38 protein-coding genes, 1 tRNA gene and 1 other annotated feature are annotated in these 44998 nt (G+C 41.4%); of the genes, 16 read left to right on the forward strand and 23 right to left on the reverse strand.

The features are described from left to right. Positions 1-131 precede the first annotated feature (131 nt). Positions 132-1952 carry a serine/threonine-protein kinase gene (locus tag UYK_RS0103120; protein WP_016870891.1) on the forward strand — a complete coding sequence of 607 codons (1821 nt, stop codon included), beginning with the start codon at positions 132-134 and terminating at the stop codon, positions 1950-1952. Between the two features lie 617 nt (positions 1953-2569). Here UYK_RS0103120 and rplL read toward each other — a convergent pair. The 8 genes from rplL to rplS all read right to left on the reverse strand — a co-directional run bounded on the left by rplL (position 2570) and on the right by rplS (position 6920). Beyond that, a complete protein-coding gene (rplL, locus tag UYK_RS0103125; protein ID WP_009457690.1) occupies positions 2570-2968 on the reverse strand; it encodes a 50S ribosomal protein L7/L12 in 399 nt (132 codons plus the stop codon). Between the two features lie 195 nt (positions 2969-3163). Then, positions 3164-3709, reverse strand: a complete 546-nt coding sequence (gene rplJ, locus UYK_RS0103130) for a 50S ribosomal protein L10 (RefSeq protein ID WP_009457689.1) — start codon at positions 3707-3709, stop codon at positions 3164-3166. Between the two features lie 67 nt (positions 3710-3776). Next, positions 3777-3964, reverse strand: a sequence feature (ribosomal protein L10 leader region). A gap of 63 nt (positions 3965-4027) precedes the next feature. Further along, positions 4028-4741, reverse strand: coding sequence for a 50S ribosomal protein L1 (rplA, locus tag UYK_RS0103140; RefSeq protein ID WP_009457688.1), 714 nt, complete (start codon positions 4739-4741; stop codon positions 4028-4030). A 109-nt stretch (positions 4742-4850) separates the two neighbouring features. Continuing rightward, positions 4851-5276, reverse strand: coding sequence for a 50S ribosomal protein L11 (gene rplK, locus UYK_RS0103145; RefSeq protein ID WP_009457687.1), 426 nt, complete (start codon positions 5274-5276; stop codon positions 4851-4853). A gap of 6 nt (positions 5277-5282) precedes the next feature. Further along, positions 5283-5921 (reverse strand): transcription termination/antitermination protein NusG, encoded by a 639-nt coding sequence (nusG, locus tag UYK_RS0103150; RefSeq protein WP_009457686.1) that lies wholly within the window; start codon positions 5919-5921, stop codon positions 5283-5285. Then, positions 5918-6142, reverse strand: a complete 225-nt coding sequence (gene secE, locus UYK_RS0103155) for a preprotein translocase subunit SecE (protein WP_026086164.1) — start codon at positions 6140-6142, stop codon at positions 5918-5920. The genes nusG and secE overlap by 4 nt, the downstream gene beginning before the upstream one ends. Before the next feature lie 195 nt (positions 6143-6337). After that, a tRNA-Trp gene (locus UYK_RS0103160) sits at positions 6338-6410 on the reverse strand. Between the two features lie 147 nt (positions 6411-6557). Beyond that, on the reverse strand, positions 6558-6920 hold the full coding sequence (rplS, locus tag UYK_RS0103165; RefSeq protein ID WP_009457682.1) for a 50S ribosomal protein L19: 363 nt from the start codon (positions 6918-6920) through the stop codon (positions 6558-6560). Positions 6921-7249: 329 nt separating this feature from the next. Between rplS and UYK_RS0103170 the strand changes: the two genes are divergently transcribed. Then, a complete protein-coding gene (locus UYK_RS0103170; protein ID WP_009457681.1) occupies positions 7250-8218 on the forward strand; it encodes a glycosyltransferase family 2 protein in 969 nt (322 codons plus the stop codon). Between the two features lie 242 nt (positions 8219-8460). Next, on the forward strand, positions 8461-9522 hold the full coding sequence (locus UYK_RS0103175) for a glycosyltransferase family 4 protein (protein ID WP_009457680.1): 1062 nt from the start codon (positions 8461-8463) through the stop codon (positions 9520-9522). 105 nt (positions 9523-9627) lie between these two features. Here the strand turns inward: UYK_RS0103175 and UYK_RS0103180 are convergent, their stop codons facing one another. After that, positions 9628-11604, reverse strand: a complete 1977-nt coding sequence (locus tag UYK_RS0103180; protein ID WP_009457679.1) for a protein kinase domain-containing protein — start codon at positions 11602-11604, stop codon at positions 9628-9630. A 520-nt stretch (positions 11605-12124) separates the two neighbouring features. Between UYK_RS0103180 and UYK_RS0103185 the strand changes: the two genes are divergently transcribed. After that, positions 12125-13483, forward strand: coding sequence for a PrsW family glutamic-type intramembrane protease (locus tag UYK_RS0103185; RefSeq protein WP_009457677.1), 1359 nt, complete (start codon positions 12125-12127; stop codon positions 13481-13483). A 143-nt stretch (positions 13484-13626) separates the two neighbouring features. Here the strand turns inward: UYK_RS0103185 and UYK_RS0103195 are convergent, their stop codons facing one another. From UYK_RS0103195 to UYK_RS27490, 4 genes are all read right to left on the reverse strand, one after another. Further along, complete coding sequence (locus UYK_RS0103195; protein WP_009457668.1) at positions 13627-14205, reverse strand: Uma2 family endonuclease; 579 nt, start codon at positions 14203-14205, stop codon at positions 13627-13629. A gap of 35 nt (positions 14206-14240) precedes the next feature. Continuing rightward, on the reverse strand, positions 14241-17465 hold the full coding sequence (locus UYK_RS0103200; RefSeq protein WP_016870892.1) for an efflux RND transporter permease subunit: 3225 nt from the start codon (positions 17463-17465) through the stop codon (positions 14241-14243). 141 nt (positions 17466-17606) lie between these two features. Continuing rightward, positions 17607-18983 carry an efflux RND transporter periplasmic adaptor subunit gene (locus UYK_RS0103205; RefSeq protein WP_009457666.1) on the reverse strand — a complete coding sequence of 459 codons (1377 nt, stop codon included), beginning with the start codon at positions 18981-18983 and terminating at the stop codon, positions 17607-17609. A 959-nt stretch (positions 18984-19942) separates the two neighbouring features. Then, positions 19943-20068: a hypothetical protein gene (locus UYK_RS27490; protein WP_257998879.1), complete on the reverse strand. Its 126-nt coding sequence runs from the start codon at positions 20066-20068 to the stop codon at positions 19943-19945. Between the two features lie 233 nt (positions 20069-20301). Here UYK_RS27490 and UYK_RS0103220 point away from each other — a divergent pair, with 233 nt between their 5' ends. Next, on the forward strand, positions 20302-20838 hold the full coding sequence (locus tag UYK_RS0103220) for a phycobiliprotein lyase (protein ID WP_009457665.1): 537 nt from the start codon (positions 20302-20304) through the stop codon (positions 20836-20838). Positions 20839-20899: 61 nt separating this feature from the next. Here UYK_RS0103220 and UYK_RS0103225 read toward each other — a convergent pair whose 3' ends face one another. Together UYK_RS0103225 and UYK_RS0103230 are read right to left on the reverse strand one after the other, a co-directional pair. After that, complete coding sequence (locus UYK_RS0103225) at positions 20900-22609, reverse strand: diflavin flavoprotein (protein WP_009457664.1); 1710 nt, start codon at positions 22607-22609, stop codon at positions 20900-20902. Between the two features lie 235 nt (positions 22610-22844). Continuing rightward, positions 22845-24563 carry a diflavin flavoprotein gene (locus UYK_RS0103230; protein WP_016870895.1) on the reverse strand — a complete coding sequence of 573 codons (1719 nt, stop codon included), beginning with the start codon at positions 24561-24563 and terminating at the stop codon, positions 22845-22847. A gap of 115 nt (positions 24564-24678) precedes the next feature. Between UYK_RS0103230 and UYK_RS0103235 the strand changes: the two genes are divergently transcribed. Further along, positions 24679-25512, forward strand: coding sequence for a pantothenate kinase (locus UYK_RS0103235; RefSeq protein WP_009457662.1), 834 nt, complete (start codon positions 24679-24681; stop codon positions 25510-25512). On the opposite strand, the gene UYK_RS0103240 is transcribed toward UYK_RS0103235, so the two are convergent. Together UYK_RS0103240 and UYK_RS0103245 are read right to left on the reverse strand one after the other, a co-directional pair. After that, positions 25507-26325 (reverse strand): alpha/beta fold hydrolase, encoded by an 819-nt coding sequence (locus UYK_RS0103240; protein ID WP_009457661.1) that lies wholly within the window; start codon positions 26323-26325, stop codon positions 25507-25509. The two genes, UYK_RS0103235 and UYK_RS0103240, sit on opposite strands and share 6 nt — an antisense overlap. A 99-nt stretch (positions 26326-26424) precedes the next feature. After that, positions 26425-26919, reverse strand: a complete 495-nt coding sequence (locus UYK_RS0103245) for an NUDIX hydrolase (RefSeq protein WP_026086343.1) — start codon at positions 26917-26919, stop codon at positions 26425-26427. Positions 26920-28041: 1122 nt separating this feature from the next. Here UYK_RS0103245 and UYK_RS26655 point away from each other — a divergent pair. The 7 genes from UYK_RS26655 (at position 28042) to UYK_RS0103290 (ending at position 37005) form a co-directional block, all read left to right on the forward strand. Then, positions 28042-28206 carry a hypothetical protein gene (locus UYK_RS26655; protein ID WP_009457656.1) on the forward strand — a complete coding sequence of 55 codons (165 nt, stop codon included), beginning with the start codon at positions 28042-28044 and terminating at the stop codon, positions 28204-28206. A gap of 793 nt (positions 28207-28999) precedes the next feature. Then, the gene (locus tag UYK_RS0103265) at positions 29000-29959 is read left to right on the forward strand and encodes a glycosyltransferase family 2 protein (RefSeq protein ID WP_016870898.1); all 960 of its coding nucleotides are present in this window, start codon (positions 29000-29002) and stop codon (positions 29957-29959) included. A 355-nt stretch (positions 29960-30314) separates the two neighbouring features. Beyond that, the gene (gene rpsB / locus UYK_RS0103270) at positions 30315-31109 is read left to right on the forward strand and encodes a 30S ribosomal protein S2 (protein WP_009457653.1); all 795 of its coding nucleotides are present in this window, start codon (positions 30315-30317) and stop codon (positions 31107-31109) included. Between the two features lie 159 nt (positions 31110-31268). Further along, positions 31269-31928, forward strand: a complete 660-nt coding sequence (gene tsf, locus UYK_RS0103275) for a translation elongation factor Ts (RefSeq protein WP_009457652.1) — start codon at positions 31269-31271, stop codon at positions 31926-31928. Between the two features lie 643 nt (positions 31929-32571). After that, positions 32572-33489: a hypothetical protein gene (locus tag UYK_RS0103280; protein WP_009457650.1), complete on the forward strand. Its 918-nt coding sequence runs from the start codon at positions 32572-32574 to the stop codon at positions 33487-33489. 54 nt (positions 33490-33543) lie between these two features. Next, positions 33544-36057 carry an ATP-dependent DNA helicase RecG gene (gene recG, locus UYK_RS0103285; protein WP_009457648.1) on the forward strand — a complete coding sequence of 838 codons (2514 nt, stop codon included), beginning with the start codon at positions 33544-33546 and terminating at the stop codon, positions 36055-36057. Positions 36058-36207: 150 nt separating this feature from the next. Further along, positions 36208-37005, forward strand: coding sequence for a COP23 domain-containing protein (locus tag UYK_RS0103290; RefSeq protein ID WP_016870899.1), 798 nt, complete (start codon positions 36208-36210; stop codon positions 37003-37005). Between the two features lie 367 nt (positions 37006-37372). Here UYK_RS0103290 and UYK_RS0103295 read toward each other — a convergent pair whose 3' ends face one another. Both UYK_RS0103295 and UYK_RS0103300 read right to left on the reverse strand, forming a co-directional pair. After that, the gene (locus tag UYK_RS0103295) at positions 37373-38413 is read right to left on the reverse strand and encodes an N-acetyltransferase DgcN family protein (RefSeq protein WP_009457645.1); all 1041 of its coding nucleotides are present in this window, start codon (positions 38411-38413) and stop codon (positions 37373-37375) included. Beyond that, positions 38397-39449 carry a dipeptide epimerase gene (locus UYK_RS0103300; RefSeq protein WP_009457644.1) on the reverse strand — a complete coding sequence of 351 codons (1053 nt, stop codon included), beginning with the start codon at positions 39447-39449 and terminating at the stop codon, positions 38397-38399. Before UYK_RS0103300 ends, UYK_RS0103295 begins: the two co-directional genes overlap by 17 nt. 245 nt (positions 39450-39694) lie before the next feature. On the opposite strand from UYK_RS0103300, the gene UYK_RS0103305 reads away from it, so the two are divergent. Continuing rightward, complete coding sequence (locus UYK_RS0103305) at positions 39695-40258, forward strand: NUDIX hydrolase (RefSeq protein WP_009457643.1); 564 nt, start codon at positions 39695-39697, stop codon at positions 40256-40258. A gap of 109 nt (positions 40259-40367) precedes the next feature. Here UYK_RS0103305 and UYK_RS0103310 read toward each other — a convergent pair whose 3' ends face one another. The 3 genes from UYK_RS0103310 to UYK_RS0103320 form a co-directional block, all read right to left on the reverse strand. After that, positions 40368-40586, reverse strand: coding sequence for a hypothetical protein (locus UYK_RS0103310; protein ID WP_009457642.1), 219 nt, complete (start codon positions 40584-40586; stop codon positions 40368-40370). Between the two features lie 132 nt (positions 40587-40718). After that, the gene (locus tag UYK_RS0103315) at positions 40719-41024 is read right to left on the reverse strand and encodes an ArsR/SmtB family transcription factor (RefSeq protein WP_009457641.1); all 306 of its coding nucleotides are present in this window, start codon (positions 41022-41024) and stop codon (positions 40719-40721) included. An 85-nt stretch (positions 41025-41109) separates the two neighbouring features. After that, positions 41110-41700: a thioredoxin family protein gene (locus UYK_RS0103320; protein ID WP_009457640.1), complete on the reverse strand. Its 591-nt coding sequence runs from the start codon at positions 41698-41700 to the stop codon at positions 41110-41112. A gap of 104 nt (positions 41701-41804) precedes the next feature. Between UYK_RS0103320 and UYK_RS0103325 the strand changes: the two genes are divergently transcribed. Further along, positions 41805-42209 (forward strand): NIL domain-containing protein, encoded by a 405-nt coding sequence (locus tag UYK_RS0103325; protein WP_009457639.1) that lies wholly within the window; start codon positions 41805-41807, stop codon positions 42207-42209. A gap of 52 nt (positions 42210-42261) precedes the next feature. On the opposite strand, the gene UYK_RS0103330 is transcribed toward UYK_RS0103325, so the two are convergent. After that, complete coding sequence (locus UYK_RS0103330) at positions 42262-43329, reverse strand: DUF3616 domain-containing protein (protein WP_009457638.1); 1068 nt, start codon at positions 43327-43329, stop codon at positions 42262-42264. Positions 43330-43729: 400 nt separating this feature from the next. On the opposite strand from UYK_RS0103330, the gene UYK_RS0103335 reads away from it, so the two are divergent. Further along, positions 43730-44698: a CHAD domain-containing protein gene (locus tag UYK_RS0103335; protein WP_016870900.1), complete on the forward strand. Its 969-nt coding sequence runs from the start codon at positions 43730-43732 to the stop codon at positions 44696-44698. The last annotated feature ends 300 nt before the right edge of the window (positions 44699-44998 follow it).

A 44998-nucleotide genomic window follows, 5' to 3' on the forward strand; every position in this document is an offset into this window, starting at 1 on the left:
TGTGCATCCGTGTTCGACCTTAAAACCAACCCATCCACACACGCCAAAAATTTTGTTGGCATAACATCCCGCCTGCGATGCCAGCATAACATCTAATATAAATTTGTAAAGACGCTCACTTTGAATCGAGCATGACCATAACACAGTTAAATAATCGCTATAAAGTTATCCAAGTACTTGGTGCAGGTGGGTTTGGCGAAACATTTTTGGCAGAGGATACCCACATGCCTTCTCGGCGTCGCTGTGTGATCAAGCAACTCAAACCAGTGACAAACGACCCGCAAACCTACAAAATTATTCAACAACGGTTTGAACGGGAAGCAGCCACCTTAGAACTTTTAGGTGAAAGTAGTGATCAAATTCCCAAACTCTACGCTTATTTTTCCGAACATGGACAGTTTTATCTTGTTCAAGAATGGATTCAAGGTCAAACCCTAACAAATCTGGTCGAAACTCAAGGAGCAATCAGCGAAAATCAAGTTAGAGAAATTTTATTGAGTCTTTTATCAGTCTTAGACTATGTCCATAGTAAAGGCATTATTCACCGAGATATCAAGCCTGATAATATTATTCTTCGTGCAGTTAATAATCAACCTGTTCTGATTGATTTTGGTGCAGTTAAAGAAACGATACGTTCAATCATCGCTACACCAAATTATTTAACTCAATCTTTAGTCATTGGTACGCCTGGGTATATGCCCAGCGAACAAGCCGTAGGACGCCCGGTGTATGCTACTGACATCTATAGCTTGGGTTTGACAGCAATTTATCTGCTAACAGGCAAACCGCCACACGAGTTACCAACTAACCAACAAACAGGGGAAGTCATTTGGCAGGATTTTGTCCCTGGGGTATCACCAGAATTAGCAATGATCCTTAAACAAGCAACTCAGCCCCAAGCTAGCGATCGCTACTCGACTGCTAGGAAAATGTTACATGCTTTGCAATCTGCAAATACTCTTCCCCCGAAACCATCATACTCATCAACTCAATCAACTATCGCCCTGTCCCCTGCGGTCCCAAATACACAGCAAACCCAACCTTTAGCTTCTGCTCAAAAGTCTGCTTTTATCCCTGCGTCTACCACTTCTGACAATAATTGGCAAAAACCTGCTGTAATTTTTGGTAGTTTGGTTATGGGTGGTTTGATTGCTGGAATCGCGATCGCAAACATTACTCGCCAACCACAATTAGAAGCAACTATTGATACCAATACTCCCCTAGAAACTACAGAATCACCCATTGCTACAAATCCCACCTCTACACCATCATCTGTAGCTTCCACTACCAAACCTACCAATACACCTGTTGCTTCCCAACCTCCCTTAATACCTACCTCTCCACAGCAACCAGAAACTTCTCCTACTACACCTCCAGTTGTATCTGCACCGCAGCAACAACCACCAACACTTGCACCACCTCCAGAAGATTCTCAAACTGCGGTAGTCCCAACACCAGAACAGCCTGTCGAAGATCTTACTCCTGCTACACCTACACCACCCCCACAGCCGGAAAATCAACCAAAAGTTGCCACTGCTAACACCAGCAACCTTAGTGTTCCTGCTTATCCCACAGGTACTTCGGAAAATACAGTGAAATCAACACTGGGAAAACCCACAAAAGTTTCTCGAGGCTTATGGAACACCCGCGCTTATCTTTATCGCTTATACCCAAATCAGGTTGATCTTGGTTATTTATTTGACCGTAAAACTGGGGTATTACGGCAAACGGAGGTATCCTTTGCTCAATCTGTCCCACCCCAGGTAATGCAATCTACTTTGCAAGGAATGCTTGGAGGAAATGACTCTGGTGAAATTAATCAAGCCCTGCAACGAGTGCATCAGCGTCAAATTAACCAATACTCATTCAGTGTTGGTGGAGTCAAAGGTGTAATTCAACGCAACCAAGAGGATCAAATTTACATTGGTGTCTGGGATGCAGACTTACATTAAAAATAAGCCCGCTTGCGCGGGCTTAGTAGATTAATAATTTGATTGCAATAAGTAGAATAACAAAAACTAACCACAGAAGCGCAGAGAAGGCAAAGAAATAAGAGGTTTTCACCACATAAAAGCTTATTTGCTTAAGTCCTGCTAATGGTAGAATTTTCAACTTGCAGAATACATATTTTATTTCTTTTTCGGGAAGCTTTCCATTTGAAGAGGGTGAACCTCCACGAGGAGTTTAACAAACGCTTGTATAGGAGCATGGCAACGATCCTGAGTCGGGCAATCAAACCCCAAGCAGGCGATCGCTACAGTACTGCTAGCCAAATTTTATTATGATTTTGTCAATCCTGCGGATGCCAGAAAGTGTTAAACCTGTAAATTTTATTAGATTTAAAAAAGGAGCCTAACACAGGCTCCTTATTAATTCGGAATTCGCAATTAACATCAAGTTTGCATGAATTACTTATAATTCCCGTTTAACCTCATCCAGCCTCCGGTACTCCTCTCTTTGCCAAGGAGAGAGGTAGGGCGTGAGGTCTGTTATTATAAGTATTTAACCGAACTTGATATAACTTACAGATAATTCCGAATTCCAAATTTTCAATTCCGAATAGGAGTGACTACTTCACACTTGCCTTACCGCCGGCTTCTTCGATACGCTTCTTCGCATCTTCGGCAGCTTCCTTAGCAATAGCTTCCTTAATAGGCTTAGGCGCAGATTCTACCAAGTCTTTTGCCTCCTTTAGACCTAAACCGGTCAATTCGCGTACGACTTTGAGGATAGCAATCTTCTTATCAGCTGGAACATCTTCGAGAATCACGTCAAATTCGGTCTTCTCTTCTACGGGTTCAGCCGCCGCAGCAGCACCAGCACCGGGAGCAGCCATCATCATCATGCCACCAGCAGGTGCAGCAGCACTAACACCGAAAGCATCTTCAATTTGTTTAACCAACTCAGCAGCTTCCAGCAGAGTCAGGGATTTTAATTTTTCCAAAATTTCATCAGTTGCAGCAGACATTGATATAACTCCTGTAATTTACATTTGTTGGTGGTTGGTGGTTGGTGGTTGGTGGTTGGTGGTTGGTTGTTAGTTTGAGTAAATAACAAACAACAAAATTGATTTTTTATTTGTAGTTGGTGGTTGTTGGGTATTAGTTATTGGTTTTTCAAACAACTAATAACAAACAACAAACAACAAACAAACAACTAACAACTAACCACTAACTTCTTCGCCGCCTTTTTCTTTATCGGCATAGGCCTGCAAAGCACGAGCCAGCGAACTGGGAACCTCGTTGATACCAACGGCAACTTTGGTAGCCAAGGCGTTGATTGCTCCGGCAATTTGTGCCATGAGTTGCTCTTTGGATGGCAAATCACCTAACGCCTTAACATCCGGCTCTTTCAGCAGGCGACCTTCCATAACGCCGCCGCGTAATTCTGTCTTTTTGGTGGCTTTTTGGAAATCTTGGTAAGCTTTGATTGCAGCCGAGAAATCCTCTTGAACCAACAAAAAGGCAGAAGAACCTTTGAGCAATTCCGACAAAGGTTGCCATTTTTCATCATTTTGAATGGCAATGCCCATCAGAGTATTTTTTGTTACCTTGCATGTTGCTCCTGCTGGACGCAGCCGTCGACGCAGGTCTGTAATTTCGGCAACTGTTAGCCCTTGATAATCAATTACCAGTGCTAATTGTGACTTACTCAAAGATTCTTTGAGTTCAGCAACAATCTCTTTTTTGTTTTCTATGGTTCTACCCATACTTGTTTCACCTCCTTTAAGGGTTTTGTTGTTGGTTATTCAAAACAACAAACAACTACCAACACTCACCGAAAACAATAAACCCCAGGCTCATAGCCGGGGTTTTGGTTGAAAGGTAGATTTGCAACTACCCTTCTCCTGATGCCAGAACTACCACACCAAAGAAGGGTAGAAATTCAAGCAATCTGGATGCAAACCTCGGCAGGGTATTAAGCCAACGGCACCTGCTGTCTCCGGCTTTGCTATTTAATTTTGTTGCTAATCATTGGTCATGTAGTCATTAGCAAATGACAAAAGACAAATAACCAATGACTAACTTTATGCTGCTTCTGTTTTCAGGTCGCGTAAAGCGTTGATATCGACTTTAATCGATGGGCCCATAGTGGCAGACACGTACATTGTGCGCCAATAACGACCTTTTGCTCCGGAAGGGCGGTTGCGGTCAATTGTTTCTTGTAAGGCTTTTAAGTTTACCAGTAAATCTTCTGGTGAGAATGATGCCTTACCAAACATAACATGGACGATACCTGTACGATCAGCACGGAACTCTAATTTACCTGCTTTGAATTCTGCGATCGCACTTGCTAGGTCAAATGTTACTGTACCACCTTTGGGTGAAGGCATCAAACCACGTGGGCCGAGTAATTTACCAAGCTTCGCTACCTGTGGCATAACATCAGGTGTGGCGATGAGCTTGTCAAAGTCCATCATTCCTTTTTGAATTTCGTCTATCAGGTCTTCTGAACCGACGATATCAGCACCTGCGTTGGTTGCTTCTGTGACTTTTTCACCTCTAGCAATGACTGCCACTCGTACTTCTTGTCCTGTACCTTTAGGCAGTACAACCGTTGTCCGCAATTGTTGATCTGTATACTTCGGATCAATTCCCAAGCGAATATGTGCTTCTGCTGCTTCGGGAAATTTTGCTGTTGCTGTCTCTTTTAAAAGACTTAAAGCATCTAAGGGAGCATACTCCCTATCTTCTACTTTTTCCAACAGCGCCTGTAAACGACGCGATACTCTTTTGGTCATTTTTCTCTCCTGGGGTCATTAGCGAGGTAAGTTCTCTCCCCCGATAAAGTTTTTTGGTTGTTTGTTGTTTTTTCCTAACAACTACCAACTATCAACAACGAACAAATAACTAATCAGTCACTGTCACGCCCATGTTTTTGGCAGTGCCTGCAATAATCTTCATCGCTGCTTCAATATCATTAGCGTTGAGGTCAGGCATTTTTGTTTGGGCTATCTGCCGCAGCTGCTCTTTTGTGATTGAACCTACTTTCTTTTTGTTGGGTTCGCTAGAGCCTTTATCAATTTTTGCTGCTTTGGTAATCAATACCGATGCGGGTGGAGTCTTAAGTACAAAAGTAAAACTGCGGTCTTCATATACCGAAATTTCTACTGGTATCACCATTCCAGCTTGGTCTGCTGTTTTGGCATTGTACTCTTTGCAGAACATCATAATATTAACGCCATGCTGACCCAAGGCGGGCCCAACTGGCGGTGCTGGGTTGGCTTTTCCAGCATTCAGGGCCAATTTAATGACCGCTACTACTTTTTTCGCCATTTGTGATTAGCTCTGTTTTTGAACCTGATTAAATTCCAATTCTACTGGTGTATCACGTCCAAATATCGACAGCAAGGCTTTGAGTTTACTCCGTTCTGGGCTAACCTCTATGACCTCACCTTCAAAATCTTTAAACGGACCAGTAAGCACGACTATCTTATCACCAGTAGCCATGTCAATTTTGACAATTGGCTCTTGTTCTGTGGTCTGTTTGAAGATTCTTTCTACTTCTGTTTGACTCAGTGGCATCGGTTTAACGTGACCGCGACCTTTGCCACTACCACGTCTTTGCTCTGCTCCCACAAAGTTAATTACATGGGAGGTATTTCGCACCACTTGCCAGGTATCATCATCCATGATCATTCTTACCAGCACATAACCAGGGAATACTTTTTCCTCGGTGTGCTGACGGCTGCCATCCTTACGGATTTTCACTGCTGGCGTGTGTGGAATCTCCACCCGGAGAATTTTGTCAGCTACATCAAAGGTTTGGATGCGCTGTTCTAGGTTTGTTTTAACACGCTTTTCACAGCCAGAGGCTACTTGTACTGCATACCAGCGGGCTTCTTGCTCTCTTACCGCAGGTTCTGAGCTCTCATCTGACTGCAAAGCCAAATTGTGACCTTCGTCTGTTGCAGAAGTCATCCGAATACCTGTTGTGCTGCCCAAGTAAAGAATTTATCGACCAAAAAAATTAAAGATGCGGAGAGTGACACCATTAACAACACAGCTGCTGATTCACTCACCAGCTGCTTTCGACTGGGCCAAACTACTTTTTCAAATTCTTCTTTAATTCCTTGAAAGAAGTTTCCTAAGCTAAAACCATTGCTGGTTTCTTCCATTTCTGCTTCATTTTTCTTGGCCACGGTCGCTTGCTCCCCCATTGCCTGATAGCTATTAACTGGTAATTTTCTATTTATAACTGTAGCTCTGGCTCAAACTAAGACTGCTTGAGGCTAGAGGCTACAAGTATAGGTTTAATTATACCCAAAATCAAATACTAACACCGCTATCATTATAGCGATCGCATTTGTTTTCGGTTTGCTTGTTCTCAGTTACAGCGCGCCCTGGAGGACTTGAACCCCCGACATCAGGTTTTGGAGACCTGCGTTCTACCAACTGAACTAAGAGCGCATGTGCTATCTTTGATTCAGCTATTGCGTTTTGCTTTTATCTAGTTTAACGCAATTTGGCATTTTTGGTTAACTTTTTTAGTCGGGGGACAAATCAGCGGCTGATGCCGCTTGATGATTGAGTTTTCTCCCATATCTTACTGATCTATCACAAAGGGCGGTCAAAGCGTTGCTTAATCCGAGTAGCCTTGCCAACACGATTGCGTAGATAGTAAAGCTTCGCACGCCGTACCTTACCACGACGTATGACTTTAATGTTGTCAATTCGAGGAGAATGAATTAGGAAAACCCGCTCCACGCCTACACCTTGAAATACACGACGGACTGTAATGGTTTCATTAATGCCGCCGTTGCGTTTAGCGATGACAACTCCTTCATAGGGTTGTACGCGGTATTTGTCTCCTTCTTTAATTTTGACTCCGACTTTAACGGTGTCACCGACATATATATCGGGCACATTAGATTTCAGCTGTTCCGCTTCGATGGAGCGGATAATCTCTTGAGCGTTCATAGTCAATCAAAAACTCACAATCATCCATAATAAATCTACTATCGCTTTTGAGTCTAGTAAATTTTCACCAAGCCCTTCGGGCAGGGAATAGACAACAGGCAATAGTGTATGAATACGGTGTAAGGGTATGAGAGTGTAAGAGGAAATTAAGAGTTTTCTGAAAATTCATAATTTTTTAAATACCCCTGAATTTTTACCCATACCCTCACACCCTTATATATGGCAACAATCCAAAATCTAAAATTCTGTTAGCGGATGACGTTTCCGGGAGTTGTGTCGTCAAATAGAAAGATGTATTTGAAGATGGCCTTGCCACAGGTGTGAGTGTTATGAAATTTAGTGTGGTCATCACGACCTACAACCGCTTAAACTTGCTTAAAAGAGCAATAGACTCTGCTTTAAACCAGACCATTGCTACTGAAGTAGTGGTAGCTGACGATTGTTCTTGTGATGGTACGCAAGAGTATGTAAATAGCTTAATAGAAAAGCTGTCACTCAGTGGAGACTCACGACTTATATACCATCGCAACCAGGTAAATTCTGGTCATTCGGCAACTGTCAATGCTGGGATTAGTAAAGCTAGCGGTGAATGGATTAAGTTTTTGGATGATGACGACTACTTAGCCGTTAATTGTCTCGAAGAAATGGCAAGGGCGATCGCACTCCAACCTCAAGCAGTGATTTGTTCCTGTATTGCCGCTCAAGTGGATGAAAATGAAGTTGAGTACGATCGCACTCCTCAAGTAGGGCCTGGTTTAGCTTTTTATGTCCCGCAAGCTGATATTCATTACGGCATGTTGCTGGAACTTCTACCTTTTGGTACACCTGTACAAGTAGCTTGCCGTCGTGATGCTTTTGTGCAAACAGGAGGTTGGGATTCTAAATTGGATGCTAATTGTGATGATATTGATTCTTGGATTCACATTGCCAAATTTGGAGATGCGATTTTTCTCAATCAATGTCTTGCTTACCGCACCATCTGGCCCGGTGCTTATAACCACAAATTTTCTCCATCTCAGCGCTTGAATGCAAATATTTTAATCAAGGAAAAGCTTTATGCTTTAGTTGATGAAATGCATCATTCTCATATCCCCGCTCTTGCGGATATTAAAAATTATTTGAAATTACATTGGTTTATAGTAGCTCTTAAGCAAAAAAACTTTCATAGTATCATCAATATCATCTTTCCTTCTGTCTTGTCTTGGAAAGCTTGGCAACTTTTGTTGAATGCCATCATAGCACGTCATTTTCATTATCAAAATAGTCATGTTCGTAAAGTTGTACTGATTGATTTATGATTATTGGCAATATGGTAAATATTTTTTGCGAGAGGACTGTGTAGTAGTTCATGGTTTGTTTTCAATGAATCATATTAAATAATTAATAGTAAAAATTAAGAAATAATACCAATTTGAACAAGGAGTATGACAGATAGAGTTACAGAATATATACCCGGAATAAGTTTCCCAATTTCAAATCCGAAATTGTATTAGTTGTTTTTCAACCTACCTACTTACATCAAAATATTGATGATTAATTTATGCGAATTATACATATATTAAACGAGGTTCAAGAAATTGGTAACGGTATTGTCAATGTAGCTGTGGATCTAGCTTGTCTGCAAGCAAAAGATGGTCATAAGGTGGCAGTAATATCTGGTGGTGGAAGTTACGAAACTTTACTAGCAAATTATGGTGTTAAGCACTATCAATTAGATCAAACACGCAAACCAATTAATCTCATCAAAGCCGCTATTGGATATCAGGCAATTGTCAAAGAATTTCAGCCAGATATTGTCCATGCCCATATGATGACGGGAGTAATATTAGCAGCTTTTCTGAGAAACAAAGGTAAAAGTAAGTATAGTTTAGTTTCTACCGTACACAACGAATTTCAACGCAGCAGTATATTTATGGGGCTAGCTGACCGAGTAATTGCTGTCAGTAAAGCAGTTGCTGATGCTATGACACGACGTGGTATTTCTCAAGAAAAATTGTGGGTGGTATGTAATGGCACTTTGGGAAGCCCCCGCAACCGACCCCTCAAAGAGTATGAACCTTTACCTTTACAACATCCAGCGATCGCTACTGTGGCAGGGATGTATCATCGTAAAGGTATAGCTGAGTTAATTGCAGCTTTTGAGCAAGTAGCCTCAGATTTTCCCCAAGCACATTTATACATAGTCGGAAACGGGCCTGATCGCCATGAGTTTGAGGAACAAGCAAGCAAAACAGCTGTCAGTTCACGCATCCATTTTGAAGGCTTTCAACCAGAACCTCAACGTTATCTACTAGCTTGTGATATATTTGTCCTTGCTTCTCACCGTGATCCTTGCCCCCTAGTAATTTCCGAAGCCCGCGAAGCTAGTTGTGCAATTGTAGCTACAGAAGTAGATGGCATTCCCGAAGCATTGGATTACGGGGAAGCTGGTATTTTAGTGCCAGCAAAAAATCCGAATACTTTAGCAGCAGCTTTGGTCAAACTGCTGAGAAACCCAGATACACTCCACCAGTGGAAGGTAAAGGCAAATCAAAACCTAGAACGGTTAAACGTTTACCGTGTTCATCAAGAAACACTAGCAGTATATCAAGGGATAGTTTAGTGGTTAGTGGTTATTGGTAAACTACCTATCTACTAACTACTAACTACTGTACAAACGTGCCATGGGTCACGTCTGGTACAACAACCAACAACTAACCATTAACAATTATTTTTTCAAAGGAGCTGATGCATTAAGTTTGTAACTAGCGATAATTTGGTTAACTGTTGGTAATAGTTCTTTATATTGCTCACTAGGTACGATATAAGAGTCAATGGAAATTTTGTCACCTTGGGATTTAATAAAGCTATTAGCTGTGAGTGATCCGGAAGCATTTCCACTTTTAGCTGTATAACTCCAAGTAATCCTCACACTGCCATCGTTTTGTCTAACAGGCTGATCCATTCTAAAATCAGGTTCTGACTCAAATTTGTTGATAAACCGCTTCAAAATATCGGTTAATTCTTCCTGATTTGGAGTATTTTCAGTGTTGAAAACATTGACTTGAATCAAACCATTTTCAGTTGGATCAAGCCAATAGATAATTACTTCGTTGGCATTACTGTTATCCCTACGATTCCAGCCTTGGGGAACATCGATAGAGAACAAACCAGTATCATGGGTATAGGTTTGTAGGTTGCCAATTACGACTGGGCGGAAGTTACCAGTTGTAGTTCCTGAGGGTGAAAAAGTTGGGGATGGAGTAGGGCTGAGCTGAGTCGGAGTTGCTACTGGTGTGTCAGAGTCTTCTTGTTCGGAAATACTAGCACCAATAAAAGCCAATGCTACAATCAACACCCCTAAAGCCCCAAGGCAAGAATAAAGAATGATGGCTGCTTTTGTCCAAGCTCGTTGATGGGCTTTAAAGTCTTCAATACTACGCCATTGCCGACTTCTCCAAGCCCATGTGTTACCTTTGGCACCCAAGATAAAAGGCATAGGTATACCTACGTAAGGAACCCAAGATAACAGTCCAATCCACACTTGATTGGTGATACTCCACAATGGAGACATCAAGAATGCTCCCCAGTTCCAACCCTGAATTTCCGGAGGTACGGGAACATTGGTATTAAATGTGCCACCTCCACCCAGCCAAGCAGAATTTGTGGTTGCAGCAGGTGAGACGTATTGTTGAGGATTGTAACTTCCACCTGACCAGTTTGGGTTAGAACCCAGGGGAGCAACAACGGGCTGGATGTGTTGGGGGGGTTGTCCACCTGGGTTGATAACTGTGGGTGGTGGGGAGTATCCACCAGGGTTTGGTGATGCAGGTGTATTGTATTGGGGAGAAGGTTCTGTGGGTGCAACGTAATTATTAACCGCAGGAGACTGTAAAGCATCAATCATGTCTTTGGCGGTAGGATAGCGATCGCCTGGATGATATGCGATCGCTTTATCTAGTACCATCCGCAGACTAGGACTGACATTCATGGCATACTGATGCCACATGATCTCTCCAGTTCTGGAATCTGTCTGCAATTCCTGCGGCATTCTCCCAGTCAACAAATAAATCATTGTGATTGCTAAACTGTAGAGATCACTGCTGTAAACAGGCCTACCAGCTGCCTGTTCTGGAGGCATAAATCCTGGTGTACCGATGACAATCGAACTAGTAGGATTACCTTGAGAGTTGACGATTGTACCCATTGATTCCCGTACGGCCCCAAAGTCAATCAGTACCGGTATATTATCTGCATCCCGCAAAATTATGTTGTCTGGTTTAATATCCCGATGGATGATGTGTCTGCTGTGTACGAAGTTGAGAACGTACAACAAACTCTTGAGTATTTCTCGCACAGCACTCTCACTCATGACTCCTTCAGTGTGTACCTTTTCAGTGAGAGTCTTACCTTCTATATATTCTTGAACTAAATAAAACTGACCTTGTTCAGCAAAATACGCATACAAATTGGGAATGCGGTTGTTGCTGTTTCCCAAATCCTCCAAAATAGCCGCTTCCCGCTGGAACCTGTCTTGTACCATTTTATATATCTGCGGATTCTCTGTCACAGGCTTCAGCTGCTTAATCACACAACGACGACCCGAAGGCAAATGTGTATCTTCTGTTAGAAAAGTTTTGCCGAAACCACCTTCTCCTAAAACTTTCACAATCTTGTAACGATTGTTAATAATAGTTTGTAACATTATAATACACAACCTCTATGTTATCTTAATTACTTGATACCAGATGTATCTAGTACAATACGGCGCAAATAACTAGAATTTTAAGATACAGAAAAAGCTTACGTGATAAGTTTTTTACTTTTCGCCTCCTGTCTGTTGGCTGCTTGTGCTAGTTATCTAGTACTTAAAACAATCAATGGAGCAGAGATTACGGAAACTCACTATCAGGAATTTATCTTTGATTGAGTGAATTTACAAGGTAGATACCTGAGTCAACTCAGTTCACAAAAAATTTATGAATTTCTTTACCTTCCCATTGTTGTTTTTTTTGATGGTTTAATAGTAAACAATTATTAGTTATTTTTTGATGACAAATAATCAATGATTTTAGCTGTTTAAAATCTGCTTTTAAACTGTTTGATATACTTTTATAATTATCTTAATGTTTAAAAACTTACTATATTTTTTGCGCCTTTTGTGTAAAGAATTAATATTTTATGTGTATTAATAATTACTATTGGCTGGGTAGGGGATTAGCCTGATGAGTAATGCATTTTTACGTATGGTTGCTGGTAGTCAAGAGTATTCCTACTCGCTGCTAACTACTGGTGAGATGGTACTAGGACGTGACCCCAATAGTTGTCAAATTGTCTTAGATTCCAATGTTTATAGCATGGTTTCACGGCGTCATGCGGTCATTCGCCCATCTCAAACACCAGATGGTAGAACTAGCTTTTTAGTTTGCGATCTCAATAGTGCTAATGGAACTTATTTAAATGGACAGATTTTGCAGGGATGTCAAGAACTACAAAATGGCGATCGCATTACTCTTGGCAATAATGGCCCAGAATTCTTTTTCGAGTATCAGTATCAGTACAACCCCCAACCTGTTGGGATACCACAGCCAGCGCCCGCAACAAATTATGCAGCATTCAACTATTCCGCACCCTCACCTAGTACAAATGACGATACTAGCCTGTCGCAACTAATACCACTTTTCTCAACGCCTAAAGATTTAACTCGCAAAGCCTACTTAGTACCAGGGATCATCACTGTTATCTTCGTAGTACTACTGTTTTTTGTCCAAGGTTATTTATATCAAATATTACTAGGAGCCTACCTAGCTGGCGCGACCTTATATTTTATCTACCAGTTATGTGGCAAACCGAAACCTTGGTGGGTGCTAATTGTTTCAACCATAATCACAGTGGTAGTTTTGGCTAGCCCCATACTTGATATTTTCATCATTGTGTTTCGCGGCATTCTACCAGGAAGCATACCTGAAGATCCCACTAGCCTCAGTTTTCCCGAATTATTTATTCGCTTCTTTTTCGGTGCTGGGTTGCTAGAAGAATTACTCAAAGCCTTACCCATCATCATATTTTATTTAATTGGCAAATCGCTAGCATCCCCGAAACGGGAACGTATTGGTGTTTGGGAACCTTTGGATGGAATTTTGCTAGGTTCAGCTTCCGCAGTGGGTTTTACTTTGTTTGAAACTTTAGGTCAATACGTGCCTGGTAGAATTGCAGAAGTGGCGCAAGAGATGGGAACAGAAGCAGCTTTGGGAGCGGGGTTGCAATTGCTGATTCCGCGAATCTTAGGCGAAGTTGCAGGACATATGGCTTGGAGTGGCTGGTTTGGATATTGTATTGGTTTGGGTATCCTCAAACCGCGTCTAGCTTCGCGAATTCTCCCCATAGGGTACTTAAGTGCTTCTGGGTTGCATGGTTTATGGAACAGCAGCGCAGGTTTGGCGGGTTCGTTGGGAGTTTTTGTTTTAGGGTTGTTGGTAGTGGTTGGGGGAATATCTTATGCTTTGTTGGCGACAGCAATTATCAAAGCACGGGCTTTGTCGCCGACACGTGAGCAGAATTTCGCCACTCGCTTTTTTAAGTAATGACCCAAGATACATTAGTGGTTCGTTTTTTCACTCTTCATAACATAATTAATGCGATGAACAGGGTTCAAGGTGTCGCCACTTACATCCAAGCAAATAAATTACTTGCCTCTCGCAATTTTTGCAAATTTGTATAACTGAAACTATTCCCACACTGTTTTCAAATCTAAAACAAATCCAGGCAAAATATCTTCTCCTGATAAACTAGCAGGAAGCTGCAATATTTCTGTTTCTTTTCCTGGTCGATAAATTTCGACGCGGCCAGTTTTTCTATCAATTAACCAACCAAGTTTTACCCCTGCATTGATATATTCTTGCATTTTCTTTTGTGTTTCTTGCAAGCTATCAGTGGGGGACAATAACTCTAAAACAAAATCAGGAGCAATGGGAGGAAATTTTTCCTTTTGTTCTGATGTCAGTGCATCCCATCTATCTTTTTTGATCCAAGCAACATCGGGGGAGCGATCTGCACCGTTGGGCAATTTAAAACAAGTTGAAGAATCAAATACTTCACCCAATTTAGTTTTTTCGTTCCAAAAAACAAATTGAGCAGTCAATCTAGCATTGTGTCTCCCAGTTTCTCCCCCAGTAGGTGACATTATAATGATTTCTCCCAAAGCATTACGCTCAAATTTAACATCAGGATTATCCCGACACAATTGATAAAATTGGTCGTCGGTTAATTTGATGATGTTGTTGAGGTTAAATGTAATAGCAGTCATAATGCTTTGGTATGAGCAACACAGCTAATTTTAGTTTAGAATTTCCTCAACGTTGCCAACCGCATAATCACAGAGTTTATCCATTTCCAACTCAAAACCTCATGCAGTAGGGTATAGAAACAAGGAATGATAAACAACGTCAATAGTGTTGCTAAGGACAACCCTGCAAACACCACAATACCCAAAGGTTGCAAAAATTCTGAACCTTCGCCAATTCCCAATGCTAAAGGGAACATACCTAAAACCGTGGTAATGGTAGTCATTAATATTGGGCGTAGACGTTGGGGAGCAGCTTGTAAAATCGCTGTTTTACGGTCAATGCTTTGCTGTTCCCGAATTTGATTTGCTAGTTCCACCATGATGATGGCGTTGTTAACAACGATACCTACTAGCAAGACTGCACCGACAATCACTGTTGCGCCAATCGCTGTTTTGGTAATGTAAAGTCCGAAAATACCCCCTGCTAATGCCAAAGGAATTGTAAACATAATTACCAAAGGGTCGATCAGGGAATTGTATTGCACAGCCATAACTACGAAGACAAGAAAAGCGGCTAATCCTCCCAACAACCATAGAGAGTTTTGTAACTGCTGATTAGCTTCTGCTGTCGAACTAGGCAGGACAGTCACACCTTGAGGTAATTTTAAGTTATTCAAGACCTCATTCACTTGGGCTTGGGCATCACTGAGATTTGCGCCTTCGCTCAAGTTACCAGCAATAATGAAAACCTGACGCTGGTTAATTCGTTGGATCTCTCCGGGGGCTTGAGCATCGACAATTTCTGCAACATCGCTAAGACGGACTTGGCGATTATTTTCTACAAATAAAGGTAATCTTGCCAGTTGGGAAGGCGATCGCACAGATTCTTCATTTAACTGCACCCGCACATCTACAAGTCGATTGCTGCGTTGTAGCTGTGTTGGTACACTACCTTCAATGGCAGTCGCAATTGTGTCACCAATCTCTCTAGCGGTTAATCCTACGGCTGCAACTCTTTGCCAATCTGGACGAATTTGCAATTCTGGTTGACGTGCATCAGCATCGGGGCGGAACCTGGCTAAAGTAACTTTTTCTTCTAGGGTTGCTAGTAATTGCTGTCCGGCTTTTTGTAAGGTGTCTGCGTCATTTCCTTGCAGAACTATGTCAACCTCTGCACCCCTGACTGGAGAATTGGTAAGAATTAAACCCCGTACTTGTCCAGGAGCAACGCGCAAACGCACACCTGCTAAATTTAGTTTGTTAAATTCTTGGGTGACTCGTTCAACATAAGCTTCCACATCAGAGCCAGGTTTGAGGGTAATGGTGCTAGAACTCCGTAGGGGATTTTCGCTAGTATTGCTACCAAATAAGCCACCTCCAATTGTGGAAAATACGTATTCAGTTTCCGGCTGATTCTGGAGAATTTCATCAACCGCAGCCATGACTTTTTGGTTATTTTCTAAAGGTGTACCGGGAGGAAACTGAGCAAATAAACTTGCTTGTCCGGTATTGATCCGGGGTAAAATTTCTTGGGGAATTTGTGGTGCTACCCATAAACTGCCACCACCTAATAAGGCGATCGCGATCGCTACTGTCAGCAAGCGAAATCGCAAAATTTTACTTAAAAAAGCACCGTAATTTCTGGTTGCACCATCAAAACGGCGATTAAACTCCCGCAGGAACCAAAAATTACTTAAACCACTGGAAATAGGCCATGCTAACATCCGCGAAGCTAGCATCGGCACTACAGTTACCGCAATTAAGATGGAAGCAGCAACAGCAAAGCTAATAGTCAGAATTAATTCATTGAATAGCAGCGAAATAAAGCCGCCTATCAGCAAAAACGGTAACACTGACACTAAGTTGGTGCTAGTAGAAGCTAGCAAAGCGGATTCTACCTGTTGGCTACTTTGTTCTGCTTGTTGAATCAGTTGCCATGAACTGAGGCGAGTTCTGGTATCTTTACCAGGAGTCATACCCGCACCTTCGGCAATATTCTCCAACATAACGATGGAGTTATCGACTACGATACCTACGCCCAACGCCAAACCACCCAAGCTGAAAAGATTTAAAGATAGCCCAAACAATCCCATCAAAATGATCGCAGCTAAGGTTGCCAAGGGAATCGCAACTACAATAATTAGAGTTTGCCGCACTGAACCCAGAAATAACAAAACTGCGATCGCGGCTAGTGCTGCTCCGATTAAACCAGAAGTGGCAACGTTGGAAATAGAATTACGGATAAATCGTGATTCATCCAAGGTAGGTGTAAGAACTGCTCCCTCTGGAATGACACCAGATTTTCGCAATTGCTCGATCCGCTTTTTGACTTTATCCACAACGTCTATAGTATTAGCATCCGGTTGCTTTTGAATGCTGACTTTTACTGCTGGTTGTCTGTTAAGTAAAACCGAAAGGCGTTGGTTTTCTGTACCATCAATGACTTGAGCAAAGTCACGTAGGTAGACGCGGCGCCTAGGAATAGAAGTGGAGGAAGTAGGGGGAGAAGAAGAGACTTCAAAAGAAAGATTGCTGATTTCATCCGCACTCTGGAAGCGTCCGACGGTACGGGTGAGAGGTTCGGAATTTTGCCCAAAAATTCGACCGCCAGAAATGTCTTGGTTACGGTTGGTAAGTTCGTCGAGTACATCTGTTAAACCAACACCAAGGGCTTGCAAGCGATCCAAATCAATATTTACTCTGACTTCTTCTTGTACTCCCCCCGAGACATCTACCCCTGCGACACCAGATACAACACTGAGTTCACGAGCTAGTTCTTCTTCAGCAAATACACGTAAATCAACACCTTCTAATGAGGGCGAAGTTAAGGCTAATTCATAAATCGGGGATTGGGAGGGGTCAAATTTGAAGATACGCGGTTCTTCAATTGTGTCTGGTAAGCCACTTCTCGCTCTGTTAAATGCAGCTGTAGCATCGTTGAGGGCTTGGTCAATATTACCCCCTGGTTGAAAGAACAGATCCACATTTACCTGTCCTTCACGGGTTTGAGAAAAAATTTGTACCACACCCTCAGTAGCCGCAAAAGCTTGTTCCAGTGGTCTGGTGATTTCATCAATCGCTACCTCTGGCGAAATTCCGGGGGCTTGTACCCGTACACCGATGCGGGGATAGGTAATTGATGGCAGTAAATCTACTGGTAGGTTTGTAATATAAAATATGCCCATTACTATGACTGCAAGGGTCAGCATCAGTGTACCTATGTGTTGGCGAATCGAGAGGGCGCTGATACTCAATCCCCCAGTTTTTTTTGTTGCCTGCATTTTTTTATATTCAGGTAGACAATAGTATTTTTCGTTGTGGTTGTTAGTGGTTAGTTGTTGTAGAGACGTGCCATGGCACTTCTTTATAGTAGTTAGTGGTTAAAACCCACTACTAACTACTAACAGTCTTGATGCTTATACTTATTTCCCCGTCGTAGTAGCTTCTGATTTTTCCGAAAGTATTGAAAGACGTACAGCATCACCTTCTTTGAGAGGCTTACCACTGCGTACCACATACTCTTCACCGGGTTGTAAGCCAGAAATGATTTCTACATTGCCGTCATTACTTTTGCCTAATTTTACAGGTCTAGTTGCAACTGTTGTTTTACCTTGCTCTCGCTTCACCACAAACACTTTACTCTGATCACTTTCTGTTTTCGAGTTTGGATTTTGGTTATTCCCCCCTTCTGTTTGGATAGCAGTTAGAGGTACTACTACACGTTCTTGTCCCTGTTCGGCAAAATTGACTCTTGCCAATAGTCCACTACCGATTTTTGCCCCATTATTGGGAATCACTATTTCCACTGGTACTAAACCTAAACGAACTGTGCTGTCAGCTGCGGGGGAGATACGTGCTACATTGCCAACGTATGTATTATTAGGAAAGGCATCTAAGCGTACTTGTACTGATTGTCCCACCTGAATATTTGCCAGTTCTAATTCGGAAACTTCGACTCTAACTTTGACACGGCTAAAATCACCGATTTTTAGAACTTCATTACCTGGTTGCAAAAGATTTCCGGGTTCTGTGACCTTTTCTAAGACAGCCCCAGCAATCGGGGATGTCAACTTGGCATAGGAAAGGCGTTCTTTAGCTTCTGCTACCAAGGCTTGTTGAGCAGTTAATCTACCTTTAGCAGCAGCAACAGCTTCTTGTTCTGTGCGTACTTGCTCCTGTGCGGCGCGCAATGCTTGCACCGCAGTTTGGGCGTTAGTGCGTGCTTGTTGGGCTGCTTGTTGAGCGATCGCTCCTTGTTTGAAGAGTTTATCTTGTCTTTCGGCATCGGCAAGGGCTTGTGCTACTTCTAATCGCGTCCGTTCTACCTCAACACGCGCATTACTCACTTGAGCATTCGCCCTTGCTACTTCTGATTTGAGTGCTGCTAGTTCTGCTTCGGCTTGATTTAAAGCTGTTCGCAGGAGCGTGTCATCTACCTGTCCCACGATTTGACCTTGTGATACTACATCCCCCACATCTACGTTCAAAGCCAAAAGCTGTCCTTGGATTTGCGAGCGCAAAGATACGGTGCGGAAAGGTTCTGTATTGCCTGTAAGCTGTAATGATTGTTGCAAACCATCTTTGCGAGCGATCGCCACATCTACAGGTGTTGCACCATCTGCTTGTCCAGATACACCACGACGATCTTGCTGAGCCTCTGCTGATTCTTTGGGAAGTGATCCGCAACCCCCCATCAACAATCCCATACCTAGCCAAGAAACCAGCAACAATAAAGATGAATTCGGCAATAAGGGGGAATTTTTAAATAATATACGCAGCTTATTTCCGTCGCAAATCATTATATTTGGCTCCTACTGGCACAGCTTTTGCCTAATACCGTTTATAAAAAAATAGTCTCAATAGATAACGTGAATATCACTGAGGTTGTATGAACAAGGGAAAACATGCCGAAAAGAAAAGTGTAAGTTTTATTAGTTTTGCCAAAATTTATGTATATTAAATTACTTTTTTCCAAATAAGCATATCAAAGAAGATACTAATCGTCCAAAATCAGAAAGACTTAGCCTGATCTGATACAATTATTAACACAGTATAAATATTTGTGTATTAACTTGTCTCTACTTAAAGGTATAAGACTGAAAACTGACGAAAATAATCCTATTTATAGTTAGTTTTTAGCCTATATATGTATTGACTAGAATGATTGTTTATTAGGCTGTAACAAAATATTCTTTAATTATCAGAGATCATCTTTAAAGAGCCAATATGGTATCACTCCTTGTAGTTTTTATCTCTATCTTAAAAACTACACCTAGTAAGTACATGAGGAAAAAGTCATGTATACACCCGTGACTTAAGTCATGTTTTGACTATGACAAAGTGGAAAGGACATAAGGGAATTGTCAGAAGCATAAGTTTTAGTCGATATGGAAGACTTCTTGTTGCAACTGGGGATGATTCTATTTAGTGGGTTACAGAAAAAGTCAGCAGAGAGACGATTTTTAAGATTTTGGCAAAAAAAAGGATGAATGTTGAGATCACAAAGAGCTTTGAAAAAGATTTGAACAAAATTAGAGATGAAACTTTCCTGCAAAGCATACAAGCCGTAATTGAATAAGTGGAAAACGCAGAAAATCTGGGAGAAGTTAACAATATCAAAAAACTTAGGCTGATGGTGATTATTATCGTATTACAATTAGTGACTACAGAATTGGGTTAACAATCTCTGATAGTGCAATTGTTTTTGTTCGAGTATTGCAAAGAAAAGATATTTACAGATATTTTCCTTAATAACAGTTTAGAAGCTAAATGTGTTGAAGGGATAGCGATCGCATTTTACTTGTTTTGGAGGAGAAAGTGCGATCACGTTTATTGGGTATATTAGGATGATGCGATCGCGTTTACAATATCGCAGTTTTGACATTTTGTTGATAGGTTCATTAAGTTGTGCGATCGCATTCTTCAACCCTGCTCTTGCTTAAGTATTCATATATTTTTTGGAAATAGATATTTTTTCTAGAGTTGTAGCAAGCATATCAATAACCTTCAGCAATTTAGATTATATTAAAAAAAGTAAATAATTTGAAAAACAGGACACACATTATGTATGTCCTTATATAACCAACTTAAATTAACTTGGCGCGAGGAAAACTGCCAGTGACATCACCATCACAAATTTTACAAACAACCGACGAATCTCTACTTGCGGAATTTTTCCAAGCGTCTGTGGGTCAATGGCGCTCAGAACGTCGCTATTACACTCTGCCAGAGGGAGAAACCAAAGAAATGGTGAGTGTAATTACTATCAGTTTTTTGGAGCAGGGATGCGAAAAATTACGTAAGCTTGCTCAAATGCACAGTTTGCCTGATACAGTGAATTTAACCTGTGGTGCTGAAGTCATCTGGGAAAGCACCAATTCGATTTCAAACAAGAAGGAATCAAAGGGAACAACTTTATTTGGGGCTTTAGGAAACACAATATATCGCGATCGCGGTTTTGCCACAGCTAAACCAGTTACAGCCCAGTATTACTTTCCCAACCCCACAACACTATGTTTGCGAACTGAATACAATAATTCAGTATTTGAAGAAGAATTAAAGCTAGTCGGCAGCAAATACCGTACACGCCAATCTATAATTTCCCGTGCAGGTGAGCAGTTGATGATTGGTCAATATCTAGAAAAGCGGATTTAGTCAGTAGCTAGAGATGAGCAGAAATAAGGTTAGAGTTTCCACCCCTTCTGCCCTCTGCTTTTTAATAATGATTCCCTGACTTACGGTGATGCACAGCAGTGACACCATCACTAAGTACTTTGCCATTATCTATAGTCGCGTACACAAGCCAGTGGTCACCTGCTTCCATCCGAGTTTGCACGGTACATTCTAGGTAAGCTAAGGCATCTGTCAAGATAGGATTGCCGTTCTCCGCTTCTGTAGTAGCAACACCAGTAAAACGATCTTGTGCTGGCCCAAAGGGTTTAAGGAAGTGTTTCATTAACCCTATGTGATTCCCTTCTTTGAGAATATTGAGAACGAATTGATTACCGGAGTGTGTCAACGGTTCAATAGCCCGATCTTTGGCAACAGCAACAGTGAAACCAGGAGGATTAAAGCTAGCCTGAGATACCCAAGAAGCTAACATTGCGCTAGATATATCCCCCCGCTTAGCTGTAATCACGCATAGAGAACCAACAATCCGCCCTACAGCTTGTTCGACATTACTAGCAGGTTGACTGGGAGTACGAACTTTTTTGGTTTTTTTCAGTGCTTGGGCGAAGTCTGTTCCAGCTTCTTCACAAGTTTGCAAAGTGACATCGTTGGGTTTGAATTTGACTCGGATAGGTTCAAAGCCAAATTGATAACCAGCATCTTTGAGTTTGCCTTCAATTAAATCGATGGCTTCGCCACTCCAACCGTAGGAACCAAACACACCCGCAAGTTTATTTTTGGCAGCAGTGGAAAGTACAATACCCAAAGCAGTCTGGACTGGTGTGGGTGCATGTCCACCAAGAGTAGGGGAACCAATGATAAATCCTGCCGCTTTCTCGACGGCTGCTTGAATTTCGCTGGGTTCGGCGAATTCGCAGTTAATGGATTCAACGCTGACACCTGCTTTAGTAATACCGTGGGCGATCGCTTGGGCTAAGGTTGCGGTATTTCCGTAAGCTGAAGCATAAATTAATGCCACGGTAGTATCTTGAGATGTCTGCTGCCGACTCCACTCCCGATAGGCTTTTGTTAAATCAATTAAGCCATAACGCACCAACGGCCCATGATTGGGTGCGTACATCCTCACTGGCAAATCAGCAAGTTTTTCCAATGAAGTTTCGATCTGACGGGCATGAGGAGCCATTAGACACTCAAAATAATAGCGTCTGTCTTCGAGAAAAATTTGCCAGCCTTCATCAAATACCTGATCGCCGCAGATATGCGCTCCAAATAGCTTGTCTGTGTATAAAATTTCCGTTTGTGGATCGTAGGTGCAGAGTTGGTCGGGGTAGCGGGGGTTAGGTGTGGGGATAAATTGCAGGTGATGACCTTTGCCTAAATCGAGGGTTTCTTCCCCACGTTTCACCAAAATGGGCAAATCTGGATTTTCCAATGCCCCCCGCAAATTGATTGCTCCTGGATTAGAACAAACGAAAGTTATCTGTGGGGCACGTTCTAACAACACTTTTAAAGTAGCAGCACGGTTAGGGTTAACGTGACCGAGAATCACATAATCTACTTGTTTTAAATCCAACCGTTTTTGCAAAGCATCTAAGTAAATTTCCGTAAATGTTTCGCCTGGTGGATCTATCAGGGCAATTTTATCCCCTTGAATCAAATAGGAATTTGCAGTTGTACCCTTGGCGAGGGCGTATTCAATTTCAAATCTCAGACGAGTCCAACTGCGCGATCGCAATATTGTTGTATCTGTTGCAATGGGGAGAATTTGAACGTCACGGGGTTTTGTGGATGTCATGGTTTTTTAGGGATAGGGAAGTGGAGAGAGTAGGGGGAGTAGGGGAGGTGGGGGGAGTGTGAGGAGTGAGGGGAGTGGGGGGAGTAGGGGAGGTGGGGGGAGTGTGAGGAGTGAGGGGAGTGGGGGGAGTAGGGGAGGTGGGGGGAGTAAAAGAAATGTTTTATCTTTGTACTTCTCATACTTCTCATCCCCTCATACTTCTCATACCCCTCATACTCCTCATACTCCTCATACCCTAATAATGATTACCCACCTTACGGTGATGCACGGCAGTTAAGGCATCTGGCTTACTCACCCTTCCGGCGTCAACTGTACTGTACACAACCCAGTGATCGCCGCAGTCCATCCTACTGGTAACTTCGCACTCCATGTATGCCAATGCGTCGGTGAGGATAGGGGCGCCATTTTGGGCACTTTGGGTTCTAACTCCTTCAAAACGATCTGCACCAGGGGCGAAGCGTTTGAGGAAATGTTTCATTAAGCTTTGGTAATTACCCTCTTCCAGGACGTTCAACACAAATTTATCGCCCACTTGCATGAGTGATTCGATCGCGCGATCTTTTGCCACTGCAATCGATACTCCCAAGGGTTTGAAGCTAGCTTGACTGACCCAAGAGGCAAGCATGGCACTTTTCACATCACCTTTTTGGGCAGTAATGATATACAACCCACCACTAAGTCTACCTAAGGCCTTATCCACGTCAGCATCCAGAGATTTCATCTGTCTGATGCTTTTATCCCGTGTCACCCATTGCCCTAAGTCTGTTCCTGCTTCTTCTAAAAGCTTGTAGGTGTTTTCTGTGGGTGTTTCTCGAATTTGAATCGCTGGAAAGGCTGTTGTTAAACCCAAATCCCGGAATTTATTCATCAGGGGATAAATTGGTTCGTCATCACCACCATTGGATTCAAAAATCCCCACGGCTTGTTTTTCTTTAGCCGAACCTAAAACTGTGCTAAGGGCAGTTTGTGCGGCTGGGTTAGATACTGGTGGTGTGCCGACAACAATCCCTGCACAACGACCAACAATTTCCCGGAGTTCTTGCAAGTCTGCGGTTTTGAGGTCTACCAATTCCACCGCTACGCCTGTTTTGGTAATACCATTGCTAATAGCTTGGGCTAAGCGATCGCTCCAACCATAACCAGGAACGTAAAATACTCCAACTGTAGTTTCTGCCTTGGTTTGAGATTGACTCCAACTGCGATAGCGTCCGGTGAGTTCTTCAACGTTGTGATAAAGTAATGGCCCGTGACCTGTGGCAATCATGCCGATTTTCTCCAGTTCACCCATGCGTTTGAGTGCAGACAGCACCGACCGGGCATTAGGAGCCATTAAGCATTCATAGTAAAATTCAAAATCTGGAGATATGGCTTCTAAATCTTCGTCAAAAGTGTCATCTGAGCAATAATGTAACCCAAAAGCATCACAAGTAAACAGAATTTGGGTTTTATGGTCGTAGGTAAAGATAGTGTCGGGCCAGTGTAAGTTTGGTGCAATGACAAATTCTAGCTCATGCCCGTTACCTAAATCTAAGCGATCGCCATTTTTCACAATTCGCCGCTTGAACGGTTGATGCACCAAGTCTTCCAAAAACTGAATTGCCACCTTGGAACCAACAACGGTAACATCCGGGGCGAGTTGCAGGACATCTTTAACTAAACCACTGTGATCTGGCTCGGTATGACTGATAATTAAATAGTTAATGTCTGCTGGATTAATTTGATTTTTAAGGCTATCTAAATATAACTGGCGAAACTTTTCGTGAGAGGTATCGACTAAAGCAGTCTGCTCACCGCGTATGATAAACGAGTTATAGGTAGTACCGTTTTGTAGACCAAATTCAATATCGAAGCGATCGCGATCCCAGTCCAGAGAACGAATCGTGGTTGTTTGTTCAGCAATATCGACCACCTGTACGGTTAGCCTTTTCTTGGGGTTTTCGGTGAGCGCTACCATAACTGCCCTCCATAGCAAATGAGTATTTTTCCTCTATTGCTATTTTGACACGGAGTTATTGTAAATATTTATTAATTTATTTATAGATTGCTTAAGAAAAACTAAAAGTATAAAAATGTGGTTAGCTCTTATAATTGGTAATTCCCGCTTGCACTGGGGCTTGTTTGATGGCAAAACCCTTTGCCATACCTACGATACAGAACGCCTGTCTAAGTCATTCGTATATTATTTATCTAAGTGTCAAAGACTATCCGAGGTACAGGAAATCCTTTCCTCTAGTCCTCACACTCCACGCCAGTCGCTCTTTGTTGGAAACCAACAAGACCGCGCTGACTCCCCCACTACCCCATCTTTTCCCCTCCTCCTTGCTTCAGTGGTTCCTAGCCAAACAGCCTTATGGTTAACTTACCCCAATGTACGTGTTGTTACCTTAGAAGACATACCTCTCCAAGGTATGTATCCTACTTTAGGAATTGACCGGGCTTTAGCTTTGTGGGGCGCGGGGAAAACTTGGGGTTTTCCCATGTTAGTAATAGATGCGGGTACAGCACTCACCTTTACTGGTGCTGATGCTAACCAAAATCTTTTTGGCGGCGCAATTCTGCCAGGATTGGGTTTACAAATGGCGACTCTTGCCGAAAATACAGGGCAATTACCAAATGTAGAATTACCCCACGATTTACCGCAACGCTTTGCTGTGAATACTCAACAAGCAATCCAAAGTGGGGTGATATATACTTTGTTGGCAGGAATCAAAGACTTTGTGGAAGCATGGTGGCAGTCATTTCCCCAAGGTAAGATTGCCATTACTGGTGGCGATCGCACTTTATTAGCTAAATATCTTCAATCCCTATTTCCTGAGATTGCAAAGCGTTTGATTGTGGAACCGAATTTAATATTTTGGGGAATGGAAAAAACTCAGAACGCTCAATTTTTTCATAATTCATAATTCATTAGTCTTAATAAAATTCCGAATCTCTCCAGCCACAATTGCTGCACACATCTCCGGTAAATTATTTCCTACGTGGGCAATAATTTTTAAGTTGGCTTGTGGAAGCAAAATCGCGTATTTATTACTCTTAGCTAATGCATCAGGTGTATCTTTGCCGCCCTGTAAAATCAAAACAGGAGTTGTTAAAAAATCTAATCTTTCTTGTAGTAATTCGGCACGAAGTTCTGGTAATTGACGTAGGAACAATAAATTACTCGCTGTAGGATATTGCAACATAATTTTTCTTTGTTGCCAATCCTGTTCAATTTGTGTATCTAAACCTAAAATTTTAGTCAATGGACTAAGTATCTTTAATATTTTAAATATCCACAGGGGACGTTTCATCAAACCCTGTATTTTTTTCCAATTTTTGTCTAATTCCTCAGTCTCTAGACCCTCTGGTGCTACTAGTACTAATCCATATACTTGTTCTGGATACTTTAAAGCATAACTTGCAGCAATCCAACCGCCAAGGGAATGCCCCACTAAATACATCCTTTCTAATTTCAAAGCTTGTAAGAACTCAGCCAGAGATTCAACTTGCAAATCTATTGAGTAGTGAATATTTGGATAATCAGATTCACCAAAACCAAATAAATCTGGTGCAAAGCAATGAAAATCTGCTGAAAGCGACTCCATTATAGCTACCCATTCACTGCTATCATTCCAAGCCCCATGCAAGAAAACTACAGGTATTCCATTCCCAATTTCACGCCAGAATAATAACCCTTGAGAAAGCTTTCTCCGAGAGTTACGAAATAAGTTATTCATTTTTAATTTAGTAACTAAGTTATTTTGGTGAATGTTGTTTGTTGTTTGTTGTTTGCAGAAACTACCAACAATCAACTACGAACAATCAACCACTATAAATTATGCCAGTGTTGTCAGACCGTTGAAATAATCTTCTAGTTGGCGATTATGATCATGAGACATACACTCTTGGGGTAAAGAGTTGAGAGGAAAAGCCTGGATTTCCATTACTTCTAATGTGTCTTGAATCTCCATTTTTCCTTGCACATCTGCTTCGACTACAATACATATTGAATGGATTCTTGGATCACGGTCTGGCGCAGAATAAACTCCTACTAAACGCCGAATCCTGACTAACTCCAATCCTGTTTCTTCCATCAGTTCTCGGCGAACTGCATTCGGTATATCTTCTCCCCAGTCAACCATACCCCCTGGTAATGCCCAGCGACCATTATCTCGCCTCCGAATAAGGACTATTTGACCATCGGGTAAAATTGGAATAATACTTGTACCAGGGATCGGATGACGGAAAATAATCCCCAGTACAGTTTGTCCAAACCGCCATAAGCTACGTGTGGACTGGATTGCCACAGTAAAAAAAGCCAAAACGTTCAATCTGCTAATTTCGGTAAATTGTGTGTTGTATTTTGAAATTACCCAATAATCACATTCACTCAACGGAATTGTTGAGTATGTTCTTATACAAGAAAACTTGTAACTTTGGGTTAATGCTAATGATTAGCTTAGAACATAGTAAATTCTAACATCTACTTGGAATAATTATTGTGAATGTCAGTATACATAATTAAAATTTCTGGAGCAAGATATATACTGGTTGAAAACTAAGTTAAATATTTATTTAGTTTAGAGAAAGTATCTCAAAATCTTATATAAAATTCCAATCTTTATTCACTGAAATTTTTTAAATAATTTTCCGATTACATTTATTTTTTTGACTTATATATTCCAATATGACTTTGTATTTTAATTTATAGAAATAATATTTTTCAGTAGAAGCAATAGCTATTTAGATGTTATTAATGCAAATAACAGATGTTCACAAAACAAAGCCAATCATGTTGTTGAGTTAGTTATTTTTGCTTGTATTTAATTTTAAACTCATGTTAATTTGCGTTTCATTGTATCATTTACCCTCATCAATACCTCTAACTAAAGACAGAGTTATCAAATAAAAATCTGAATTTAAGTTGACACAATCACACTAGATACGTTAGTATAGGTTGCTGTTTAACAATCTGGCGCATTAAAACCTGGTAAAGCTAGGCAATAAAAGCGTCTAGATAAAGCGCAAGGCTGATTCAGAATAAGTCTAACTTAAGGTAAGCTCAAACCTTATTAAGAGCAAATAGGGAGAATGAATCACACCACACGCGATGAAGAGGGCAACCTCCGAATGCAGTGGCTCCCAAATTTACGCCTGTGGACAAGAGGATAAAGCAGTCACCCTTGTGGGTTTACCTGTTGTAGGAACTGTTATGTCAGCGCTCTTGGTAGAAGCAGGAAATAAAACCTCCTCGAGTCTGATAATTATAGATTTGAGTGGGTTTTATATAGCGATTTCACAGGTTTAGCCTGTCTTTTAAATAATTCTGCTGCTTTTTGCCGCAGGAATATCAAAGCTAAACTAGGCTCAAACTAAAATTAAAGATAATCCTAGCTAAAATTGCCTAGATATTGCCTAAGTAAGGCTTTTTGTTGTTTATTCATGAGGTGAACATGGCTAAGCGCCGCAATCCGAAAAAAGAAAAGGCGCTACGGAACCAGGCGTATGCCCGAAAGTTTCGTAAACGGACTACTACAGGACGGATGCAGAGAAGGTTCCAACAAAGACCACCAAAGAGTGAAGAAGATGAGGGAGCAGCAGCAATTGATGCTGAATAATCTGGCGTGATTTCGACATAAAGATTTTTTGACCCTTCTCTACTAGGAAAGGGGTTAGATTTAGGTTTCGTCGAACTCACTTTAAATTTGATGTGAGCTGACAATAGATAGGATTTATTGTCAGCTCACATTTTGTTGCTCACTCTTCACTGATTTCTAAGCACTAACAAATAACGCAAATAACGAAAATACCCTAGAGAGATTTGATGTAACATCTCTACAGTAGTGATCGCTTGTTAGCAAAATGAAAATTTGGTAAATCTATTAACAGCGATCGCGCAGGTTTTGAGATAAATCTGCCTTTACCTTCTTTGCGGTAGGTGGTAGATAGCAATTACAGATGGAATTGGCATCCCTGTAGGATTACCCTGATAATTAGGTAATGCTGCTGATTAGTTAGTGCGATCGCAATTAAATGCACCATCAGTAGTTTGTCCAGCAATACCAATTTTGAGGTTTAAACAAATAAAAATTCCGCAAAGCATATATATTTGTGGGCGTTGCTGAATTTGATCATGAATTTTGTTTGTCTACATTTTGTAGACGTAGCAATGCTACGTCTGGTCACACCCGTAAATTGTAAATTCATATTTTGATTCAGCAACGCCTATTTTTGCAAAGTATTGCTAATAACAGCATCTGTTGAGTAAAGACTTTGCACTCCTGTAATCCATCGATAAAAGCTTTGAGGTTCTCTCCGGGATGCTACCCTTAGATGCAAAGCGTCTGCAAAATTCTCGCAAAATCCGAAATTGGAACAGTCTTTGCGCCTGAGTTGTCCTATCTTATAAAGATGGGTAGTAGTGTGGTGAGTGATACTGTGTTTTTGAGCATTGTTATTCCGACATACAATCGCAAGGCGATTTTGGAAAAGTGTCTTAGGGCATTAGAGACACAGCAATTGAATGTATCCAGTTCAATCACGGGTTATGAAATTATCTTAGTAGATGATGGTTCCACTGATGGGACATTGGAATGGTTGGAGACATACAAAACCGAATTCCCCCATGTGCGAACCTTTCAGCAAGACCATCAAGGTCCTGCTGTAGCGCGGAATTTAGGTGTAGAGAAAGCGCAGGGAGACACTATTATCTTTATAGATAGTGATTTAGTGGTGACAGAGAATTTTCTGCAAGCTCATGGGGATGCACTAGTGCAGGGACGGGAAAAATTGGGAAGCGATCGCTTTTTTACCTATGGCGCAGTCATTAACACTTGCAATTTTGATCATCCCACCTCTGAACCATACAAACTCACAGATTTTTCTGCCGCTTTTTTTGCTACAGGTAATGTGGCGATTCCTAAGCATTGGTTAGAGAAAGCGGGATTGTTTGATACTAGTTTTCAACTTTATGGTTGGGAAGATTTAGAACTAGGCGTGAGGCTGAAAAAACTAGGTTTAACACTAATTAAATGTCCACAAGCAGTAGGCTACCATTGGCATCCACCCTTTAGCTTGGATCAAATTAAGAGCTTGATTGATAAAGAAATTCAGCGTGGCAGGATGGGGGTTTTATTTTATCAAAAACACCCAACATGGGAAGTGCGAATGATGATTCAGATGACTTGGTTACATCGCTTATTGTGGGGGATGCTTTCCTTAAATGGTACTTTGAATGAGCGTACAATGGCTCCTTTTTTGCAATGGCTGATTAATAGAGGTAAACCCCAATTGGCTTTAGAAATTGCCCGAATTTTTCTCAATTGGTATAACGTCAAGGGCGTATATGAAGCGTATGCGGAAGTGAGGTGATCAAGAATCGGGGATTAGGGATCGGGATTCCGGAGGGACACGGGGGAACTCGGAGTCCCCTGGAGGAGATTAGGGGGCGAAGGGAGACAAGGGGGACAAGGAAGAATTGTTAACAAGTCTCTTACCAATTACCCATTACCCATTACCCATTACCCATTACCAATTACCCATTACCCATTACCAATTACCCATTACCCATTACCAATTACCCATTACCCATTACCCATTACCCATTACCCATTACAAAATATGCTACCCTAGTATGGTTCTTTAAATTCCGCACATCCAGGCGTTCGGGTGTTTCCCATGAGGAAATACACCTGGGTGGAGGTTTAACCCGAATTGGAGTAAAAATATGCCAGTAGTTTCTTTGGCTCAAATGATGGAGTCAGGAGTTCATTTCGGTCATCAGACCCGCAGATGGAACCCAAAAATGTCTCCATACATTTATACTGCCCGTAACGGAGTACATATCATTGACTTGGTGCAAACAGCCCAGTTAATGGAAGAAGCATATACTTATATGCGATCGCAAGCAGAGCAGGGCAAAAAGTTCCTCTTTGTTGGCACTAAGCGACAAGCAGCAGGTATTATTGCTCAAGAAGCTTCCCGTTGTGGTGCTCACTACATTAACCAGCGCTGGTTGGGCGGAATGCTCACTAACTGGGCGACAATCAAAACGCGGGTAGACCGTCTCAAAGATTTGGAACGTCGGGAAGAAAGCGGCGCTCTTGATTTATTGCCAAAGAAAGAAGCCTCAATGCTACGCCGCGAGTTGGCGAAGCTTCAAAAATATTTGGGTGGCATTAAAACAATGCGGAAAGTCCCCGATGTCGTGGTAATTGTAGACCAACGTCGGGAATACAACGCAGTGCAAGAATGCATTAAACTCGGAATTCCCATTGTGTCTATGTTGGACACAAACTGCGACCCTGATGTAGTGGATATTCCCATCCCAGCCAATGATGACGCTATCCGCTCAATTAAACTAATTGTCGGTAAATTGGCGGACGCAATTTATGAAGGTCGTCATGGTCAGCTGGATGTAGAAGAAGAATACGAAGACTACGAGGGCGCTGAGGAAGAATACGATTACGAAGAAAGCGATTTTGCTGACTCGTTCATTCCCGACGATGAAGAGGAAGAATAAATTAGGTAATAGGTAATGGGTAATGGGTAATGGGTAATTGGAAAGAAAAATACCGATTAGCAATTATCAATTAGCTATTACCAAGCCCTAGTTAAGATAGTAAACACTCAAAACCCAAGAGCAATTAAAATTGTCAGTCTAGGTAGGAATTGAGGCAAAATGGCGGAAATATCTGCAAAACTCGTCCAGGAGCTACGCCAAAAAACTGGCGCAGGCATGATGGACTGCAAAAAAGCGCTAAAAGAAAATGATGGTGATCTAACAAAAGCCGAAGAATGGCTGCGTAAGAAGGGTATTGCCAAAGCCGGAGCCAAAGCTGATCGGGTAGCAGCAGAAGGACTCGTAGGCAGCTACATCCACACTGGTGGTAGAGTCGGTGTACTTGTTGAAGTTAACTGTGAGACTGACTTTGTTGCTCGCCGCGAAGAATTTCAAACCCTGGTGCGGAACATCGCCATGCAAATTGCGGCTTGTCCAAACGTAGAGTATGTGAAAGTGTCAGACATCCCACCTGATATCGTCCAAAAGGAAAAAAATATTGAGATGGGACGCGATGACATTGCTAACAAGCCTGATAACGTTAAAGAAAAAATCGTTCAGGGACGTATTGATAAGCGCCTGAAAGAAATGACTTTGCTTGATCAGCCTTACATCCGTGATCAAAGCATCACAGTAGAAGAACTAGTTAAACAAGCGATCGCCCAACTTGGTGAAAATATCCAAGTACGCCGTTTCGTTCGCTTTGTTCTGGGTGAAGGAATTGAGAAGCAAGAAAGCAACTTTGCAGATGAAGTAGCTGCTCAGATGGGTAATAAGTAATTTTAGTTGTTAGTTGTTGGTTGGTTGTTGTTTGTTAATAGTTTGATAGACTAGTGACCATAACAGCTAACTACCAACGATTAACTATATTTTAGGACAGGTCAATTTACTATATTTGACCTGTTTTTTTGTAATTTACTAACGTGGAAACTTAAAAATGTTTGCTGTCGCTGAACCCAGTCGTTACTTCCATCCCACATTCCGCCACATTCCGCACCCAAAACTAGCACACAGAGAAAGCCCTAAATAAATCAAAAACTTGGTATAAATTGAAACAATTAAGCCGGAAAGTAAAGTTAATATGCACAATTTATAAAAATTAGACAACAGCACAGACTGGGTGGGGTTGCAAAAGTCATCTGCTGCCGCTTATTTTAGTCGTTAATTGTATTGGAACAATCGCTACTTCCATCAACGACTATTAACCAACAACCAACAAAATCAAGCTAAAATTTAGAATCTTTGCACAATTATCCTAGTAGTACGCCAAACAAATAATGAGAGGTCATAGATCCCCGACTTTTTGAATAAGTCGGGGATCTGAATAACTGTAACCTGTCAAAATCAATCGGGTGGACTACTAGAATGTAAGCGTATATTTGTACTATTATGTTTGGTTTGCAATGGGCAATCAGTAGAGAATATGGTGAGACCAATCGAGCGAATTGAGCGGGATCTTGCAGCTTTAGAAGAAGCGATCGCCGCGATCGCGAAAGAACTGCAAACCGCTTATACTAGTTATCTCAACACCTTAGGGCAAGCCGTACAACAACAGTTGATTCTGGCGGCTTATCACTTGTGTACTCAAAGGTATTCCGAAAACTTTCTCAAATTAAGCTTGAGTCAGCGGCAAAATTTGCAGCAGTCACTCCGTAAGCTAGGTAAAAAGTCAGCTGAGCAGTTGCTAGCTCTAATTAATGGAGAAGAAGAAAAGTTACAGCCGCAGGACGTGGAAAGTGAAAAACTCCCAGAATGCAATCAAGATGATCCTGAGATTGTCTTTGCACAAGAAACAACTGAAATGGAAAGTGAAGCACAGGAAGAACAAGAGCAGCCAGAAAAACCAGAAGACACAATTTTCTCCTCTTTACCTCCCGATACCACTTTCCCCTCCTCTGCAAACCCGATAGAACTGGCAAAATGGCAACAATTCTTAGAGAGAGCCACACAACATACCCTCAGAAGAATTTCTCATGAGGCTAATCTCCTCCTACAAAAAGCCAAAATCTTGCCTGAAAAATTGCCAGAACCGATTTTAGAAGCGGTTGGTTCAGAAGCATCTGCGGATATAGTACCAAGTCCACCTAACCTAATGAGCTTGGTGATTGAAATTGAAAATGGGCAAAAATCAGAAGAGTCTGGCTTGACACAGCTTATGGCTATTAACCTGCGTCTTGTAGAAATTGAGTTTGCTGACACCAAACTTTCATCTGAGCGCAAGCAGATTCGCAATATTCTAGTCCAGCTTAATAAACTAGGGTTAGAGTATCAAAAAAAACTGCGGGAACGGTCAGTTGCCCAAGCTGAAGCAGCATGGCGTGCTAGTTGGTATGAAGATTAGTTTTTTGTCATTTGTCCTTTGACCAATAACTCTTCACCTCTTCTCCAATTACCAATGACTATCGAAAAACCAGACTGGATACGATTGCAAAAAGCCCTGGCAATAGAAGAAGAACAGGGTTTTACTGACTTGGTGGGTAGACAATACCGCTTCAGTGAGTTCTTTACCTTAACTTTCGGTAAATTTCCCAATGACTTACCAAGTTATGAGCGCCGCCGCTGGCAACAACTGGCGGCTCAATTTTCCAATTATCCAAATCTGGGACTTGAAGATAGAAAAAATTTAGTATTGGAGACTAGTCAATATCTTTATCAACTGGAACAGCAGGAAGGAGAGGCGGGGACGCGGGAACAAGGGGGACACGGGGGACAGGGAAGAAATATTACTTCTTTGTCTTCTGCTACCAAATCTAAAAAACCCAATCCTAAATCTCAAATTGTTGCAGAGGTAAGTCGTACTCTTGCCCCAAAGCTAGATCAAAAATTAAAGGATTTACCGGAAATTGGCTTACGCAAGGCTGAAAAATTAGCGCGCCTCGGTTTATACACTGTGCGCGATTTGCTTTTTTACTATCCCCGTGATCATATTGATTATGCCCGTCAGGTGAGCATCAGTGAATTAGAGGCGGGTGAGACGGTAACAATAGTGGCGACGGTGAAAAGTTGCAATTGTCGTACCAGCCAAAAGAATCAAAAGTTGACAATTTTAGAACTTTTACTGCGGGATAATACTGGGAAAATCAAAATTAATCGCTTTTTTGCAGGTACGCGCTTTACAAGTCGTGCTTGGCAAGAAAGTTTAAAACGTCGTTATCCAGTTGGTAGTATTGTGGCGGCGTGTGGGTTGGTAAAAGGAAATAAATATGGTCTCACACTAGAAGATCCAGAACTAGAAGTTTTGGCGAACCCTGGTGATACTATTGAATCTTTGACTATTGGGCGAGTAGTACCTGTTTATGCCCTAACTGAGGGTGTGGGTGCGGATTTAGTGCGACAGGCGATGATTGCTGCTTTGCCAACTGCGGCGCACTTAAAAGATCCTCTACCTAGTGGTTTAAGAAGAAAATATGAGTTAATGGAATTGAAAGACGCGATCGCAAATATCCATTACCCTTCAGATAACGACACTTTACAACATGCCCGTCGCCGCCTCGTCTTCGATGAATTTTTCTACCTCCAACTGGGTTTACTGCAACGTCAGCACCAAGCCAAGCAAATTCAAACTAGCGCTGTGCTTGCACCCAGAGGTCAATTATTAGATAAATTTTACGAAATACTGCCTTTTAAGTTGACTAACGCCCAGCAACGTGTGATCAACGATATTCTCAACGACTTGCAAAAACCAGTGCCGATGAATCGTCTGGTACAAGGTGATGTTGGTTCGGGGAAAACAATTGTCGGAGTAGTCGCTATCCTAGCTGCGATTCAATCTGGATATCAAGCAGCACTCATGGCTCCCACAGAAGTACTAGCAGAACAACATTATCGCAAGCTAGTTAGCTGGTTTAATTTACTATATTTACCAGTAGAATTACTGACAGGTTCCACAAAAACTGCAAAACGGCGACAAATTCACGCCCAGTTAGAAACAGGAGAATTGCCTCTGTTGGTGGGAACTCATGCCTTAATTCAGAATCCTGTCAAATTTCATCGCTTGGGTTTAGTAGTCATTGACGAACAGCACCGTTTTGGGGTGGAACAACGAGCAAAATTACAGCAAAAAGGTGAGCAACCCCATGTATTAACTATGACAGCTACACCAATTCCTCGGACACTGGCGCTCACAATTCATGGGGATTTGGATGTGAGCCAAATTGATGAATTGCCCCCAGGGCGGCAAAAAATTCAAACCACAGTATTAACAAGTCAGCAGCGTCCTCAAGCTTACGATTTGATGCGACGGGAAATCGCCCAAGGACGGCAGGTTTACGTAGTTTTACCCTTAGTGGAAGAATCAGAAAAATTGGATTTGCGATCGGCAACAGAGGAGTATCAAAAGTTAAAAGAAAGTGTGTTTCCTGATTTTCAGGTCGGCTTGTTGCATGGTCGCATGAGTTCTGCTGAGAAAGACGAGGCAATTAATAAATTTCGCGACAATGAAACTCAAATCTTGGTTTCTACTACCGTTGTGGAAGTCGGTGTAGACGTACCTAATGCTACAGTTATGCTCATAGAAAATGCGGAACGCTTTGGCTTGTCGCAATTGCACCAGCTACGGGGGCGTGTTGGTCGAGGTGCAGCACAATCCTACTGTTTACTGATGAGTAGTTCCAGAAGTCCTGACGCTCAACAACGACTCAAAGTATTGGAACAGTCTCAAGATGGCTTTTTTATTTCCGAAATGGATATGCGGTTTCGTGGTCCAGGTGAAGTACTGGGAACTCGCCAATCAGGTCTACCAGATTTTACCTTAGCGAGTTTGGTGGAAGACGAAGAAGTATTAACGCTAGCACGGCAAGCTGCGGAAAAAGTCATAGAAATAGATGCAACCTTAGAGCGTTGGTATTTGATGAAAGAAGAATTAAAGTATCGCTATGAACGGTTAATGGGTGGAGCGATTTTGACCTAAGAAGAGATCGGGAACTAAAACTTACCTGCAGGCGTATTCAAAAAAGGGAAGAAAAAATACATTCCATACCTGAATCAAAACCAAAAAATTTTCGTCTATTGAATATAACAACTCCCTAATTTAATTGATATCAGTGTAAATTCTATGTCTATGTCATCACGAATCTTGAAATTACTTGCAGCTAATGGTCTGGGTTTAACTGTATTTGTAGGTAATGCGATCGCCTCCGCACAAGTTGGCGATGTGGTAGTGCCAACACAACCAGTTAACGGTACTTCAACTACAACTAGTTCTTCAAGTACAACAACCAGCACTTCTACTACATACAGTACCAATGCCCGATTTAGCTGTCAAAACTACAACGGACAGTATACAGTAATGTACCAACCAGAAAGCCAACCAGGGCAATTCTTTCCTTGGGCGACTCCCCAAAGATTGGGCGGTGGCTGGGATGAATATAAACGCTGCGTGACCATAGCCCAACGCTTGGAAAGTTACCGCCCAGATGGCTTAACAGAACTCCGTAATGCCACACAGAATGGATACAATGTTCTCTGTGTAACTAGTGAAGCTAACCCAGCTTGCCGAATTGTACTGACAGTACCCCCTGGATACGACCCCTATAACGTACGCAACAGCGTCTTCCAAAACCTGATCTCAGCCGACAACGGTCAGCAAACCATAGCCGTCAATACTTTTAACAGTCGGAATCAGGGTGGTAGCCAAGTCGAACAAATATATAACCAGGCTAGAACTATTTTTGGTGGCGGCAATAACAATACCCATACATCTAAAGGGCCAGTTAATCTCAAACCTTTCTTGGATAAGAACGATGGTGGTACTGGTAGCCAACTTAAAAAAGGTGTAGCAATTAAAACCCAAACTCAAACCCAAACTCAGACTCAGACTCAGTCTGGTACTCGTCTCAATCCTAGAAATTTCAAGTAATATCATGTTCGCTTAAATACTTATACTGTCCCATGGGCTGGTAATAGGTAATGGGTAATCGGTGAGACTACTTGCCGTCTTGGCTTATGCCGAGATGGCAAAGTAGCGAACCCCAAGGGTAATGGGAAAAACCAATGATCAACAGCGAAGCATAGTATTGTAAGCAATTAGCCGAACTTGATATAACTCAAGGAGCAAGAGTTAGTGGTTAGTCGTCCTCCTTGTCCCCCACTCCTCACACCTCCCCAATCCCAAATGAGGGGTCTGACCCTCTAGCGTATCATTAACTCTTTGCTTACAATAATGCTTCCAAATAACCGATAGCACCAGCGCCAGGTTTTGCACCGTATTCACTGGCGCTTTTATTTTAATTCTGCATGACGGCATCCAACAGCTTGTCAGCACCAAAACGAATTGGATCTGTACAAGGTAGTCCGGTTTCTGTTTCTGTTTGGGCGATCGCTGCTTTTGCTTCTGCTTCGCTGAAGTGACGAGTGTTGAGGGCAATTGCTGCTACTGGTACTTTTGGGTAAGCACCACCTGCACTGGCAACTGTTTCATAAAGTTTGACTACATCTATTAAAGGTGGAATTGGTATACCATCAGCAACTTCTGTTTGTCCTGCCCGATGGACTAAAATCATTTGTGTTGGTTGGGAACCACGTATTAGGGGCAATGTTGCTGTGGAACTAGGGTGCAGTAGAGAACCTTGCCCTTCGATGTGCAAAATATCGTAGTTTTTACCATAGCGCATGACCATTTGTTCTACTGCCCCAGCAGCAAAGTCCACGCGTACAGCATCTAGGGGTATACCATCCCCTTCTAACATCAAACCAGTTTGCCCTGTAGGCAGAAACTTAGAACGCCAGCCCCGCAATTTTGATGCCCAGTGTAATTCTAAGCTAGTTGACATTTTGCCAACTGCCATATCAGTTCCCACTGTCAGTACCCGTCGACAGGGAAGGGTACGTGCCATCGCCGTAGCTACACCCAAGTTCGGCGGTTCTTTCCGCACATCCCAAATCATTTGTCCTGGCTTCAGGAGTGCTTTTAAGTCGGGTATGGTTGATAGTGGTGCGTGCAAACCATTTACCAGCGACATTCCCGCAGCTAAGGCATCTTTGATGTCATGCCAGTAATCATCTGGTAAAACGCCGCCTAGAGGTGCAATGCCAATTACTAAGACTTGCGGTTTGTACTCTAGTGCTGCTGAGACTGATGCAACTATGGGTACATGGCGGCGAATACCTGTTAACTCTGGCAAGGATTGCCCTGGACATTCGCGGTCGATCGCTACTACAATCGGGGCTTCACTGTAACGTAAAAGTGATAACCCTGTTTTACCGCGAGTTCCCTTGATTCCCTCATGTAATAAGATAGCTACTCGTTGATTAAGTGGCAGACGCACTGCGTTGTACCCCCAAGCCTGGTAAGTCGTTTGGTATAATTTTTCCTGCTTGTACAAATGCCCCTGTAAAAGGGTCATCAATTAAATTCAGGTGACTATCTAAATCTAAATAGTCAGCAAGTGGCGCTAGTTGTGCGGCTGCTGTGTTGAGAAGCGCACTATCAGAATAGCAGCCAAACATGACTTGCAACCCATTGGCGCGGGCTGTATTTACCATCCGCATCGCCTCGCTTAATCCCCCCGATTTCATCAGCTTGATATTAATTCCATCGACAATATTCGCTAATTGAGGGATATCAGCACTGGTGAAACAACTTTCATCCACAAAGATAGGTAGAGGCGATCGCATCTTAAGTTCGGCTAAACTTTGCTCTTGACCTTGTGCGAGGGGCTGTTCTACATACTTTACACCCAAATCTGCCAACCAATTACACATGTAGATCGCATCTGCTAAATTCCATCCACCATTGGCATCAACATATAATTCCTGTGTTGGTGCTTCTTCTCGTACCGCCATCAACATTTTTTGATCGGCGTCAATACCCTCTGGGCTACCCAACTTGATCTTGAAAACACGGACATCCAGAAATTCTAACCAATCCCTTACCCTAGCTTTTGCCCCTGCGGTTGAATTAATCCCAATAGTTACAGAAGTTGGTGCGATCGCATTTCTATCAAGTCCCCATAGTTGCCACAATGGTAAGCCGATGCGTTTTCCCAACCAGTCATGCATTGCTACATCTAACGCTGCTTTCGCTGCCGAAGGAATTTTGGCTGTTGTTAAAATTTGTTCTACTTGCTGCCTTTGCAATGGGCTATGTGCTTGCAAAGCAGAGGCGACTTTCTGCAAAGCATCTTTAATAATTTCCGTTGATTGTGGATAATTGCCTATACTAAACGGCGACGCCTCTCCCCAACCTTCAATACCATCATCGGAAATCTTCACCCAAACATTAGTTGTCTGTGTTGTTGTCCCACGACTAATAGTCAAGGGAAATCGTTTATTAACCGTAAAGATTTCCACCTCAATTTGCATAATTCAAATTTCAGTTTAATTCTTAGATTTTGGATTGACTCCAAAGATAATTTTTGGGAATTCTACCCTGGGAATAATTATCGGTCAACACTTTGTGTCTTTTCTACTTTTTCACTAGTATTATTTTATAAAAACCTTTGTGTTTTTTGTGTTCTTTGTGGTTCGTTAATGTAAGTATTCCACCCTGTGGCCATCTATCATAACAGAAAATCTAAATATTCATTTACCCAGACTGAATAAACTCTATGGAAAAATTAAAAAAATGGCAATTATTACATTCAAAAATGGTATTAAACCATCCCTGGTGTCAAGTTAGGCAAGATGAAATTCTTCTACCAAATGGCAAAATTATAGATGATTTTTTTGTCCATATTAAACCAGAAGTAGCATTAATTTTACCCATCACTACCAATAAAGAAATTGTCTTTGTCCGCCAATACAGACACGCAATCGAAGAATTTTTTCTAGAACTACCAGCTGGCAGTTTTGACCCCAATCAAGAAAGCGCCGAAATAGCAGCGAAAAGAGAGCTAGAGGAAGAAACTGGCTATACAGCTAAAGAAATAAAAAAAATAGCTACTTTATATGATCGACCCAGCAAAGATACCAATCGATTACATTTATTTTTAGCAGAAAATGTCAGCAAAACGAGTGAACAACAACTGGATATCACAGAAGAAATAGAAGTAATTTTAATTCCTGTAGAATCAGTTTTAACAAAAATAATCCAAGGAGAAATTTGTGTGGCTGGTAGTGTTGCGGCTCTGTTTTTGGGATTAAATTTAATTGAGCAATGTCATAGATATTAGATATTAGATTTTGGATTATTTTTACATACCAATCTAGGGGATTGTACCATTGAGCAATTCTTCAGTCAAAATGATTCTCAGTGATTCACGACGAACAGCGTGAATCCCATCAATCTAAAATTTTGGTGGGAGAATATATATACACTAGTCCTAACAAAAATAATCCAAAACCGATTTGTACAGGTGCAGGAGCCAATATTAACCCCATTGCTAACAGCATTCCTCCACTAAATACAACGGCAATGCGATAGACTTCCTCCCGTATTTTCATTCCAAGAACAGTAGCACTTAAACCAATAACTAATAATAACAAATAGCTTGCCAGCATACTTATCTCCTTTAATACAACGTTGGCTACCCATCGCACCTACACGATAGCAATATTTTAAAGCTTAGAAATATCGAACAATCTCGATATAAGTAAATAAAAAACAAGATACAACAATCTATAAGTTTTTACTTATAGATCAGTGGCAACATGAGTAACAAACATAGAAAAAGCTTCTTCATTACGACGATAGTAAGTACACTGTCCTATACGTGTTGAGACAACTAACCCTGTATCTTCCAGCATAGACAAGTAATGAGATATCGTAGATTGGGCCAAACCAGTTTTCTTCTGAATACTACCGACACAGACTCCAACTGTACGCGGGTTTACATCCTGACAGGGAAAATTGGCCTCAGGTTCTTTTAACCAATGCAAAATTTGTAACCTAGTCTCATTCGCCAGGACTTTAAAAATATCAATATCTTTACTATCCATAATCCAATTATATCGATTTATGTCGATATATCAAGTTTAATAAATTGTTGTGAGTTGATAGTTCGTAGTTGATTGGAACAAACAACTAATTGACGACTTGACCACCATGACTACGAGGATCATCGCTGCTAGCTGGTGGTGCTACTGATGTGGAAACTTTGGAAACTTTGCCACTAGCTTGAGCATACGGCAGGGGTGACCCAACAGCCAAGGCGTCTAGATTACTTGCCATAATAGTACGGGGTTGATCACCAATTGCTTGGGCAATGGGTTCTCCATTTTCACTCAAGAACACAAAATGGGGAATACCATCAACGCGATACTTTAGCATCTCGGGTAGCCATTTGCTATTATCCACATTCAGCATCACAAAATTAACTTTTTCTGCATACTGCTTTTCCAATGCGGCAATATCAGGAGCCATTTTTTGGCAAACAGTACACCAATTAGCATAGAATTCCACTAGCGATGGCTTACCATTGGCTAAAGCTACTTCTAGAGGAGTAGATTCCTCACCCAGCTGAGTGAGAGAAACTGTGTTACCCTGAGATTTCAAACCGAAAACAAGGCTAACACTAAGAGCGATCGCCACTATTGCGACTAAAAAGTTTCTTACACGTGTCCCAGCGTTGAATTCTGATTTAGTTGGAGATTTCCCAGAAGTATCGGTACTCATAACAGAATTTATTAAAACTTATTAAGCATTCTTATTTTCAGTTTACCGCTTTATTTAATTCTGACTTCCAACTTCCAAATTTCCCAATCCCTGTTTGCAAAACCGTGAAAAAACGAGTCACCCTCACTTTTCCTAAACGTGCCATTCAAATGCCAGTCACCTACCGACTAGCAAAAGATTTCAATGTCGCTGCTAATATTATCCGCGCCCAAGTAGCACCGAATCAAATTGGTAAATTGGTAGTAGAACTTTCTGGGGATATAGATCAATTAGATGCTGCTGTCGAGTGGATGCGATCGCAAAATATCAGCGTATCTCACACTTTAGGAGAAATAGTCATAGACGAAGAAATCTGTGTTCACTGCGGGTTATGTACAGGAGTTTGTCCTACCGAAGCCCTAACTCTGAACCCAGAAACCTACAAACTGACATTTACGCGATCGCGCTGCATCGTCTGCGAACAGTGTATACCTACCTGTCCAGTGCAAGCAATTTCCACAAATATTTAGTTTGTTGGTTGTTAATAGTTATTCCCACCACCCCACCACCCCCACTCCTCAACTAACCTAACTTAAACACATCTGCAATCACACTATCATCACTCACCAGCCTATGATTTGCTGGAGAATCATAAACTACTAATAGTGAAGGTATTCCACTGATATCTTCAAACAGCGTTATTCCTTCTGCATGATCATCTCGATTACCAAAGGGAATATCTTGTACATATTCAGGGTAGTGTAGGACATCATCTTGCAAACAGGGGTTAACATGCAAACGATAAACTTGCACTGGGCCATCTAAATCCATCGTTGGGCCTGCTAGGATCAGTAAATCTTCTCCAGCTAGATGTAAATCTCTAATTCCTAAACCATTCAAAAATACAAAATGTTTTTTATAGCATTGACCTGTTTTTACTATTGGTTTTAGTGTTAGTAGTCCTGTTTGCAAAAGTTCTACTTCTATTTCCAAAATTACAGCCCAACCCCGTAATACTGGTCCCCGCAAACCCAAAAAGATTCGATTTTGATGAACTGCTATACCTTCTATATCAAAGCCATTGTCTTTCCCGGGAATTTTGGCTGTGACAAAAAACCCCAGATGAGGATCATCTGCCAAAACTTCCATCAATATATTTGTAGACTCAGTTAATTGCAATTTAGCAGCAGTTAGCTGCATATTTGCATCTTCTGGATGGGGGCAAGATTTGCATAACTCTCCGTTCACAAGGGGAATACGTGCTAGGATATACCGATTTGGTTCCGATGCAACTTTAGCTAATCTCTGAATGTTTTTGATATCTGATTTATCTAGTTTGGGTTTTTTGCGTTTCCAGCTATGGGAACCAATAATCCAGAGATAGCTATCACTATACTCGATACCCTCAATATCAATTTCTTCCTCTTCTGGTGCAGGTAAATCAATAAATTCTGCTACACGAAATTGCTTATGTTCACCAAAATGATTAGCATTGATATAAGAAAGGCGTTCAATAGTTGAAGTTTCATCTGATCCAAACCATAGATGCTTTTCTGGTGTTAGCATTACTGCCGATAGGTCTTCTCGGTGTTCTTTAAAGCCATCAGTAAATGTGAGTAAAACCTTGTTTAGCAATGTTGAGTTTTTCATGTTAAATCTTTTCTAAGTGTTTTCCCTCGTATCATTCTTTGTTTAAGTATTAAATGATACCTGCTATTCATTTCAATTTTATAAATTTATTAAATAATTAGCTAGTTAGTACATTTTTGCGTCAAATCTTAACATTTTTAAACGCAGAAGAACGCATAATTCGCCATGAGTTAATGAAAGTTCGTGCTTAGTTAGAGATTTTTGAAATCACAAATAAAATTCACGTAGCTTTACATTATTTAAGATGAACAATTATATAACAATTGGTTGTGAACATAATATTTTAAGACAGTAATTTTCTATACAATAATTTACAAATCAAATATTGTAAATTTTAACTAATGCTATTATTCAAGAAGTATAGGCAATAGAAATAACTAGATAAGGCGTATCATTTTTTATGTCATTGGCTGTCGAACCGAAAGTGGAAAATTTTGGATATTATGCTTATTCAGCAATTCAAAAACACTTTAAGAAAACCTTAAAATGGGAATCAGAAGTTAAAAAAGATAAAGATCCAGAAGCATTACATCAAATGCGAGTGGGGATGCGTCGCTTACGTACAGCTACTAGTCGGTTTGCGATCGCTGTAAATCTACCAAAGGTTGTAAGTGATAAAAATATCGGAAAAATAGCGCGTCGTCTTGGCAATCTTCGAGACTTAGATGTATTAAAAGAAACACTTGAACATCTTTCTCAACCACAATTACCTAAAAAAGAACGGCAATTTCTACAAACAGCCTTGGATGCTTTGGAGAAACAACGGGAAGAGGCACTTGCAGATGTGCGAGACACCTTCAAAGATGAACATTATAAAGCAATCAAACAAGCATTAAAAAAATGGTTAGATGAACCAAACTATCAACCACTAGCGTCTTTACCAATGCAGCAAGTCTTACCAGACTTACTTTTACCAGAAGTCAGCAATTTTTTACTACACCCAGGTTGGCTAGTCGGGACTGAAATCGAAGAACATCAAATAGTAGTTTTGCACAATTGGGAAGCAAAAAAAATAGAAAAAGAATTAGCAACCAACAGCAAAACTCTTCACAGTCTACGCAAGCAAGCTAAACGCACACGTTACCAAATGGAGTTATTTTCCGATTTATACAGTAAAACTTACACAGCTTATATTGCAGAATTAAAAAGCATCCAAGATATCTTAGGTTCCATACAAGACAGTATAGTATTAGCTGAGTGGTTAGAAAGTATCTTGGAATCAGAAATTCAAACTCAAATCCCCACGATTGCTGCCTTATTAGTAGAAAATCGTTACCAAATGTGGCAACAATGGCAACCATTACAAGAACGATATCTGCAATGTAAAACGAGACAGGATTTACATTTCACAGTACTTCATCCCGCTTAATACCGTTTCACTATAAGTTTGATAAATTTAGCGACTAGGAGACAAGGAAGACAAGGGAGAGAATTTGTATCAATAATTTTGTGAAATGGTAACTCACTGAAATCTTTTACAGATATAAAATACACCCATTTGAATCATTAAAACAACTACAGATAAACAAGAGATGCACACCGATAAATCATCCGTGTGAATCGGTGTGCATCTGTGTTCGATAATATACCCTCCTCTGGGCAAGCAGAGAGAAATTTGAGAGTTATATCATGTCCAGATGAACACTTGTAAAAAAAAACGAAGAACCTC

This window comes from Fischerella thermalis PCC 7521 (assembly GCF_000317225.1).
Classification (GTDB): Bacteria; Cyanobacteriota; Cyanobacteriia; order Cyanobacteriales; family Nostocaceae; genus Fischerella; species Fischerella thermalis.

What these genes read in the sequence shown, in the direction of transcription:
- rplA (WP_009457688.1), bottom strand. Translation starts at nt 4,741, where the DNA reads ATGACCAAAAGAGTATCGCGTCGTTTACAGGCGCTGTTGGAAAAAGTA.
- UYK_RS0103120 (WP_016870891.1), top strand. Translation starts at nt 132, where the DNA reads ATGACCATAACACAGTTAAATAATCGCTATAAAGTTATCCAAGTACTT.
- UYK_RS0103315 (WP_009457641.1), bottom strand. Translation starts at nt 41,024, where the DNA reads ATGGATAGTAAAGATATTGATATTTTTAAAGTCCTGGCGAATGAGACT.
- UYK_RS0103240 (WP_009457661.1), bottom strand. Translation starts at nt 26,325, where the DNA reads ATGAATAACTTATTTCGTAACTCTCGGAGAAAGCTTTCTCAAGGGTTA.
- UYK_RS0103230 (WP_016870895.1), bottom strand. Translation starts at nt 24,563, where the DNA reads ATGGTAGCGCTCACCGAAAACCCCAAGAAAAGGCTAACCGTACAGGTG.
- UYK_RS0103290 (WP_016870899.1), top strand. Translation starts at nt 36,208, where the DNA reads ATGTCATCACGAATCTTGAAATTACTTGCAGCTAATGGTCTGGGTTTA.
- rplJ (WP_009457689.1), bottom strand. Translation starts at nt 3,709, where the DNA reads ATGGGTAGAACCATAGAAAACAAAAAAGAGATTGTTGCTGAACTCAAA.
- UYK_RS0103335 (WP_016870900.1), top strand. Translation starts at nt 43,730, where the DNA reads ATGTCATTGGCTGTCGAACCGAAAGTGGAAAATTTTGGATATTATGCT.
- UYK_RS0103225 (WP_009457664.1), bottom strand. Translation starts at nt 22,609, where the DNA reads ATGACATCCACAAAACCCCGTGACGTTCAAATTCTCCCCATTGCAACA.
- UYK_RS0103170 (WP_009457681.1), top strand. Translation starts at nt 7,250, where the DNA reads ATGAAATTTAGTGTGGTCATCACGACCTACAACCGCTTAAACTTGCTT.
- rplL (WP_009457690.1), bottom strand. Translation starts at nt 2,968, where the DNA reads ATGTCTGCTGCAACTGATGAAATTTTGGAAAAATTAAAATCCCTGACT.
- UYK_RS0103195 (WP_009457668.1), bottom strand. Translation starts at nt 14,205, where the DNA reads ATGACTGCTATTACATTTAACCTCAACAACATCATCAAATTAACCGAC.
- UYK_RS0103310 (WP_009457642.1), bottom strand. Translation starts at nt 40,586, where the DNA reads ATGCTGGCAAGCTATTTGTTATTATTAGTTATTGGTTTAAGTGCTACT.
- UYK_RS0103280 (WP_009457650.1), top strand. Translation starts at nt 32,572, where the DNA reads ATGGTGAGACCAATCGAGCGAATTGAGCGGGATCTTGCAGCTTTAGAA.
- UYK_RS0103180 (WP_009457679.1), bottom strand. Translation starts at nt 11,604, where the DNA reads ATGTTACAAACTATTATTAACAATCGTTACAAGATTGTGAAAGTTTTA.
- rplS (WP_009457682.1), bottom strand. Translation starts at nt 6,920, where the DNA reads ATGAACGCTCAAGAGATTATCCGCTCCATCGAAGCGGAACAGCTGAAA.
- UYK_RS0103200 (WP_016870892.1), bottom strand. Translation starts at nt 17,465, where the DNA reads ATGCAGGCAACAAAAAAAACTGGGGGATTGAGTATCAGCGCCCTCTCG.
- tsf (WP_009457652.1), top strand. Translation starts at nt 31,269, where the DNA reads ATGGCGGAAATATCTGCAAAACTCGTCCAGGAGCTACGCCAAAAAACT.
- UYK_RS0103205 (WP_009457666.1), bottom strand. Translation starts at nt 18,983, where the DNA reads ATGATTTGCGACGGAAATAAGCTGCGTATATTATTTAAAAATTCCCCC.
- nusG (WP_009457686.1), bottom strand. Translation starts at nt 5,921, where the DNA reads ATGACTTCTGCAACAGACGAAGGTCACAATTTGGCTTTGCAGTCAGAT.
- UYK_RS0103300 (WP_009457644.1), bottom strand. Translation starts at nt 39,449, where the DNA reads ATGCAAATTGAGGTGGAAATCTTTACGGTTAATAAACGATTTCCCTTG.
- UYK_RS0103235 (WP_009457662.1), top strand. Translation starts at nt 24,679, where the DNA reads ATGTGGTTAGCTCTTATAATTGGTAATTCCCGCTTGCACTGGGGCTTG.
- UYK_RS0103305 (WP_009457643.1), top strand. Translation starts at nt 39,695, where the DNA reads ATGGAAAAATTAAAAAAATGGCAATTATTACATTCAAAAATGGTATTA.
- UYK_RS0103185 (WP_009457677.1), top strand. Translation starts at nt 12,125, where the DNA reads ATGAGTAATGCATTTTTACGTATGGTTGCTGGTAGTCAAGAGTATTCC.
- UYK_RS27490 (WP_257998879.1), bottom strand. Translation starts at nt 20,068, where the DNA reads ATGTCAAAACTGCGATATTGTAAACGCGATCGCATCATCCTAATATAC.
- rpsB (WP_009457653.1), top strand. Translation starts at nt 30,315, where the DNA reads ATGCCAGTAGTTTCTTTGGCTCAAATGATGGAGTCAGGAGTTCATTTC.
- recG (WP_009457648.1), top strand. Translation starts at nt 33,544, where the DNA reads ATGACTATCGAAAAACCAGACTGGATACGATTGCAAAAAGCCCTGGCA.
- UYK_RS0103330 (WP_009457638.1), bottom strand. Translation starts at nt 43,329, where the DNA reads ATGAAAAACTCAACATTGCTAAACAAGGTTTTACTCACATTTACTGAT.
- UYK_RS0103265 (WP_016870898.1), top strand. Translation starts at nt 29,000, where the DNA reads ATGGGTAGTAGTGTGGTGAGTGATACTGTGTTTTTGAGCATTGTTATT.
- UYK_RS26655 (WP_009457656.1), top strand. Translation starts at nt 28,042, where the DNA reads ATGGCTAAGCGCCGCAATCCGAAAAAAGAAAAGGCGCTACGGAACCAG.
- rplK (WP_009457687.1), bottom strand. Translation starts at nt 5,276, where the DNA reads ATGGCGAAAAAAGTAGTAGCGGTCATTAAATTGGCCCTGAATGCTGGA.
- UYK_RS0103320 (WP_009457640.1), bottom strand. Translation starts at nt 41,700, where the DNA reads ATGAGTACCGATACTTCTGGGAAATCTCCAACTAAATCAGAATTCAAC.
- UYK_RS0103175 (WP_009457680.1), top strand. Translation starts at nt 8,461, where the DNA reads ATGCGAATTATACATATATTAAACGAGGTTCAAGAAATTGGTAACGGT.